Origin of the sequence: Vibrio sp. 10N.222.55.C7 (assembly GCF_041473335.1) — a bacterium.
GTDB classification, from domain to species: domain Bacteria; phylum Pseudomonadota; class Gammaproteobacteria; order Enterobacterales; family Vibrionaceae; genus Vibrio; species Vibrio crassostreae_C.
The window spans coordinates 1-56,661 of the sequence record NZ_JBFRSC010000038.1 but is presented as its reverse complement, the minus strand read 5'-3'; the positions used below and the strand labels follow the sequence as shown (position 1 = coordinate 56,661).

55 protein-coding genes and 1 riboswitch are annotated in these 56,661 nt (G+C 44.9%); of the genes, 38 read left to right on the top strand and 17 right to left on the bottom strand.

Features of this window, described 5'->3' with window-relative positions:
• Positions 1-126: 126 nt before the first annotated feature.
• Genes AB4482_RS14265 through hemC form a run of 4 tightly spaced genes read right to left on the bottom strand, consistent with a single transcriptional unit; the run spans position 127 to position 4,223 of the window.
• The gene (locus AB4482_RS14265; RefSeq protein ID WP_017061005.1) at positions 127-1,308 is read right to left on the bottom strand and encodes a heme biosynthesis protein HemY; all 1,182 of its coding nucleotides are present in this window, start codon (positions 1,306-1,308) and stop codon (positions 127-129) included.
• Positions 1,308-2,534, bottom strand: coding sequence for a uroporphyrinogen-III C-methyltransferase (locus AB4482_RS14260; RefSeq protein WP_017061006.1), 1,227 nt, complete (start codon positions 2,532-2,534; stop codon positions 1,308-1,310). Before AB4482_RS14260 ends, AB4482_RS14265 begins: the two co-directional genes overlap by 1 nt.
• A 19-nt stretch (positions 2,535-2,553) precedes the next feature.
• A complete protein-coding gene (locus tag AB4482_RS14255) occupies positions 2,554-3,282 on the bottom strand; it encodes a uroporphyrinogen-III synthase (protein WP_136977265.1) in 729 nt (242 codons plus the stop codon).
• A 2-nt stretch (positions 3,283-3,284) separates the two neighbouring features.
• Entirely contained in the window at positions 3,285-4,223 is a 939-nt protein-coding gene (gene hemC, locus AB4482_RS14250) for a hydroxymethylbilane synthase (RefSeq protein WP_017061008.1), read from the bottom strand.
• Between the two features lie 344 nt (positions 4,224-4,567).
• On the opposite strand from hemC, the gene AB4482_RS14245 reads away from it, so the two are divergent.
• Complete coding sequence (locus AB4482_RS14245; protein ID WP_136977261.1) at positions 4,568-7,096, top strand: class I adenylate cyclase; 2,529 nt, start codon at positions 4,568-4,570, stop codon at positions 7,094-7,096.
• 73 nt (positions 7,097-7,169) lie between these two features.
• Here AB4482_RS14245 and cyaY read toward each other — a convergent pair whose 3' ends face one another.
• Positions 7,170-7,484, bottom strand: a complete 315-nt coding sequence (cyaY, locus tag AB4482_RS14240; RefSeq protein WP_017061010.1) for an iron donor protein CyaY — start codon at positions 7,482-7,484, stop codon at positions 7,170-7,172.
• A 75-nt stretch (positions 7,485-7,559) separates the two neighbouring features.
• Between cyaY and lptM the strand changes: the two genes are divergently transcribed.
• The 8 genes from lptM to AB4482_RS14200 all read left to right on the top strand — a co-directional run bounded on the left by lptM (position 7,560) and on the right by AB4482_RS14200 (position 17,542).
• Positions 7,560-7,676, top strand: a complete 117-nt coding sequence (gene lptM, locus AB4482_RS23075; RefSeq protein ID WP_017063757.1) for an LPS translocon maturation chaperone LptM — start codon at positions 7,560-7,562, stop codon at positions 7,674-7,676.
• Positions 7,677-7,718: 42 nt separating this feature from the next.
• Positions 7,719-8,972 carry a diaminopimelate decarboxylase gene (gene lysA / locus AB4482_RS14230; protein WP_017066756.1) on the top strand — a complete coding sequence of 418 codons (1,254 nt, stop codon included), beginning with the start codon at positions 7,719-7,721 and terminating at the stop codon, positions 8,970-8,972.
• Positions 8,973-8,983: 11 nt separating this feature from the next.
• Complete coding sequence (gene dapF, locus AB4482_RS14225) at positions 8,984-9,814, top strand: diaminopimelate epimerase (protein ID WP_017061013.1); 831 nt, start codon at positions 8,984-8,986, stop codon at positions 9,812-9,814.
• A 44-nt stretch (positions 9,815-9,858) separates the two neighbouring features.
• Entirely contained in the window at positions 9,859-10,557 is a 699-nt protein-coding gene (locus AB4482_RS14220; protein WP_017061014.1) for a DUF484 family protein, read from the top strand.
• Positions 10,526-11,458, top strand: coding sequence for a tyrosine recombinase XerC (gene xerC, locus AB4482_RS14215; RefSeq protein ID WP_017061015.1), 933 nt, complete (start codon positions 10,526-10,528; stop codon positions 11,456-11,458). Before AB4482_RS14220 ends, xerC begins: the two co-directional genes overlap by 32 nt.
• 15 nt (positions 11,459-11,473) lie before the next feature.
• The gene (gene yigB / locus AB4482_RS14210; RefSeq protein WP_017068593.1) at positions 11,474-12,190 is read left to right on the top strand and encodes a 5-amino-6-(5-phospho-D-ribitylamino)uracil phosphatase YigB; all 717 of its coding nucleotides are present in this window, start codon (positions 11,474-11,476) and stop codon (positions 12,188-12,190) included.
• Between the two features lie 168 nt (positions 12,191-12,358).
• Entirely contained in the window at positions 12,359-14,857 is a 2,499-nt protein-coding gene (locus tag AB4482_RS14205) for an EAL domain-containing protein (protein WP_017061017.1), read from the top strand.
• A 243-nt stretch (positions 14,858-15,100) separates the two neighbouring features.
• Positions 15,101-17,542 (top strand): EAL domain-containing protein, encoded by a 2,442-nt coding sequence (locus tag AB4482_RS14200; RefSeq protein WP_372181102.1) that lies wholly within the window; start codon positions 15,101-15,103, stop codon positions 17,540-17,542.
• Positions 17,543-17,687: 145 nt separating this feature from the next.
• Here AB4482_RS14200 and AB4482_RS14195 read toward each other — a convergent pair whose 3' ends face one another.
• Both AB4482_RS14195 and AB4482_RS14190 read right to left on the bottom strand, forming a co-directional pair.
• Entirely contained in the window at positions 17,688-18,284 is a 597-nt protein-coding gene (locus AB4482_RS14195) for a tRNA-uridine aminocarboxypropyltransferase (RefSeq protein ID WP_372128523.1), read from the bottom strand.
• Between the two features lie 2 nt (positions 18,285-18,286).
• Positions 18,287-19,831 carry a COG3650 family protein gene (locus tag AB4482_RS14190; RefSeq protein WP_372055695.1) on the bottom strand — a complete coding sequence of 515 codons (1,545 nt, stop codon included), beginning with the start codon at positions 19,829-19,831 and terminating at the stop codon, positions 18,287-18,289.
• Between the two features lie 39 nt (positions 19,832-19,870).
• Here AB4482_RS14190 and AB4482_RS14185 point away from each other — a divergent pair, with 39 nt between their 5' ends.
• On the top strand, positions 19,871-20,338 hold the full coding sequence (locus AB4482_RS14185; RefSeq protein WP_017061021.1) for an EVE domain-containing protein: 468 nt from the start codon (positions 19,871-19,873) through the stop codon (positions 20,336-20,338).
• 87 nt (positions 20,339-20,425) lie between these two features.
• Here the strand turns inward: AB4482_RS14185 and AB4482_RS14180 are convergent, their stop codons facing one another.
• Together AB4482_RS14180 and AB4482_RS14175 are read right to left on the bottom strand one after the other, a co-directional pair.
• Entirely contained in the window at positions 20,426-21,253 is an 828-nt protein-coding gene (locus tag AB4482_RS14180) for a Cof-type HAD-IIB family hydrolase (RefSeq protein WP_017061022.1), read from the bottom strand.
• Positions 21,254-21,435: 182 nt separating this feature from the next.
• Positions 21,436-22,416 carry an alpha/beta fold hydrolase gene (locus tag AB4482_RS14175; RefSeq protein ID WP_017061023.1) on the bottom strand — a complete coding sequence of 327 codons (981 nt, stop codon included), beginning with the start codon at positions 22,414-22,416 and terminating at the stop codon, positions 21,436-21,438.
• 81 nt (positions 22,417-22,497) lie between these two features.
• Here AB4482_RS14175 and rhtB point away from each other — a divergent pair, with 81 nt between their 5' ends.
• The 7 genes from rhtB to AB4482_RS14140 all read left to right on the top strand — a co-directional run bounded on the left by rhtB (position 22,498) and on the right by AB4482_RS14140 (position 29,010).
• Positions 22,498-23,115, top strand: coding sequence for a homoserine/homoserine lactone efflux protein (gene rhtB / locus AB4482_RS14170; RefSeq protein ID WP_017061024.1), 618 nt, complete (start codon positions 22,498-22,500; stop codon positions 23,113-23,115).
• A 45-nt stretch (positions 23,116-23,160) separates the two neighbouring features.
• Positions 23,161-24,381 carry an EAL and HDOD domain-containing protein gene (locus AB4482_RS14165; protein WP_372128524.1) on the top strand — a complete coding sequence of 407 codons (1,221 nt, stop codon included), beginning with the start codon at positions 23,161-23,163 and terminating at the stop codon, positions 24,379-24,381.
• 99 nt (positions 24,382-24,480) lie between these two features.
• The gene (locus tag AB4482_RS14160; RefSeq protein ID WP_017063763.1) at positions 24,481-24,822 is read left to right on the top strand and encodes a metalloregulator ArsR/SmtB family transcription factor; all 342 of its coding nucleotides are present in this window, start codon (positions 24,481-24,483) and stop codon (positions 24,820-24,822) included.
• A 173-nt stretch (positions 24,823-24,995) separates the two neighbouring features.
• Complete coding sequence (locus tag AB4482_RS14155; protein ID WP_017061027.1) at positions 24,996-25,997, top strand: ArsJ-associated glyceraldehyde-3-phosphate dehydrogenase; 1,002 nt, start codon at positions 24,996-24,998, stop codon at positions 25,995-25,997.
• A gap of 21 nt (positions 25,998-26,018) precedes the next feature.
• Positions 26,019-26,510: a cyclin-dependent kinase inhibitor 3 family protein gene (locus AB4482_RS14150; protein WP_017061028.1), complete on the top strand. Its 492-nt coding sequence runs from the start codon at positions 26,019-26,021 to the stop codon at positions 26,508-26,510.
• Positions 26,511-26,606: 96 nt separating this feature from the next.
• A complete protein-coding gene (arsJ, locus tag AB4482_RS14145) occupies positions 26,607-27,827 on the top strand; it encodes an organoarsenical effux MFS transporter ArsJ (RefSeq protein WP_372128526.1) in 1,221 nt (406 codons plus the stop codon).
• Between the two features lie 169 nt (positions 27,828-27,996).
• A complete protein-coding gene (locus AB4482_RS14140) occupies positions 27,997-29,010 on the top strand; it encodes an acyltransferase (RefSeq protein WP_372111208.1) in 1,014 nt (337 codons plus the stop codon).
• 60 nt (positions 29,011-29,070) lie between these two features.
• On the opposite strand, the gene AB4482_RS14135 is transcribed toward AB4482_RS14140, so the two are convergent.
• Complete coding sequence (locus AB4482_RS14135) at positions 29,071-29,400, bottom strand: DUF2500 domain-containing protein (protein ID WP_017061032.1); 330 nt, start codon at positions 29,398-29,400, stop codon at positions 29,071-29,073.
• Between the two features lie 244 nt (positions 29,401-29,644).
• Here AB4482_RS14135 and AB4482_RS14130 point away from each other — a divergent pair, with 244 nt between their 5' ends.
• The 4 genes from AB4482_RS14130 to AB4482_RS14115 all read left to right on the top strand — a co-directional run bounded on the left by AB4482_RS14130 (position 29,645) and on the right by AB4482_RS14115 (position 32,701).
• On the top strand, positions 29,645-30,019 hold the full coding sequence (locus AB4482_RS14130; protein WP_004736595.1) for a hypothetical protein: 375 nt from the start codon (positions 29,645-29,647) through the stop codon (positions 30,017-30,019).
• Between the two features lie 927 nt (positions 30,020-30,946).
• A complete protein-coding gene (locus AB4482_RS14125) occupies positions 30,947-31,567 on the top strand; it encodes a lysoplasmalogenase (RefSeq protein WP_017061033.1) in 621 nt (206 codons plus the stop codon).
• Positions 31,568-31,657: 90 nt separating this feature from the next.
• Positions 31,658-31,894, top strand: coding sequence for a YecH family metal-binding protein (locus tag AB4482_RS14120; RefSeq protein ID WP_017061034.1), 237 nt, complete (start codon positions 31,658-31,660; stop codon positions 31,892-31,894).
• Positions 31,895-32,116: 222 nt separating this feature from the next.
• On the top strand, positions 32,117-32,701 hold the full coding sequence (locus AB4482_RS14115; RefSeq protein WP_017063768.1) for a YhgN family NAAT transporter: 585 nt from the start codon (positions 32,117-32,119) through the stop codon (positions 32,699-32,701).
• Positions 32,702-32,818: 117 nt separating this feature from the next.
• Here AB4482_RS14115 and AB4482_RS14110 read toward each other — a convergent pair whose 3' ends face one another.
• Together AB4482_RS14110 and rsmD are read right to left on the bottom strand one after the other, a co-directional pair.
• Positions 32,819-33,085: a DUF1145 domain-containing protein gene (locus AB4482_RS14110; RefSeq protein WP_016784000.1), complete on the bottom strand. Its 267-nt coding sequence runs from the start codon at positions 33,083-33,085 to the stop codon at positions 32,819-32,821.
• A gap of 10 nt (positions 33,086-33,095) precedes the next feature.
• Complete coding sequence (gene rsmD, locus AB4482_RS14105) at positions 33,096-33,698, bottom strand: 16S rRNA (guanine(966)-N(2))-methyltransferase RsmD (RefSeq protein ID WP_017061036.1); 603 nt, start codon at positions 33,696-33,698, stop codon at positions 33,096-33,098.
• Positions 33,699-33,928: 230 nt separating this feature from the next.
• Here rsmD and ftsY point away from each other — a divergent pair, with 230 nt between their 5' ends.
• From ftsY to glpG, 6 genes are all read left to right on the top strand, one after another.
• Positions 33,929-35,155: a signal recognition particle-docking protein FtsY gene (ftsY, locus tag AB4482_RS14100; protein WP_136974442.1), complete on the top strand. Its 1,227-nt coding sequence runs from the start codon at positions 33,929-33,931 to the stop codon at positions 35,153-35,155.
• Positions 35,156-35,233: 78 nt separating this feature from the next.
• A complete protein-coding gene (gene ftsE / locus AB4482_RS14095; RefSeq protein ID WP_004736585.1) occupies positions 35,234-35,911 on the top strand; it encodes a cell division ATP-binding protein FtsE in 678 nt (225 codons plus the stop codon).
• Positions 35,898-36,866: a permease-like cell division protein FtsX gene (gene ftsX, locus AB4482_RS14090; protein ID WP_372055705.1), complete on the top strand. Its 969-nt coding sequence runs from the start codon at positions 35,898-35,900 to the stop codon at positions 36,864-36,866. Before ftsE ends, ftsX begins: the two co-directional genes overlap by 14 nt.
• Positions 36,867-37,043: 177 nt before the next feature.
• Entirely contained in the window at positions 37,044-37,901 is an 858-nt protein-coding gene (gene rpoH, locus AB4482_RS14085) for an RNA polymerase sigma factor RpoH (protein WP_017055518.1), read from the top strand.
• A 440-nt stretch (positions 37,902-38,341) separates the two neighbouring features.
• Entirely contained in the window at positions 38,342-38,662 is a 321-nt protein-coding gene (glpE, locus tag AB4482_RS14080; protein ID WP_017061039.1) for a thiosulfate sulfurtransferase GlpE, read from the top strand.
• 58 nt (positions 38,663-38,720) lie between these two features.
• On the top strand, positions 38,721-39,563 hold the full coding sequence (gene glpG / locus AB4482_RS14075; RefSeq protein ID WP_017063770.1) for a rhomboid family intramembrane serine protease GlpG: 843 nt from the start codon (positions 38,721-38,723) through the stop codon (positions 39,561-39,563).
• 87 nt (positions 39,564-39,650) lie between these two features.
• Here glpG and AB4482_RS14070 read toward each other — a convergent pair whose 3' ends face one another.
• Positions 39,651-40,058, bottom strand: a complete 408-nt coding sequence (locus tag AB4482_RS14070) for a flagellar basal body-associated protein FliL (protein WP_048610748.1) — start codon at positions 40,056-40,058, stop codon at positions 39,651-39,653.
• 162 nt (positions 40,059-40,220) lie between these two features.
• On the opposite strand from AB4482_RS14070, the gene AB4482_RS14065 reads away from it, so the two are divergent.
• Together AB4482_RS14065 and ubiA are read left to right on the top strand one after the other, a co-directional pair.
• A complete protein-coding gene (locus AB4482_RS14065; RefSeq protein ID WP_164091128.1) occupies positions 40,221-40,763 on the top strand; it encodes a chorismate lyase in 543 nt (180 codons plus the stop codon).
• The gene (gene ubiA / locus AB4482_RS14060) at positions 40,764-41,618 is read left to right on the top strand and encodes a 4-hydroxybenzoate octaprenyltransferase (RefSeq protein WP_333914008.1); all 855 of its coding nucleotides are present in this window, start codon (positions 40,764-40,766) and stop codon (positions 41,616-41,618) included.
• 103 nt (positions 41,619-41,721) lie between these two features.
• On the opposite strand, the gene plsB is transcribed toward ubiA, so the two are convergent.
• Complete coding sequence (gene plsB, locus AB4482_RS14055; RefSeq protein ID WP_017071790.1) at positions 41,722-44,145, bottom strand: glycerol-3-phosphate 1-O-acyltransferase PlsB; 2,424 nt, start codon at positions 44,143-44,145, stop codon at positions 41,722-41,724.
• A gap of 220 nt (positions 44,146-44,365) precedes the next feature.
• Between plsB and AB4482_RS14050 the strand changes: the two genes are divergently transcribed.
• From AB4482_RS14050 to dinF, 4 genes are all read left to right on the top strand, one after another.
• Entirely contained in the window at positions 44,366-44,728 is a 363-nt protein-coding gene (locus AB4482_RS14050; RefSeq protein ID WP_372128640.1) for a diacylglycerol kinase, read from the top strand.
• Positions 44,729-44,822: 94 nt separating this feature from the next.
• Positions 44,823-45,443 (top strand): transcriptional repressor LexA, encoded by a 621-nt coding sequence (lexA, locus tag AB4482_RS14045; RefSeq protein WP_019820514.1) that lies wholly within the window; start codon positions 44,823-44,825, stop codon positions 45,441-45,443.
• A 97-nt stretch (positions 45,444-45,540) separates the two neighbouring features.
• Positions 45,541-46,419: a class I SAM-dependent methyltransferase gene (locus AB4482_RS14040; protein ID WP_372181098.1), complete on the top strand. Its 879-nt coding sequence runs from the start codon at positions 45,541-45,543 to the stop codon at positions 46,417-46,419.
• Positions 46,420-46,536: 117 nt separating this feature from the next.
• The gene (gene dinF / locus AB4482_RS14035; RefSeq protein ID WP_372128641.1) at positions 46,537-47,892 is read left to right on the top strand and encodes an MATE family efflux transporter DinF; all 1,356 of its coding nucleotides are present in this window, start codon (positions 46,537-46,539) and stop codon (positions 47,890-47,892) included.
• Between the two features lie 183 nt (positions 47,893-48,075).
• Here dinF and sthA read toward each other — a convergent pair whose 3' ends face one another.
• The gene (sthA, locus tag AB4482_RS14030) at positions 48,076-49,476 is read right to left on the bottom strand and encodes a Si-specific NAD(P)(+) transhydrogenase (RefSeq protein WP_017061048.1); all 1,401 of its coding nucleotides are present in this window, start codon (positions 49,474-49,476) and stop codon (positions 48,076-48,078) included.
• A gap of 327 nt (positions 49,477-49,803) precedes the next feature.
• Here sthA and fabR point away from each other — a divergent pair, with 327 nt between their 5' ends.
• Together fabR and AB4482_RS14020 are read left to right on the top strand one after the other, a co-directional pair.
• Positions 49,804-50,445, top strand: coding sequence for an HTH-type transcriptional repressor FabR (gene fabR / locus AB4482_RS14025; RefSeq protein WP_010438693.1), 642 nt, complete (start codon positions 49,804-49,806; stop codon positions 50,443-50,445).
• Complete coding sequence (locus tag AB4482_RS14020; protein ID WP_017061049.1) at positions 50,445-50,816, top strand: YijD family membrane protein; 372 nt, start codon at positions 50,445-50,447, stop codon at positions 50,814-50,816. The genes fabR and AB4482_RS14020 overlap by 1 nt, the downstream gene beginning before the upstream one ends.
• 80 nt (positions 50,817-50,896) lie before the next feature.
• Here AB4482_RS14020 and trmA read toward each other — a convergent pair whose 3' ends face one another.
• Complete coding sequence (gene trmA / locus AB4482_RS14015; RefSeq protein ID WP_017061050.1) at positions 50,897-52,006, bottom strand: tRNA (uridine(54)-C5)-methyltransferase TrmA; 1,110 nt, start codon at positions 52,004-52,006, stop codon at positions 50,897-50,899.
• A gap of 154 nt (positions 52,007-52,160) precedes the next feature.
• A riboswitch (cobalamin riboswitch) is annotated at positions 52,161-52,366 on the top strand.
• A gap of 39 nt (positions 52,367-52,405) precedes the next feature.
• Here trmA and btuB point away from each other — a divergent pair.
• From btuB to murI, 3 genes are read left to right on the top strand one after another with little or no spacing between them, the layout of a single operon-like run.
• Positions 52,406-54,223 (top strand): TonB-dependent vitamin B12 receptor, encoded by a 1,818-nt coding sequence (gene btuB, locus AB4482_RS14010; protein ID WP_017070283.1) that lies wholly within the window; start codon positions 52,406-52,408, stop codon positions 54,221-54,223.
• A 48-nt stretch (positions 54,224-54,271) separates the two neighbouring features.
• The gene (locus AB4482_RS14005; RefSeq protein WP_017061052.1) at positions 54,272-54,937 is read left to right on the top strand and encodes an ATPase; all 666 of its coding nucleotides are present in this window, start codon (positions 54,272-54,274) and stop codon (positions 54,935-54,937) included.
• A gap of 60 nt (positions 54,938-54,997) precedes the next feature.
• Positions 54,998-55,804 (top strand): glutamate racemase, encoded by an 807-nt coding sequence (gene murI / locus AB4482_RS14000; protein ID WP_017061053.1) that lies wholly within the window; start codon positions 54,998-55,000, stop codon positions 55,802-55,804.
• Here murI and AB4482_RS13995 read toward each other — a convergent pair.
• Complete coding sequence (locus AB4482_RS13995; RefSeq protein ID WP_017061054.1) at positions 55,767-56,219, bottom strand: RNA-binding protein; 453 nt, start codon at positions 56,217-56,219, stop codon at positions 55,767-55,769. The genes murI and AB4482_RS13995 overlap by 38 nt on opposite strands.
• Positions 56,220-56,661 lie beyond the last annotated feature (442 nt).

Here is a 56,661-nt window from a genome sequence, read left to right as displayed (position 1 = left end):
TTTACTTTAATTGGTATAAAGACTCGATAGATTATGGTTTATAAGTATCGTTGAAGTTATTTGGGGATAAACAACAGATATAAAAAAGCCGATGCTTGGCATCGGCTTAGTTTGAGTTGTTTTGACTTAAGCTGGCTGAACTAGAGCGAGCGCTTTACGAGAAACCTCATGAGCTGCTTTCGTCAAGTTTTGCTTCTCTAGTGCGTCGGATAGGTATCCGTAATCTGAAACATTTGAGCGAAGTGCTAGGGCTTTTTCGAAGTGGCTTTGTGCTTCCGCCCACTTCTGCTCTCTTAAGTAGAACTGAGCCAGCGCGCTGTGTGCTTCGGCATTACCACTGTCTTTACTAATTGCACGTTCTAGCATGACCACTACTGGGTGGTGATCGGATAAGTTCAGCTCTGGAAGCAACATGTAGAGTTCATTTGACCCACTCTTTGCAATGTTCTCTTTGATCACAGTGAAGGCTTCTGAGTCAGCTTTGCGAGCGATAAGTTGCTTCACAAAGCAGGATACAAGGTGCGAACTTTGTTTCTGTTTTCTTGAAAGCTTGTTCCAATGGCTGATTAAACCTTCGCTACCTTGCTGTTGTGCCACATCATGAAGTAGCCCACATTGTGCTTTCTGTTCTAATTCACGTTGCTCATCAGCTGTTAGAAGTTTGTTCTTAACTAATTTAGGAGTTAACTCTAGCAATGGCTGCCATAACTTCAGTTGCAAGTAAGTGGCTTTTAACAGGCCAAGTACAGCAGTGTTATTAGGGTATGTGCCTTTTAGGGTCGAAAGTGTATCGAATGCAGCTTCGTAGTTTGACTCGCTGATTTGCTGTTTAGCTTTAGTTAGCTCAACCGCTAGTAGAGAGTCGTCCTGTTGGCTAGCAAGCTCGATGTACTTATCTCGCTCACTTGTATTACCTTGTTCGTGTGCCGCTTGAGAAGCGACTAAATAACAAAGTAGAGGCATGTCGTGATGGTTAGCCCAACGTGTTACCTTCTTCTCAGCGCCTTTCCAGTCACCTTCAAGCAGCTTGATGATGCCTTCATTGGTATAACGACGAGAGCGTTTCAATTTACGAACACTGAACCAATTCCAAGTTGTCGAGCTCGCGTACATAAGCTTTTTAAATAGGTACTCTAAGCCGAATAGAGCCGCTAGAAGAGCGATGACGAAGATAACCAGTGTTGTCACGCTCATCTCAATGGTCTTATTCGCAATTGAGATCAGAACGTAGCCTTGTTGACCAGAGAACTGAGTACCAACAATTAACCCAGCACCTAGAACGAGAAAAAGAAAAATCCAACGAATCATTATTTTTCCTCCGTGGTCATAACGGTGACTTCACGACGTAGGCGCTCACGTATCACATCTGACAACTCATTTTGAGACTCAAGCTTTACAGGGTATTTCACAGAGATGTTCTGTTCACTTAGCTGTTTAATCGCTTTCTCAAATTCAATCACTGAGTTGTTATCTTGATTTAGATAAGCTTTCGACCACTCGCTAGCGGTATTAAGAGCTGCGCTATAGAGTTCACCTTGTTCTTTGTAGACGGCGCGAATCGCGGTTTCTAATTTACCTTTGATGTTTTCACGCAGGTAGAAGTGCTGTTCTGGTGATAGTAGAGGGATAACTTCGCCATCACGACTGCGGAATGTGATGAAGTTTTCTGAGAAGTCTTTCATCGACGTCATCAGGTTGTTCTGCCAATCATTAATATCTTGCGATACCGCTTTTTTCTCAACAACCGCAGCTTCCGGAAGAATCGCATTGGCAAGCGGCAGTGTATCGACTTGCTGTTGCAAGCTTGTGATACGCAGAACTAAGCCGTCACGGTCGATCAGAGGAATAGTGCGAAGCTTGGTAATGTCATTGGTCATTGATTGACGCAGTGACACTAAGCTCGGGTCATTCAGTGCTGCGATACGTTGATCGGCGCTTTCCATTAACTTGGTTGCGCTAACGGCATCATGCTCAAGGAACAGTTTACGTCCTGCTAGTTTCACAAGGTAATCGGCTTCGGCAAGTAACCAGTCATTCGGGCGGCGACCTTTCACGTCAGCCACTGCTAACTGCAGGCTTTGAATGCTCTTCTGCTGTTGAGATTGCACGACCTGAGTTTTCTCCACCGCGTGTGAGGCTTCTTGGATAGTCTCTTGCTTGATGGTTTGTAGGTCTTTATTTACCGCAGATTGGGTATTTTGAAGTTGTGCTTGAAGAGCGGCTATTTGAGCCGAGTATTCAGCGCTCTTTTGCTGCATTTGAAATGCGATACCGCCACTGAAGATAATTGAAATAGCGATCGCAATAGCGCCTAGTTTGACACCGCGCTTACCTTGCTTTTCTGCTTTCTCTATTTGCTCTTTATGCTCAGCTTGAGGCTGCTCATTTTTAGCGGTATTTGAAGCAGAGGCATCAAGCTTCTGTTCAGGTTGTTTTGTCTCTGTAGAGTCAGCTTTTTCGTTTTCAACAACTACTGGCTGAGTATCTTGTTTCTTTTCAGGTTCAATATGCTCATTATTTTTTTTGCTTGTCATGCTTATTTCCTGTTTCTAGCTAGGGCCGGAGAGCAGCCAGTAATATTTGGTTCGTAGCACTGTGAGTATTGGTCACATTCGAGAAGCCGAGTTGTTGTGCTCGTTCTACAATGCGCTGGCTTGGGACAAATAGATGTCTTGTTGAAAGCCAAGCCAAATACTCATCAGGGGTAATTGAGCAGAGATACTCCAATTGTTCCTGACTAGTGATGACAACTTTGGACGTTTTTTTGTTTATCCATGTTTGATAGGTATTGTGGTCGCTAATAGGAATATATTCTCTACGGTAGGTCTCACAATAAGAGACTTGTGCACCTCGATTGAGTAGAGAATCCCTAATGAGCTCACGCCCACCATTGCCACGTAGTATCAAAATGGACTTATTTTCTACGCCATTAAGTTCAGTAAGTTTAAGAAGATGTTCACTATCACTAACTTGAGGATAGTTTACTTTTTGTTTACAGACTTTGCTTAAAACGTGCGCAGTTTTTTGACCAACGCCAAGATAAAGCGGCGAAGTAGGCCAAATGGATGAGGTTTTTGAAAGGATGCTTTGGGCAGCCGACACGGCGTGGTGACTGACTGCAATAATGATATCGCTGTTATTAAGCTGGGTGCTTAAATCCGCAGAGTTGGGATTATCCACGATACGAATCAGCGGATGATGGATTGCTTGAACCCCTTCATCCGCTAGTTGTTGGCAAAGCGATTGTCCCTCTGAACCGGGACGAGTCACCAACACTGTCATGATTATTCTTGGTCAACGTAGAGCTTGGTTAAGATTTCTCTCGCGCCATCATCCAGCAATTGATTTGCCAGAGTCACGCCAAGTGCTTCTGCATCTTTGCGAGGGCCAGAGATCTCACCACGAACCATCTTAGAACCGTCCGGTTCACCAACTAATGCACGTAGCCAGATGTTTTCGCCATCTAATAATGAGTAGCTGCCGATAGGAACCTGACAGCCACCTTCTAGGGTAAGGTTCATTGCACGTTCGCACAGTACACGATCAGCCGTGTCTTTATGATTCAGTGGTTCAAGGAGTTTAATCAGACGCTCGTCATCAAGGCGACACTCAATACCAACAGCGCCTTGGCCAACAGCAGGGAGAGACTGCTCTGGTTCGATGAAGCTACGAATACGCTCTTCTAGCTCTAGACGTTTAAGACCTGCAGCAGCCAGTACGATCGCATCGTATTGACCATCATCGAGTTTACCTAGACGAGTACCAACGTTGCCGCGCAGCTCTTTGATGATCAGATCTGGGCGGTATTCTAACAGTTGGCATTGGCGACGCAGACTGCACGTACCCACGACAGCACCTTGTGGGAGTTCGTCGATGTTGTTGTAAGTGTTTGATACGAAAGCGTCACGCGGATCTTCTCGCTCACAAATTGTTACCAGACCTAGACCTTCAGGGAAGTCGACAGGTACATCTTTCATTGAGTGAACCGCTAGGTCAGCACGACCTTCTAGCATGGCTACTTCAAGTTCTTTAACGAACAGTCCTTTACCACCCACTTTAGCAAGCGGAGTGTCTAGGATGATGTCACCTTTGGTCACCATAGTTACTAGCTCAACCTCTAAACCAGGGTGAGCAGCTTGCAGTGCATCCCTTACAAAGTATGCCTGCCAAAGGGCAAGAGGGCTTTTTCTGGTCGCGATACGGATTGGTGCTGAATTTGTCATGGTGTTTCCGATATAGGTTCTGTAATAGCCTAATCCTACCATTATGAGGCGAGAATTCTTACTGTTTGATCATTCCATACTTTGATAGCTGAGAGATTTTCATGAGTTCACCAAAATAGTGTGATTAGTATCTCATTTGAAACATGGGCTATTATTAGAAATAGTCAATAAAGAGGACACTACGGCGCCGTGAGTTTAACTTTCTGTCATCAAGGAATTGACCAGTATGACGGGTTCCTTTGCTTTACCATTAAGGGTAAAAGTGTTAAATTGATCACGTTTTGTTGCTCCTTTCGTTCAGTAACTAAACAGAACTGCACTTAACCTCAAACCAAGGACTTACCTTGCAGGCTTACACTCAAACTTTGATTCAACGATTAGACAATCTAAATCAGCAGCGCATTGATCGTGCGTTGGCGTTGATGAATGTGCAAGGCCAGCGAGTATTCAACCTTATTCCCGCACTGCTTCACTTCAATCACCCGATGATGCCTGGTTATTATGACCAACAAGTTCCTTTTGGAATTCGTAGCTTCACGCTTAATGAATTCCAAAAGCAATTTGTCTCTGATACCGAATTAACGCTGGGTGGCAAACTCACCGAGACGGATGAACCAGCAATCCTTGGCTTGTACACCATGGGTAGTACTTCTTCTATTGGTCAAAGCACTTCAAGTGATCTTGATATCTGGGTGTGTGTTTCCCCGGATATGGATGGCGCCTCTCGCGATAGCCTAACCAACAAGTGTCTCTTGATTACCGATTGGGCTGAAACCTTGGGAGTAGAAGCGAACTTCTTCTTGATGGATGAACAGCGTTTCCGTTCGAACCATTCAGAAGAGATGACCGGCGATAACTGTGGTTCTTCACAGCACTTATTATTGCTTGATGAGTTTTATCGCTCTGCGGTTCGTTTGGCTGGTCAGCGTTTGTTGTGGCAAATCATTCCGCCAGAAATGGAAGAGTGTTACGACGAGTATGTTCAAGGTTTGTGTCAGGATGGCTATCTTGATTGCTCGCAGTGGATCGATTTCGGCAAGCTGAATCGCATTCCCGCTGAAGAGTACTTTGGTTCAAACCTGTGGCAGCTCTATAAGAGTATCGACTCACCGTATAAATCGGTTTTGAAGGCGATCCTGTTAGAAGCCTATTCATGGGAATACCCAAACACCCAACTGCTGAGTATTGATACCAAGCGTCGCTTCTTCGCGGATGAACCGGATCTGTATGGCATGGATAGTTACTATCTGATGCTTGAGAAGGTAACGCGCTACCTAGAGCGTATTAACGACCATACTCGATTGGACTTGGTGAGGCGCTGTTTTTATCTTAAGACCCACGAGAAGTTGTCACGAGATGCGGGCATTGGCTCCGTTGCGTGGCGTCGTGAAGCCTTAACCGAGATGACTAAATCTTGGAATTGGGGACATGAAACCATTGCTGAGCTCGATAACCGCCGTAACTGGAAGGTTGAGCAGGTTAAAGTAGTGCACCATGCACTGCTTGATGCCTTGATGCTGAGCTATCGTAATCTGATTCAATTTGCGCGTCGTAACGACATCACTTCGGCAATCAGTCCACAAGATATCAGCATCTTGGCACGTAAGCTTTACGCTGCGTTTGAGGTATTGCCAGGTAAAGTGACACTGCTGAACCCACAAATCTCTCCGGATCTGCATGAACCCGACTTGAGCTTCATCGAAGTTCGTCAGGGTCAGTCGAATAAAGCAGGTTGGTACTTGTATAAGCAGCCACTGGTTGCACACCGCATTCTTGGTCAGCCTTCTCTAGAGCACCATGAGTACTTGAGTAAGTTGGTAGCATGGTCGTTTTTTAATGGCTTGATTACCGAGTCGACACGTTTGCACTCTGTGGTACGTGACGCTCACATCGATATCGATAAGTTCTATCAAATGGTGAGCGACCTGCGTAATACGTTTTCTTTGCGTAAGCGTCGCCCAAGTATGCAAGCACTGGCGAGCCCGTGTGAGATAAGCCAGCTAGCGATGTTCATCAACTTTGAAAATGACCCGACGTCTGAATTAAGTGGTCGTGCATTAAAAGTGGACCTCAAGAACGCCGATATCTTCAGCTTTGGTGAGGAAGGTAAGAGCTTAGTCGGCAGTGTCGACTTAGTTTATCGTAACTCTTGGCATGAAGTACGTACGCTGCATTTCCAAGGTGATACGGCAATGCTGGATGCGCTGAAGACGGTGCTTGGCAAAATGCACCAAGATGCTTTACCGCCAGAATCGGTTGATGTGTTCTGTTACAGCAAAAACCTGCGTGGTGTGATGCGTAACATGGTGTATCAACTGCTTGCTGAGTGTATCGATTTACGATTGAAACCGATTGAACCCGAGAAGCGCCGCCGCTTTAAGGCTATTCGTTTAGCTAATAAGATGTTTGGTCTGTTCTTCGAACGTCGTGGTGTGTCGGTACAGATGTTGGAAAACTCGGTCGATTTCTACCGTAGCATCTCAACCAATAAGTTAAAGGGCTCACCTTTACTGATGCTCGATAAAGAGCAAGAGTATCAGCTACCAGAAGTGGTGGATGGTTTTGCGAGTGAGGGCTTGATTCAGTTCTTTTTCGAAGATACCGACAAAGGCTTCAATATTTATGTATTGGACGAGTCGAACCAAGTTGAGGTCTACCACCAGTACAGCGGTGAAAAAGATGAGATGATCGCGAGCGTGAATTCTTTCTACACATCGGTAAAAGATGAGTCGAAGATGTCGTCTAAGTTGATTAACTTTAACCTACCTCAGTACTACCAAATCGTTCATCCTGAAGAAGGCAATTCTTACGTTGTGCCTTATCGTAACGATGCAACTTTAGCTTCTCGGAGCTCAAAGATAGTTAACATCTAGTCTTACTAAGCCCGATTGATTTTAAAAAAAGGAGTGATTGATTCACTCCTTTTTAGTTTTTGCTTACAAATGATTAGACCCAATCGATCGCTTCACCTGCGTGCTTCACGCATTCTTCTTTAACCATCTCAAACAGCTCCATGCCCGTCTTTGAACATGTCCACTTGTCGTCAACTAGCTTGAAGTGAAAGCCACCAGATTTAGACGCTAACCAGATTTCTTTCATTGGTTCTTGGCGGTTAATGATGATTTGGCTGCGGTTCTCAAACTCCAGCGTCATCACGTTACCAGTCACTTCGTAATCAATATCTGCCTCTGATTCATCGATAGCTTCTTCGATGTTTTGCATCTGTATATCGACCAGCTGATGAAATTCAGTCTCGTTCATCCTTTCTATCCTATTGCTTTTCCTGAGTGTGGTGCGATTATAGGGGGCATTGAGTTAATAATCACGATATGCAAAATGAAAAAATTAATTGCTGCTCTATTTATGATGTCCGTTATTGGACTTTCTGGTTGTGGTCAAACGGGTCCTTTGTACGATCCTGATGAAGTTCAGCAAACCGAACAATCACAATAAGTGAAAACACGCAGAAATCGTTATTTATAAGGGATAAGAACTTTGGATTACTTCAACTATCAGGAAGATGGCCAGCTTTGGGCTGAGGACGTCGCACTTTCACAACTAGCAGAGCAATATGGTACACCGCTGTATGTATATTCTCGTGCAACATTAGAACGCCACTGGAATGCGTTTGATTCATCGGTTGGTGAGCATCCGCACTTGGTGTGTTATGCCGTTAAAGCTAACTCAAACCTTGGCGTGTTGAATACTTTGGCTCGTTTGGGCTCTGGCTTCGATATCGTTTCTGGCGGTGAGCTAGAGCGTGTGGTTGCTGCCGGTGGCGATCCAGCAAAAGTTGTATTCTCTGGTGTCGGTAAAACAGCCGCTGAAATGAAGCGTGCGCTTGAGTTGAACATTAAGTGTTTCAACGTAGAGTCTGAACCAGAACTAGAGCGACTGAATAAAGTAGCTGGTGAGCTTGGTGTTAAAGCGCCGATTTCACTGCGTATCAACCCAGACGTTGATGCGAACACTCACCCTTATATCTCTACTGGTCTGCGTGATAACAAGTTTGGTATCGCTTTCGACCGTGCTCCTGCTGTCTATGAGTTTGCAAAAACACTCGATAACTTGTCTATCCATGGTATTGATTGCCACATTGGTTCTCAGTTAACAGATATCGAACCTTTCATCGATGCAACCGATCGCCTGCTTGCGCTGATCGACCAGCTACGTGCTAACGGTATCAACATCAAACACCTTGATGTCGGTGGCGGTTTGGGTGTGGTTTATCGTGATGAATTACCACCACAGCCTTCTGACTACGCGAAAGCCTTATTGGCTCGCCTAGACAATCATTCTGATCTAGAGCTGATTTTCGAGCCTGGAAGAGCGATTGCTGCTAACGCTGGTGTATTATTAACGAAAGTCGAGTTCCTCAAGCCAACAGAGCACAAGAACTTTGCCATCATCGATGCAGCAATGAACGATCTAATGCGCCCAGCACTTTACCAAGCTTGGCAGGATATTGTTCCTGTGAGCCCTCGTCAGGGGGAAACTGTGACTTACGATTTGGTTGGCCCAATCTGTGAGACAGGCGATTTCCTAGGTAAAGATCGTGACCTTGTTCTTGAAGAAGGTGATCTGCTAGCGGTTCGTTCAGCGGGTGCTTATGGCTTCGCGATGTCATCTAACTACAACACTCGTTCGCGTGCGGCTGAAGTGATGGTGGATGGCGATAAAACTCACTTGGTTCGTCAGCGTGAAGAGCTTACGAGTCTGTGGGAACTTGAAAACATTCTTCCGGAGTAATTTTAAGCGTTATGCACTTCCACTTTTCTAAAATGCATGGTTTGGGCAATGATTTCATGGTCGTGGACTGCATTACTCAAAATATTTTCTTTTCTCCAGATTTGATCCGTCGCTTGGCGGATCGTCACACTGGCGTGGGCTTTGATCAGCTACTTGTGGTTGAGGCTCCCTATGATCCAGAAACTGATTTCCATTACCGCATATTCAATGCGGATGGCAGTGAAGTGGAGCAGTGTGGCAATGGTGCACGTTGTTTTGCACGATTCGTTCGCATGAAAGGCTTAACGAATAAGTACAGCATCAACGTGAGTACCAAGAAAGGTAAAATGGTTCTCAAGATTGAAGAGAATGACCTGATCACGGTGAACATGGGCATTCCTGAGTTCGAACCCGGCAAGATTCCATTCAAGGCCAAGCAGCCAGAGAAGACGTATATCCTAAGAACGGATGTACACACCTTATTCTGTGGTGCGGTAAGCATGGGTAACCCACATGTGGTTACCGTGGTTGATGACGTCGACACGGCTGATGTGGACACCTTAGGCCCACTACTTGAATCACATGAACGTTTCCCTGAGCGTGTTAATGCTGGCTTTATGCAGGTCGTTAACCGTGAAGAAGTTCGTCTACGTGTTTACGAACGCGGCGCGGGTGAAACTCAGGCATGTGGTAGCGGAGCGTGTGGCGCAGTTGCAGTGGGTATCACTCAAGGCTTACTGGCTGAGAATGTGAAGGTTCGTCTACCAGGCGGTGACTTACACATTAGCTGGCAAGGCCCGGGTAAACCTCTGTTTATGACCGGCCCTGCAACGCATGTGTTTGATGGTCAACTTTCTTGCTAATAACGACCCAAAACAAATATATTCATAAAAATAAAGGATAGGTTTTGTCTTACGTTGAAGCCGACGCACTCACCGCAGAAGTGGTCGCGGAATATTTACGTGATAACCCAGATTTTTTCCAAGACCGAAAAGATTTGGTTGATCGCCTTGCTATCAATAACGTTGAGCAGGGCGCTGTTTCTCTGGTTGAGGTTCAGCTTAAACGCCAACGTCATCGAATCGAAGAGCTTGAAGAAGAGATCACTGGCTTGATGTCGTTGGCAGCAAATAACGATAAAACCTTCTATGAGTTTATGGATCTGCAAGCGCAAGTGCTGAAATGCAGTGACTTCATGCAGGTGATAAAAGCCGTTGAACAAAAAGCGTTAGATCTTGGGCTTAAGGCTCATGTTCGTATTCTTTCGCAATCTGGCTTTTATCAGTTGAGTGCTGAGGGTTACTCTAAGTTTTCGCTTAACCATTTCAATGGCAAAGATGCTTATCTTGGACGCTTGAGAAAAGCCGACAGACACGATTTGTTTGGTGATTATCCAGTTCCAGAGCTAGGCTCTTATGTAGTACTACCGCTTGCTAAGCAGTCTCCATTGGGTTTGCTCGCCTTTTCTAGTGAAGATGGCGGACATTTCCAACCCCATATGGATACGCTCTTTTTACGCCATTTAGCACTTGTTGTCGCTCATTTGGCGGACACCTTACCTTGGCAGATAAATAATGAGCCTAGAGCCCAAAATACCTCTTCCTAACAGCCTTCAAAAGCCACTTTCTCGCTTCTATGAATATCTCCGAAGCGAGAAGGGACTCAGCCTACACACCCAACGTAATTACAAACAACAACTTGAAACCATGGCCGGTCATTTAGTCACTCTAGGGCTAAAGGATTGGGGTCAAGTCGATGCGGCGTGGGTCAGACAACTGGCCAGTAAAGGCATGCGTGAGGGAATGAAAGCGAGCAGCATTGCAACGCGCTTATCGTCACTGCGCAGCTTCTTTGATTTCCTTGTGTTGCGTGGCGAAATGACCGCCAATCCAGCCAAAGGTGTCTCTGCACCTCGCAAACAACGCCCTTTGCCTAAAAACCTCGATGTTGATGAAGTGGGTCAACTGCTTGATGTGAATGAGGACGATCCATTGTCGATTCGTGATCGAGCGATGATGGAGGTGATGTATGGTGCTGGATTACGACTGGCAGAACTGGTCGGCATCAATCTGAAAGATGTGTTGGGTCGACAAGGCGAAATCCGAGTGATTGGTAAAGGCGACAAAGAACGTAAAGCGCCTTTTTCTGGTTTAGCTAAAGAGTGGGTCGATAAATGGCTCAAAGTTCGTGGTGAATTGGCTTCACCGGGTGAAACCGCGCTGTTTGTCTCTAAGCTCGGGACTCGTATCTCTCACCGCAGCGTGCAAAAGCGCATGGAAGAGTGGGGCAAGAAGCAATCTGTCGCGAGCCACATCAGCCCGCATAAACTGCGTCACTCCTTTGCAACGCATGTGCTGGAATCGAGCCAAAATCTTCGTGCTGTGCAAGAGTTGCTTGGCCATGAAAACATCTCGACGACCCAAGTGTATACCCACTTAGATTTCCAACACTTAGCACAAGCTTATGATCAGGCTCACCCGAGAGCTCGTAAGAAGAATAAAGATTAGATTAAAGGGTTTACTATGCGAATTTATCGAGGGTTAAAGCCCATCAAAGCCATGACCTTTGACTTGGATGACACCCTGTATGACAACTGGCCTGTGATCATGAAGGTTGAGAAAGAGATGGCACAGTGGCTTTATCAAAAGCACCCAGTGTCGGCTTCTTTATCGCTTGAAGAGTGGCAGGGCATTAAGCAGCAAGTCGCATCTGAAAACCCAGCTTTGAAACATGATGTCACCGTGTGGCGTGAAACTCAGATTAAGAGTGGTTTGCTGCAATTGGGTTACTCTCTGCAGCAAGCAGAGCAAGCGGCTCGAGAGGGCATTGAGCATGCCTTGTGGTTGCGTAATCAAGTCGATGTCCCTCAAGAAACGCATCGAGTGATGACTGAACTTAGCCAACGTATTCCTCTGGTTGCGATTACCAATGGCAATGTCGATCCACACAAAATTGGCTTAGGGCTGTACTTTCAATTAATCCTTAAAGCCGGCCCTGATGGCAGAGCAAAACCCTATCCAGATATGTTTGAAAAAGCTCAGCAACACCTAGGTTGTGACGCTGAGAATATTCTTCATGTTGGCGATCACCTCAAAACGGATGTCTATGGAGCCAAGCAAAATGGCTTCCAAGCGTGCTGGTTTAATGACACTGGTTCCAATTTATACCGCTCCCCGAAGGCGAGTGTGCTCCCTGATGTTGAAATAGACCAACTTAGCGATCTTATGCGACTAATTTAATGGCTCGGTAAGCTTATTGTGTCGCATTTATGCTATTGAATTGTTACATTAGTCGCCTATAAAAGCCTGATTAGGCTAGGATAATTGGCGACTACTTTTTATCGATTCATTTCAGTCATAGCAGTGGTTGCGGGTTGTTACTTCACTCGATTTTGAACAAGGGTTGGCATGCAAACATTTACATTTCTCGCAAATACTGAGGCGTTATTTAGAGCTCAATTTGATCAGCGAGAATGGTGTGACAGCAAACAGTACCTTATTCAAATTTTCTCAGCTCAATCTTCAGATCTAGCTCGTCAAATCGCGGGTGTTGCCCTCAATCGTTTAAATAATGCGACGCTAATTGGCCAGAGTGCTCGTCATGTTATCTGTGATAATTGCCTTGAAAGTGCATGCACCTTAGTCATCATCAGTGAGTTCAACGAAACCCATCTAACCTCTGCGGTCCAGCCTTTTTCCGGCAATCCAAATCAAGACAGCCAAGACTTAGCTTTTCAGCTGCGCCTTACAGAAGAAACCAAAACGGTCATCAGCTTGTGCGATCAGGTTGAAGGGCGTGATTATCCTATTTATAGCGCTTTTGAAAATTTGCCTTACGCCTTGCCGATAGCTGGTGGACTGTGCCATGAGAATGAATTTGGCCGTTGGGTTATGTATAACGAGCAAACCTACCAGCACGCCTGTGTTGCTGTGGCTCTGACTAACCCAAGATTGAAGGTTTGGTCGGACGCGTACTCTGAGTGGAACCCGATTGGGATGAAGCTACGAGTCACACACGCAATCGGAAATCGCTTATACGCATTGAACGACAAGCCGGCTATTGAAGTATTCAAACATTACCTTGCGGATGGCAAAGACCTTCCTTTTAGTCAACTGATGAGCTTTCCACTTTATCGAGAACTTGGCAGAAAGAAGGGTATCTCGACGCCGCTACGTATTAATGATGATGGCAGTATTGAGTTTGATAGCCCTTGGCATGTCGGTGAAGAGGCGCAGTTTTGTTATAACCACCCATCGCTCACTGCAGAAAAGGTGCACCACGGTGCCGAGATGCTAGCCATGCATCAGCCTGAATCGGTGATCATTTATAACTGCGTATCTCGACTTGAATTTATCGACAGTAAACTTGAGCTCAAGCCATTTGAAGGGATAGTGAATACATGTGGTGCCTACTGCATGGGGGAGCTATACCGTAATGAAGACCGCCAAGAGATACTGCACCACAGCTTGACTTATATCGCTATGCGCGAGTCTGACGAGATTAAAGAGTTTCATTGCGAAGACTTTCAGTGTGGCTCAACCGTGTCGCCATTGCTTAACCTAGTCAGAAATGCAGTCGCTGATCTCGACAGTATGAATACTCAGATGGAAAAGAAACTCCATCAACAAGCGCGTCGCTTAACCGAAAGCTATCGCATTGACTCGCGTACTGGTTTGCCGAACCGTATCGTACTGAAAGAGCGCCTCAATACGATTCTGTTCAGTGAACATCTGCTGACCTTAAAGCTAACCAACTTCCATCAGGTTAACGAGAAGTATGGTTATCAAGTGGGGGATCAGCTGCTACTCGATCTGTCTAATCACTTTATCGAGCGATTACAGCTTCGTGTGGTTAAAGAGCCTCGCGTGAAGGTAGAGCTATTCAGTATTGGTGTTGGAGAGTGGGCGATTATCTTCAATGCTAGTGTTGGTAGTACGAAAATAAAAGAAGGTTTCGTTGAGTTCGCCGATGACATCGAACACATAAATTTTGAGCCATATGGTTTGGCTGATATTGATTACCTGTCAGTTTCTCTGTGTGGCGGCTTTGCTAGTCGTTGTGACTTCTTAACCGACAGTGGTGACCAGATCTTATTGAAAGCGATCGAAGCTCGACGCTATGGAGTACGTAACAATACCCACATCACCAATGCTAAAGACATTCAGGTGAGTGAAGAAGATCGCAAAGAGCAACTAGGCTGGCTGAGCTGTGTAAGTCGTGCGATTTTAGATCAGAACATCATCACTTATTCCCAGCCAATTGTGGAGTCGGTTACGCACGAAATGATTGGCCAAGAGTGCTTGGTCAGAATCATGGAGTCAGACGGTACCATTGTGCCACCAGGTAAGTTCTTACCTATCATTGCCGACACGCACCTTTACACTCGCCTCAGCCGACACATGATTAAGAACACCATAGGTTATATGGCGGATAAGCAAAGCCCATTTTCTATCAACCTATCCCCGCAAGATTTGTTGAGCGACAAGACGCTTGAGGTGCTCGAGACCGCCATCAGTGCTATGAACGATCCCACTCGACTTGGCCTAGAGGTTCTCGAGTCTGAGCAGATTAAAGATTATGGTCGCATGATTGAGGTGTGTGATCACTTCCGTGCTCTCGGGGCGAGAATCATTGTTGATGACTTTGGCTCTGGTTACTCCAACATCGAGGAAATCATTAAGCTTGAGCCACAGATCATTAAGCTCGACGGTAGCTTGATTCGTAATATCGACAAAGATCAAAAACAAAGAAACATAGCCTCTCAGTTGATTCGTTTGTGCCAAGTGTTCAATGCCAAAACGGTCGCTGAATTTGTCCATAACCAACAGGTTTGTGAGATAGCAGAGCAAATGGGTGTCGATTATCTGCAGGGTTACTACTTCGGTGAGCCTAAGCGACTGTTTTAGCAGTTAAAGCTTCCCGCATTGTGTAACGACTGGCTATAAAAGTACTGCGCCGCCATTAATGACTGCTTTTTGGCGGAATGAATGATGTCTAACTAAGGTCACATTATTCATAACGCGATCGCAAGTATTCCGTGCAAGCCTTATCTATAATAAGCACAATAATAAATCATTAACGTAACGATTAATGTGAATATGCAGTCGACTTCTCTCCTGATACAAGACATTGAGTAAACCCAACGTGAATTGGAAAAGATAGATTTTCATCAACATGAAAGCCTACTGATTCAGGTGTTTTCGTCTTTCGAGAAAGGTTCTGTTTTGGCTGCCTGCCAAGTGATTCAATCGACTTTTCCCAATGCCAAATTGATTGGTTGCAGTGCTAACCACTACATTAGTCAAGGTGTCATCCTGCACCAAGGTCTTTATCTGATTGTTACCCGCTTTGACGCGATGTCTTACTCTTGTGGTGTTGTCGAATATAGCGAACAACCATTGCTCGATAGCCACGCTATGTGGCAACAGCTTGAGTGCAATGATAATACTCAAAGCATCATCTGTTTCGCAGACCGCTTGCAGATAAATAACCGAGATCTATTTTCAGCGTTTGAGCAGTCGATGTATTCATTACCGATCTGTGGCGGTGCATCGACCATCACAGATAATGGGCGATGGGTGATGTTAGACGGCATTTGCTATGAAAATGCCTATGTGATGTTGGCGCTGCACAGTGTTGAGCTCTCCATCGCTAAGGGTTACTACACTGAATGGAATCCGATTGGTCGAACTTTTCGAGTGACAGGTGCTCAAGAGAACCGGTTGTTGGAACTGGATGGGATGCCTGTTCGCGAACTCTACAATCGTTACCTCGCTGATGGCCTCGAAGTGCCTTTTGAGCAACTGCATAACTTTCCCTTGATGGTCGGTGACCCGAAAGAGCAAAACATTCACTTACCGCTCAAGGTAACGGAAAGTGGAGAGATAGAATTCAGCGGCCTGTTCCAAGTGGGCGATGAGGTCCGGTTTTGTTATGACCATCCATCACTGACCTTAGAGCAGATACGACTGGGCGTGCAGCAGATCGCCTCTCATAGGCCAGAACAGTTCTTCATTTACAACTGCACCTCTCGCATCGACTTTATCGATGGCAACCAAGAGGTAGAGGTTTTCCAAAAATTGGCCGACAGCTATGGCGTTTACTGCATGGGAGAACTTTATCAAGAGAATAGCCAACAGCGAATCTTGCACCATAGCCTCACTTACCTTGCGCTTAAAGAGGGTGAGGGTAAGGGTAAGGGTAAGGCAGTATTGCCATTAGAGACACAACCCGCTACCAATATATCCCCTCTGTTTTCATTGATCCGAAATGCACTGCTTGATGTCGATGATATGAATAACAGTATGGCGAGTAAGATTCAGCAGCAAGCCACTGCATTGACGGCAAGCTACCGAATTGATCTCCGTACTGGTTTACCCAATCGCAGTGTGTTGCGTGAGAAGCTGTCGAAAATGAGCAGTGACAGCCACTTGTTAGCTTTGAAGGTCACGACCTTTGGTCAGATCAATGAGAAGTATGGCTATCGAGTGGGTGACAAGCTTTTACATGATTTGAGTGAGTACTTTCAAAAGGCGCTGTGGCAGTTCTTTGATGAGGGTTGTCAGCTCTACAGTATCGGTATTGGTGAGTGGGCGGTGGTGTTTGATAGCTGGGCGAGCCAAGAACATATTCATCAGCGATTCTCGGAATTTGCCGATCAAACCGAGCATGTGAATTTTGAGCCTACCGGTTTACCCGATATTGATTACTTGTCGGTGTCTATCTGTGCGGGTATCGCCAGCCGTCGAGATTTCCCGACTACCTCTATTGATGACTTATTGTTGAAGGCGATTGATGCGAGGCGCAGCGCTGTCAGCCAGAACAAGCACCTAGTGAGCGCCAAGGCACTCATTCAATTGGAGAAGCATCGCCAAGAGCAACTTGGTTGGCTGTCGTGCGTGAGTCGCGCGGTGCTTAATCAGAATATTGTGGCGTGCTCTCAGCCCATAGTTTCAGCACACAGTCATCAGGTAGAGAGCTACGAGTGTTTGGTTCGAATTGAAGAGGACGGTCAGTTAATTGCACCGGGTAAGTTCTTGCCAATCATTGAAGGAACCCATCTCTATACACGCCTCAGTCGTCAGATGATAACGCGCACCTTCGATTTTATGAGTCAGCGAACCGATTCGTTCTCAATTAATTTAGCGCCACAAGATTTCAGCAATGAGAAAACCATTCTTCACCTTGAACAAGCGATCAAGAAAATCAGTCACCCACAGCGTATTGGCTTGGAGGTGTTAGAAACGGAACAAATTCAGGATTACGGTCGCTTGATTGAGGTGTGTAATCACTTCCGCGATCTTGGTGTGAATATTATTGTTGATGACTTTGGTTCGGGCTATTCGAACATTGATGAGATATTGAAGCTAGAACCACAGGTGATCAAGCTTGATGGCAGTTTGATTCGCAATATTGATAAAGATAAAAAGCAGCGCAAGATCGCTCAGCAGTTGGTGAGCTTATGCCAGATTCTGAATGCTAAGACGGTGGCGGAGTTCGTTCATAATGAGCAGGTGTGCCGTATTGCTGAAGACATGGGGGTCGATTACTTGCAAGGGTATTACTTTGGTCAACCTCAGCGTTTGTTTTGATGGAGCGAGCGTTTCACGTGAAACACTGGTTGGCTCAATAACGAAAATACGATGTAAAAAGGGTGAGCTTATGGCTCACCCTTTTTGTTTTTAGTGTCTGTCTCGTCCCGAAATGTGTTTTTACCTTCCCGCGCGCCTGCTTGGTCTATTTGAGGGCGTGGCCACACTTGTCGGCGTGGAACACTTTTAGATAATGCTGGTAGTAGTCATCAATGAGCTTGGCAGATTCACTTTCACCTAAAGATTTGAGTAACTCAATACCCACTTCACAAGTACACAAGTGGCCACTGTCTTGGTTGCGGCGCAAGGTGTATGAAGATTCGCTGGTAATATCGAGGTGAACTTGCGGAACGGCTTGTAACCACGAGCTCTTGTTAAGCATCTTCTTCGCTTCTTGCCATGTGCCATCCAAGATGATGAATAGTGGCTTACGGCTCTGGGCTTGGGTCATTACAGCTTGCTGGCACTCGACACTTTGATCACTTGGGAATAAAAGAAACGGTTGTCGTGTTTTATCGTCAAGCAGTGCGATGAGCTCCGCTGGTGGTGTTTTCCTTTGCCATACAATGGACTGACACTGATCAAGGGATTGCTGAAGCAGCTTCCCTGTATTGGTATCGCGTGACAGTTCATTCTCATGAGTGAGCAGTACAAGATCGATTTGGCTTGCGACACTAGGTATCAGGTGACAAATACATTGGTGAGTGAAGCTACAACCATGGCAAGCTTGTTGGTTACTCATGTTTACAACTTAACTCCACTTTGTGCGGGTGAGATACCATCAGCAAACAAAACCACGTCGCTGATATCAGCATCATCTGCAACTGGAGCGACACTTGGGTTTAGCGGGTAGCTGACACCAGAGTATGAAAGTGTGTGTTTCGCCGGTGTTGCACCGCCGCCACTGACATTGAAGATCAGATCCTGCCAGCCGTGGTTTTGCGATTTACCTAAGCGTATGTCGCCCTTAACCAGTGTCACTCGGCTATTGAAGCGCCAGTTATCTTGATGGTTTTCGAAAATTAGCAGTGTACAGCCACCAGAACCACACCAATCGAGTTGGGCGAACAGCTCTTCTTTACCGTCGCCGTTGAGGTCGTAGGTTAACCAGCGGTATTTAGTGTCGTCAGGTGAGTTGTTGTTGATCTTAAAGTATTCGCGGATCGCTTGGTCGACTTTTGGATCAAGCTGATCGCTGGAGTTCACCTGCTTTGCGGTTAGATCAACGTTAGTGGTGGTGTTTACTTGTGCTTGCGCACTCTTAGCTTCGAATAGCACCAGACCGCCATTGGCAATCGGATACACCACGTTGCCCACTTTCTCTTTTTCAGCGATTAGCTTGCCATTATCGAGTGTGAAGATGCGCTCGGAGATCAAATATTGTTGCTGGTGGCGAGTCATAACCACTTGTACCTGATTTTGGTTCAGTTGCTGCCAGAAGCCTTGTTCAACAATAGAAGGGTCTCCATTGCTGTATGAATAAGTCGTGATAGCACTGTGGTCATTGTTGAGTTCAAGGTTGATAGAGAACCCTGAGTTTTGCGTTGAGCTAGCGAAGTAGAGTCCGCTCCAGTCCAGCGTTGGATCTTGGTTAGAGACCGTCGCACAGCCATTGTAGTTACTGTCATTGAGGTTAAGCTTGGCATGCCATCCATAGATAGAATCGCTCATGCCGTCGCTACAGCTCTCTTTCGTAAGGTTGAGTTTGCCTTGCGCAGCTTTACCTTCTAATTGGTAGTCACGGCTGCTCGATGTGGTGCGGCTTGATTCAATATCGAGGGTCTGTGGCTGTTCGCCCATCTTGGTGTATTTCAGCTGGTCTTTATCGAAGGTTGCTGACCAGAAGGGTTCATTACCAAATACTCGTGTTGAGCGCAGCGGTTGGACGCAGCGATCTGGGTTCTCTGCGGTTAGGATGTTCACTTGGTCAACCACGAAACGCGCTGTGAAATCTGCGTTATAACCCGTTTGGCTCGGCACGGTTAGGTGACCAATCAGCTCGCCATATAAGGCTTGGTAAGGTCTCGTTGAGAGCCCTTGTGCTTCTAACGCTAACTCTGGAGATAAGTCTAACCAGTATTGTTGTTGGCTACCGCAAGGAGTGAAGGTTCGGCTTTCATGGCCAACCACCACCTGACCACGCATGATGAAGGTTTGCGGTTGAATGCTCAGTGGCTCATCCAAGTTTGCTGGGGGCTGTTCAGGTTGTTGCGGCGTATCAGGTGCCGTAACACAGCCTTGTAGAGCGAACGCGACTAGCCATGTCACTGGGTTTTTCATTACCTTCATGTTATATCTTCCTCGGAGCAACCGTTAATTGGATTTATTATGGCATATTGGTTATTTAAAACAGAACCCGACACCTTCTCTATTCAGACTCTTAGAGTACAAAAAACCTCTTGTTGGGAGGGTGTACGCAACTATCAGGCTCGAAACATGATGCGTGATGACGTCAAGCTTGGCGATCTGGTGATGATATACCACTCATCATGTAAAAAAGTTGGCGTAGCGGGGATCGCTAAAGTAACCAGAGAAGCCTACCCAGACCACTTTCAGTTCGACCCTGAGAGTGATTACTACGATCCTAAGTCTTCACCCGATAACCCACGCTGGATCATGGTGGATGTCGAGTTTGTGCGAGTGACTGAGCGCTTGATTCCTTTGGTTACGCTTAAAGCCATGCCTGAACTCTCCGAAATGCCCTTGGTGAAACGCGGTAATCGCTTATCGATCATGCCGGTTACCGAACAAGAGTGGCAGGCAATCTTAAGCAAAGAAGTGTTAGGTTCTCGATAGCGTTAGAGAGAGCTTTTTACGTAAGGTTCAAAAAAGGCAGCCAGTTGGCTGCCTTTTTATTTATTCAGATCTGTTCAACGAGCGAGATTAGAGCAGATGCTTTTCTAGGTAGTGAGCAACGGCATCGTCTGCGTTACTGCCAATCACTTCATTGTCAGGTAGTGCTTTCATCACTTTCTCATGTGATGTACCCATGATTAGACCTTTACCCGCCATAGCCAGCATTTCAGCGTCGTTCATGCCATCACCAAAGGCAACACAGTTATCCAGAGTCAGGTTTAGTGATTTTGCAACAGCGTCTAGAGCGTGGCCTTTAGAGACTTCAGCTGCCATCACTTCCAGACACCAAGGTGTAGAGAAGGCGATGTTCAGTTTGTCGCCAAAAGCATCTCTTAGCTTTTGTTCAAACGTGACGAGATATTCGTGGTCTTGTTCTGGATGTGTGAAGAAGACTTTCGCGATGCCTTCGCTTGGTGCGTTTTCAGCTTCAAAGCGCTTGTAGCTAAAGCCAGACTCACTGTGGAATTTAGCCAACATTTCATCTTCACGGTCTAGTAACCAATCTTCATTCTGGTACATGTGAATAAAGAGGTTTGGATCTTGGCGCACAATATCAATAACTGGCTGAACGAGTTCCTGAGGTACGTTCTGGCTATACATCAGTTGATCGTTTTGGTCATGCACGCGTGCACCGTTTGAAGTGATCATGTACGCCGGAATACCTGCTATCTGACGAATACCCGCCACATCGACGTGGTGACGACCCGTAGCGAAGATGAAGGTATAACCTTGGTCGTGTAATTTCTTAAGCGTTAGCTTGGTAAAGTCGCTTAGCTGATGGTTGGGAGCCAAAAGCGTACCATCTAAATCAGAAGCAACAATTTTCACGGAATCTTTTAGTGCAGGAATACTCATTTAACCCTCATTGCAAAATGCTTAACCAATATTGACGCTAGCCAGCGCTAGAATCGTTTTAACTACAATATCTCTAGGTAGAAATTGTATGCCAAATTCATGCAAGAAAAGAGGGCAAAGCTCACTTACTTCTCTTCCTCTTTAGCGCTTATTTTCTTGGTAGGTTGCTTAGCCTATTAGCTCTAGGCGAAAAACTGATTGATCGCATCCAGTGTTTGATTGCGATATTCATCCTGCTCAAACAACACCTCATGCCTAGAACCCTCAATCAACTTAAACTGACAATCAGAGTTGGTTTTCTTCAGCTTAGAGATGAACTTTACTTGAGCACTGTTACTGACAATCTTTTCATCCCCAGCTTGAATCAATAGCAGAGGGATCTTGATTTGACGAGTTTGTTGAATTGCTTGCTTGGCGGCCATTAACCCTTGCCACACCCAACGCGTGCTTGGTCCACCCACCTGCAAAGATGGAGACTCGTCATATAAGCGGCGGAACCACTGATAGCGAACCTTACTGTGGCTCAGTAAGTTGTTTTCAAAAGGCTTCGAATAATATGCTTGCTGGCCCGGCGCGTAAGTTGGCTTGGCATAAAAAGCGGTAAGCACTTGTCCAACGATCATCGCGATAGGTTTCAGGTACCACTCGGTATTGATACCAAACATCGGAGCGCACAGAGTCACCTTATCAAACGGGTGGTCTGGATGGGTTTGTAGGTAGCGAGTGGCTATGGTGCTGCCCATTGAGTGTGCGAGCAGGTAGCGATTGGAATACTTACTGAGATCAAAACTGGCAATGACGTCAGACATGTCAGATTCATAATCATCAAACTCATGAATGTGACCAATGTCAGAGTCTGTTACCATACGTTCAGACTGGCCTTGACCTTGGTGGTCAAATGAATAAACGTCATAGCCTTGTTGATAAAAATCATAAAAGATTTCTTGGTATTTTTGGCAGCATTCGATACGGCCATTTGAAATCACAATAGCTTTGCTGTGCTTTTCTGAGGTGAGGCTGCACCAGTACAGTTTCTTTTTACCAGACGATGTTAAAAACCCCTCTTTTCTTTGTTGCCAAAGAGCGTTGATCGGGTGTTTAATCGCATGATCGAACTGAGGTTCTTGAGTGTAAGGGAAGGTGGCTTCGCTGTGGTTTTCCATGGGAAATTACCTGAACTGATGCGTGTGAGAGCTTTATTGCTACTAATGTTGTTAGATTAAAGAACTAGTAAGGAAATGCAAATGGATACTCATGTTTGGCTTGCTTATGTTGTCACAGCGATTTTGTTTAGCTTGGCTCCGGGCTCGGGTACCGTTAACTCAATCAGTAATGGGCTTAGCTATGGCACTAAAAAGTCACTCGCATCAATTGTTGGCTTACAGCTTGGTCTTGCGTTTCACATTATGCTGGTGGGCGCGGGTATCGGTGCACTCGTTGCTAAGTCTGCGTTGGCGTTCACCATCATTAAGTGGGTCGGCGTGGTGTACTTACTTTGGTTAGGTATTCAAAAGTGGCGTGATAGCTCGAGCCTAGTAGCATCTGAAGAAAGCTCTACTCTGTCGAGTGGCAAACTGCTGAGAAACGCTGTGCTTATCAACCTAACTAACCCGAAATCAATCGTGTTTTTGGTGGCTTTGTTTCCTCAGTTTATTGACCCTACACAACCTCAAGCACCTCAGTTATTAGTGCTAGGTGTGACGACAGTATTCATTGATAGCGTTGTTATGTTGGGTTACACCTCATTAGCGTCACAAATGGGACGTTTTATTCGCTCTGATCGCATAATGGGTAAGATAAATAAAATATTTGGTGGTATGTTCATGGGCTGCGGTGCTTTGCTAGCTGCCGCGAAAGCTTAGATTAAGCGACTGAGTTATAGTTAAACCAATCAGAGTTATCAAGAAATGACCGCTACATACGTTGCTCGACAACCTATCTTAAATCGCAAGAGGAATACACTCGGCTATGAGTTGTTATTTCGCGATGGAGAAAAGAATGCGTACCCAGCGCATATTGAGTCTAATCGAGCAACGTATCGTCTGATTGTTGAGAACTTCTTGTCTGTTGGTCTTAACCCTTCTATTCCATCTTCACGCTGCTTTATCAACTTCCCTTATCAAAGTTTGATTCGTCGACTGCCCTTAAGTTTGCCGAAAGATAAGGTGGTGGTAGAGATTCTGGAAACCTGTAAACCAACAGATGAATTGTTGGAAGCGGTTAAAGACCTTTACCAAGCGGGTTACATGATTGCCCTAGATGATTTTACTTCGACCCCAGAATGGGAACGTTTCCTTAAATACACGCATATCGTAAAGCTCGATATTATGCAGATGGGTTTGGATGAAGCGTGTGATTTGGTTAGGGCGCATCAAGGGAAAAAGTTTAGCTTTTTGGCGGAGCGCGTTGAGACCGAACAAGAATTCCAGCAAGCCAAAGAGGCTGGCTTTAAGTTTTTCCAAGGTTACTTTTTCAATAAACCGGAAATCATCAAGAGTAAATACATTAGCCCTGAGCAAGTGATTGCTATGGAGCTGTTTCAAGAAGTGTGTAAGCCCGATGTGGACTTTCAACGGGTGGAGAGCATTGTCGCGAAAGATGTGGCGCTCTCATATAAGCTGCTGCGTTTTGTGAATACTATGTCGCCGCGCCTTGAAGTTACCATCTCTTCTTTTCGTCAGGCTTTGGTATATCTAGGTCAAGAGAAACTGAAAATGTTTGTCTCGTTAGCCGTCGCCTCTTATGTGTCCGATAAAAAGCCTAAAGAGCTGTATGGATTGTCTCTACAGCGTGCTCAGTTTTGTCAGCGTATGTCTCGCTATCAGGCATTTGAAGGGTATAGAGAACAGGCCTTTATGATTGGCTTATTCTCCTTGTTGGATGCTCTGTTGGACTTGTCGTTAGATAACTTAGTCGAGCAGTTGCCGCTGTGTAAAAGTATCAAGGTTGCTCTATTACGTAGAGAAGGGCCATATGGTACCTTGCTCGCACTTGAAGAGAGCTTTGAGCATGCCGATTGGCAACAGATTGATGAGCACTGCGCCGATTTAGGATTAAGCGTGGATCAGGTTAAAACGGAGCTTACTGAAGCGCGCCGTTGGAGCTATACCGTGACCAACAAGCTCTGATATTTCTTCGTTAAACTTTTATGACAATTGAAACGCACGCCTTGACGTGCGTTTTTTTATATCTAAGATATGTGCATATCCATATATGAGTATGTTTTTATGCTTCCTCACCAATTTTTTAAATTACTGTCCGATGAAACGCGAGTGCGTTGCTTAATGTTGATAGTTCGCAATGAGTGCTTATCGGTTGGTGAGTTGACTCAGGCATTGCAAGAAAGTCAGCCAAAGGTTTCACGCCATCTTGCGCAGCTGCGTTCAAACGGTGTTTTGATTGATGTTCGCCAGGGGCAGTGGGTGTTTTACCGCCTGTCACAAGATTTACCAGGTTGGATGCTAAAGTTAATTGACGACCTTATTGCATCGAACTGTTTGAAAACTGAATACCAGCAAGATATTGAGCGCTTAGAGTCGATGAACTCACGCCCAGTATGTTGCGTTTAAATACATTAAAACTTAATGCCGAAATAGTTGTAGTTGCAGCTAGGCGACAAGTGAACTTATCCCTATGAGCATAGTGGCTCTATGTAATTAGGGCGGCCGGCGCTCCGGTAAGTGAACGTAGTCAACAACGCTGCGGCTTCAAATATGAAGGCAATTAACTGAGAGAACAGAAAATGACAGTCAAAGTAGGTATTAATGGTTTTGGTCGTATCGGCCGTCTAGCACTTCGCGCAGCATTCGATTGGGATGAGCTAGAATTTGTTCAAATTAACGATGTTGCTGGCGACACAACAACACTGGCCCACCTTCTAGAATTTGATTCAGTTCAAGGTCGCTTTCACCACGAAGTAACTGCAGAAGGCGATGAGATGATCATTAATGGCCAGCGCATCAAGACCACACAAGAGCGCGACATCGATGCGATCGACTGGTCTGGTTGTGATGTGGTTATCGAAGCGACAGGTGTTCACCGTAAGACCTCTTTCCTAAACAAATACCTAGAGCAGGGCGTGAAACGTGTTGTGGTATCGGCGCCAGTGAAAGAAGAAGGCATCGCAAACATCGTTGTTGGTGTGAATGACAATATCTTCGACCCTGCGGTACACAAAATCGTAACGGCAGCGTCTTGTACAACGAACTGTATCGCGCCAGTGGTTAAGGTGATCAACGAGAAGCTTGGTATCGAGAACGCAGCCTTCACCACTATTCACGATTTAACTAACACGCAAACTATTCTTGATGCGCCGCACAAAGACTTACGCCGCGCACGTGCATGTGGCATGAGTCTTATCCCAACAACGACGGGCAGCGCCAAAGCGATTGTTGAGATCTTCCCTGAGCTAGAAAACCGCATCAACGGCCACGCAGTTCGTGTACCGCTAGCGAACGCTTCTCTGACAGACATCATCTTCGAAGTGAAGCAAGACACCACGGCAGAAGAAGTTAACGCGATGCTGAAAGAAGCGTCTCAGAATGAACTAAAAGGTATTCTTGGCTTTGAAGAGCGTCCACTGGTTTCTATCGATTACAAAGGCGACCAACGCTCAACAATCGTGGATGCACTATCAACGATGTTGGTCGGTAAGCGCATGGTTAAGATCTACGCTTGGTACGACAATGAGATGGGTTACGCAACACGTACCGCTGAGCTTGTTCGTACCGTTGGCCTTGCTTAATAAGAATCTGGAGAAGATATAATGATACATCCAACATGGCAACTAGACCTAGAGCAAGGTGCGCTAGTGCTTACTCCGTGCCCAGGCACAAAAGAAGCAACGCTTGATGCATCACTGGCTCAGCTAAAAGAGCAAGGCGTTGAAGCTATCGTGACAGCACTTGATGACCATGAGCTTGCAAGCAAAGACGTGGCGGCACTTGGTGAAAAAACACGTGCGTTAGGTATGCAATGGTTCCAGATCGAAATTGAAGACGACTGTGCACCGGGTGCTGGTTTTGCTGCGAAGTGGCAAGCAGCTAGCCCTGAGCTACATAACATCGTCGATAACGGCGGCAAGGTTGCAATGCATTGTATGGGCGGCTCTGGTCGCACTGGTTTGTTCGCAGCTCACCTACTGTTAGAAAAAGGCTGGGATTTGAGCAAGGTAGTTCAAGAGGTGCAGGCACTGCGTCCAGGTGCCTTCACTAAACCTATCCAGGTTGAATACATTAATGGCGTAGCGAATAGCTAATAGTCATCAGTGTTAGACAGGGAGCTTTTGGTATCTGGAGTGTTGAACTTATCATGATCCAAAAGCTCTTTTTGTTTAGATTGCAGAGATAGCGTTATGTTTTCAAATCTAAGTAAGAGCGTTCGCCAATACATGTTGGTGACTTTTAACTACTGGAACTTCACCATTACTGATGGTGCACTTCGCATGTTGGTGGTTCTGTATTTTTACGACCTTGGCTACAGTTCGTTAGAAATCGCCTCACTGTTCCTTTTCTATGAATTCTTTGGTGTGGTGACTAACCTAATCGGTGGCTGGTTAGGGGCGCGTCTTGGCCTCAATAAGACCATGAACATTGGGTTAGGCATGCAAGTCGTCGCCTTGGGTATGCTCGCGGTGCCAACGGCAATGCTGACCATTCCTTGGGTCATGGCGGCGCAAGCCTTGTCTGGTATCGCTAAAGACCTCAATAAGATGAGTGCCAAGAGCTCAATTAAGACTCTGGTTCCTGATGAACAACAAGGCGCGCTTTATAAGTGGATTGCGATTCTGACCGGATCTAAGAATGCGCTTAAAGGGGCAGGCTTCTTTATTGGTGGTTTACTGCTTTCAACGATTGGCTTCCAATACGCCGTGCTCGCGATGGCAGCCGTGTTGGCATTGGTCTTCGTTGGCAGTGTGTTGAGCTTAGAAGCGGACATGGGCAAAGCGAAAACCAAGCCTAAGTTCAAACAGATCTTCTCTAAGTCTGAATCCATCAACATCCTATCCGCAGCACGTATGTTCCTGTTTGGCGCTCGTGATGTGTGGTTTGTGATTGCTTTGCCGATTTACCTAGGCAGTGTGTTTGGTTGGGATCACTCATGGGTTGGCGGTTTCTTAGCTGCTTGGACTATCGCTTATGGCTTTGTACAGGGCATAGCGCCGAAGATTACTGGTAAAGCTCAAGGTAAGGTGCCAGATGGCCATGCCGCGCTGTTATGGGCTGGTGCGCTGGCTATAGTGACCGCTGCTATCGCTTATGCGGTACAGATTGGCTGGCAACCCGAGTTAGTTATTATCGGTGGCTTGATGGTGTTTGGTGTCATCTTTGCGGTGAACTCATCACTTCACTCATATTTGATTGTGAGTTATGCGAAAGGCGATGGCGTTTCTCTTGATGTCGGTTTCTACTACATGGCAAACGCGATGGGCCGTTTGATTGGCACGATATTGTCGGGCTTGGTATTCCAAATGGCAGGTTTGTCTGCGTGTCTGTGGGTTTCCTTCGCATTCTTGGCGATAACGACGGTGATCTCTCTGCGTTTACCTAAAGTGCCGCAAGTCTCAGCAGCATAAGCTTCAGCCGCATGAGCCTCATTTGTAAGAGTGAAAGTCGCACGAACTAAATTCACACGAGCTAAATTCGCGATAAGCCTCTCCTTTAACACTAAGCTGACTTGGTATTTATTCCGGTCAGCTTTTTTATTGCTATAGTAGAATGATTGAATATTAATCAGGCATTTACATGAAGCAGCGAATTCTCTTTTTTGATTTAGCACGATGTGTCGCGGCCGTAGCGGTTATCGCGATTCATGTTTTGGCGCCTTATCGCAATGAGTTGGGCACTATTCCTTTCGGTGAATGGCTTACTGCCATTACGGTAAACGGTTTCAGCCGCTGGGCAGTACCTGTGTTCATTTTGATTACTGGCGCACTGATGCTCAGTGATCAGCGCCCGTTTGACGCCAAATACTACCTCAAGCGTCGTTTGGGCAAGGTACTGATACCTTTCATTGTCTGGTCGCTTTTCTATACCTATCTGTCGGGCTGGTCAGCAATGGGCTTTGATGCCGACGTCAGTTGGGACGTGTTGCTTAATAGCTACCATCATTACACCTATTACCACCTTGGTTTCTTCTATTACTTCATCCCACTCTATTTTGTGATTCCGTTCTTGCAGATCATGGTTAGAAAGTACGGTGATAGATCGGTCTATGCCTTTACGGCGGTATGGTTGTTCACAACATTGCTGTTCTTACTGAAAATCGATGGCCCTTGGAGTCACGAATTGTGGTTGTACACCGGTTACTTACCATTGGGTTACTTGCTGTATAAGATTGTGCCACTTAACAAGATGACCGTTGGCGTGAGTGTGTTACTGGGTGGGCTAGCGTTACTAACCACGGTTTACATGGTGGTTGATGCAAGCTTGGTAGCAGAAGAGTACACGGTAGGGCGCTGGCTATCTTACAAAACGTTGAATACCGTATTAGCCGCGAGCATGGTGTTCATGGTATGCCGTTACTATGGTGAAGGCCTGTCTGAGAAGAGTAACCAAGTGGTTGGCTTTATCAGTAAGCACAGCTTAGGTATTTACCTGCTGCACCCGATTTTCTTGTGGCCGATGAAAGAGTTTGGTTGGTACCAAGGACATCCGGTATGGGTTATTCCATTATGGATTGTGATCAGCGGAGCTGGCGCATTATGGATGAGCTGGTTGGTGTCTAAGTCAGAGAAAACGCGTTGGTTATTGCCTTAGCGGTGATTGCTAAGGCTTTCTGATGGATTGCTTAGGGACGACAGTTGAAGCGGCTGACGTTTAGCGCTTCAACGCAAAGTGTAAGAACTTATCGCCTTGGTAGGTTAAGGTTCCTTTGTCGCCAGGGTTAAGGGCGTGGAAATAGTGGATGCCGACTTGGAATTCTCGCTTCGGACCAACCACACCACGTTGAACGTAAATCCAGTACTCTTGATCTTCTTGGCCCGGTTCTGCGTCAGGAAGGTCGATCGATTGTTTGTCTAACACCGTGACATTCACTTTCTTCTCTGGCGCATTTTCACCTTGCGAGTGTTTTCGATAGAAACCAATAAATACCCAAGCCGCTAGAGCAGCGAGAGCAAAGATGGCAAAAAAGAGTGAATTAGGCATATAACCTCCATGTAGTCGTGATGGTTATTCTAGTCTTTCAGGCAATAGGGATATGTGTTTAAAGCCGTTATTCGTGAACTGTTGTAAGCCAAGCTGATTATTTTTCGGCAGACATCACATTTAATGGTCAGTTTGGGATAAAGCATTGTTATTTATTGTCTCTTTCTCTCGTAAATAACAGTGATTTTGTATAAGAATAGGGAAATGCTCGACTAGAATTATAGTGTGGAGTGGGAGGGCTAAGATGACCGATATTGAAAAAGTGGTGACAAGAACTCGCAATATAGAGAAATTATTGAGGCTTCAATATCATGCCGAAGGCGAAGGATTGCATGAGCTTGTAACAAGCTGTGAAGAAAGGCTACCGCACGATATGGTGAGCAAGCTGCGCTATATCGCAACGTGTCGTAATAAGGTAGTCAATGAACATGAGGCTAAGTTGGAAGACCAACATAAGTTCATCATGATGTGTAACGACTGTGAGAAGGAGCTGACTCCACGTAGTGGTCGTTTTATCTGGCGAGTTGCGATCTTACTGATGATGGCAATGACTTTAGCTGCCGCAGGTTTCTATTATGCGAACTGGGATGTGCTAACACTGCATCTGTTTTCGAAGTGAAAAAATTGAACAAAAAAAGGGACGCTCATGGCGTCCCTTTTTTTATCTGTAACTTGCTTAGTACATCATCGGTAGTGTCATTAGACCTACAACTACCGCGATCATTACAAGTCCTTGTCTTTGCGAAGATGAAATCATAACACTACTCCTAAATTTGGTTGTCTCTCGCTATGTTTTAAAGAATAGCACTACTTATGGCCTTAGATCAAGAATTACTTTCGAAAGCTTTAAAAGTAGTAGAAAACTATGAGTTTTTGGCTTGTTTGGCAGTGTTTAACTGTGTTTTATGGTGTGTTCTTAATTTGTTCGTTGTGATTTATGTTTGTTCTAATTTGATTTAACTTGTTGTTTTGTAATGGTTGTTTTGTGTAATTTATATTGTTAAAGGTTGTTAAACTGTATTAATAGAGGTTGGTGGTGGCTAGGTTGGTTTTGGTTGGTTTTTTAAGTTTTCGGCTTGGTTTTTGTGGCGATTTTTACCGGAGGCTTGAAATAACCTGACAAAACTGGGCGTTAAAAAAGAAAACTGGCTACTTTACAAGTCTAGGCTTGGTTGGCGTTTTTATTTTCCTATTAATCTTGAGTTTGTTTACTTAAGTTATTGTTATTATTTACTTTAAATGTGGTTATTTTAATTTTTTAAGTGTGGTATTTTACGGAATTAGGCCGGTTTTGGTGGGGTCGATAGGTTAGAATTGGCCAAAATTCAAGTATGGCGACTCTAATGCCAGTTTGAATGGGTTTTATGATGATTCGTTCTAGTTTTAAACGAATGGCCATTGTCATGGTGGTAATTGTTACGACTTCAATCTAAAGAGACTCTTTTTAGTGGAAGCGTAATCAAGATCCAATTTTGAGGGGCTGAGGCTTTACATCAACACTCGTGTGCCTAGACTGGCGACGATTTAAAGCAATAGGGCAAGTGGTATGTGGAGTTGGTTAGCGGTTTCCTTATCTGGTATCGGAGCAATAGCAGGAACGAAACATGGACATATCGGTCAGGCCTTATCGTATAAGGTATTTACCTTTGTATTATTAGCGACAATTGCTTTAACTCAGTCGGTTGTGGCTGACTTTACCTATTGGATAGTTGCGGGGTTGGCTATCTCTGCGATCGCAGATGTGCTTCATACTCTCACTCAAAAACGCCCTCTGCATTTTGTCTGCTTCTTATTGGCTCAACTCTGTTACAGCAAAGCTTTTTGGTTACAGCTATCAGGTGAAATGGTTTGGTGGTTGTTCGCGCTGTTATTGGCAGCTTGCGTTGTTGCTTTCTTTTTACTGCTGCCACGCTTAGACAAACTCGTTTTTCCCGTGGTCATCATGGGCATTGTGCTTATTCAGTTAGCATGGGCTTCTGGTGAGGTTTGGCTGCTGGATCCTCAGTTATCACACGCGGTCGGTTTTGCTGGCTGTAGCGTGCTGCTCCTTTCGGCCTTAGCTTATGCGCTAAACAGTTACCGCAGCCCAATCAAGGGCGCTTACTTTTGGGTAACGGGCAGTTACTTTCTCGCACACGCATTCATCGTCGCATCGATTACTATTTAGGGTAGAGCTCTCTCAAGCCTGAGCTACATCAAAACGGCGTTGCTAAAACTCGGTACTCTACGTGTAATTCATTAAACATGAGATAGAGTTATGACTACCGAAATTCATGCACACAACGTTTTAAACCTACTGAGTGAAAAGCCACTGACTCGTGAAGAGTTGACGCAAGAACTCGCTCAAACTTATGGCGCAGAAGCGCGTTTTCATACGTGTAAGCTGAACGGTCTGGATTTAGATGGATTGCTGAAGTTTTTCCTGAAGATGGAAAAGGTCGTGGTTATTGATGACAAGCTTTGCACTAATCGCGAACGTGTGTGTAACCACTAATTCCCAGAGATTTGGTTTTTAGAGCCTTTTGGCTTTTATCGATAAGAAGAGTGGATGCGACGTTTCGGCTTCACTCTTTAAATTCTCTTTTTCCTTTTTCCTTTCTATTTGCTCTCGCAAAATTCCCTTCTAATTACATAAGTTAATCCTTTTATTACTGCGTTCGAAAATCAATGTTGAGGCTGCTATACTCCGCGCACTTACGCTTTTCGAGACAAACTTATGGAAATTTTATCTGCAGCAACCATGCTGTTTCTTATTATGGACCCGCTTGGCAATCTACCAATCGTGCTCTCTATCCTTAAGCATATTGATCCGAAGCGTCGCCGTATTGTTCTTGTTCGTGAACTGATGTTTGCGCTGGTTATCCTGCTGTTGTTCTTGTTTGCTGGTCAAAGCATCATGAACTTCCTGCACGTGCAGCCTGAAACCTTGAGTATTTCTGGCGGTATTATTCTATTCATCATCGCGATTAAGATGATTTTCCCAAGTGCGGGTAGTATTACTGGCCTCGCGGCGGGTGAAGAACCGTTTATTGTGCCGATGGCGATCCCAATGATTGCTGGCCCTTCAGTGATTGCGGCATTGATTCTGTTGTCGACACAGCACCCTGACAACATGTTAGAGCTTTCAGGCGCAGTGATGCTGGCTTGGGGCGCTACCTTCTTTATTTTGATGTTTAATGGCTTCTTCCTGCGAGTGCTAGGTGAGAGAGGTCTTAAAGCCATCGAACGTTTGATGGGCTTGTTGTTGGTTATGCTGTCGACGCAAATGTTCCTCGATGGTGTGAAAGGCTACATGGGCTAACATCAATATCATTGCTGAATAAAAAAACGCCGCTCAAATGAGCGGCGTTTTTGTCTCTACTGTTTCTGTCATGATGTTTTCTGTAGCTAAGCGTTTTATATCTGGGCTTAAGCTCGATTACATCATGTGTTTGCGTCGGATATCGAGTAAGGCAAAGACTCCGAAAATCAATATTGACCATTTCTCCCAACGTGACATCTCGATCTTATCGCCGAATGCACCGATGAAAATCAGCATCTGCAGGCCGTGCATGAAGAACAAGAATGCGGTCATGATATAAAGCGCAATCGCAGCATTACCCGGAAACGGGTAGAAAATATTTACGATTAAGATAAACCAAACAAAGGCGATGGCTGCTTTTGCTAGTGGAAGCAAGAACTTCATTCAATAACTCCTATTCTTCAGTGATTCGATTGAACAGTCGGTAGCTTGACTGTCCGGTGGTCTTGTCGCGATGCAATTCCCAGTTCTCTGGCATAGCTTCGAGTTTCAGTTCTTTCTCTGTCTCGACGTAAATGATGGCATTGTCTGCAAGCCAACCGTTACTCTCAAGCAGTTGTACTGTTTCTGCCAGTAAGCCTTTGCGAAATGGTGGATCAAGGAAAACCATATCGTAAGGAGTGCCTGGTTTCTTAAGGAAAGAGATAGCATCAGTATTCACGACATTAATGTTGTCTGCCTTGAGCTCTTTCGCGTTATCAGAAAGCTGTTTAGCCGCCTTTTGATTCATTTCGAGCAGTGTCACCATTTTGGCTTGGCGAGAAGCTGCTTCAAAACCTAGACCGCCAGAACCGGCAAATACATCCAAGCAAGTTGAATGTGGGATATCTTGAGCCACCCAGTTAAAGAGTGTTTCTTTTACTCGGTCAATGGTTGGGCGTAATCCTTCTAAATCATGAACAGGCAGCTTTCTACCTCTCCATGAGCCACTAATAATTCGAACAAAGCCTCCGGATGGCTTTTTTTGTGATGTGTTTTGCTGGCGACGTCTTACCATAGATTTTTTGACCGCTAATAAAGTGATACTATACCGAGCCCAATTTAAGTGGGTTCGTGTATTAAATAAATTTGCAATGACAAAGTGTATCAAGCTAAAAGCAAACTTATCACTGCTTTGTCATTTTTCTTTACTATTCGTTTGTACAAGCTTGTATTGTATAACAATAGCAAAGAGTCGACGTGTATTAAGTCAATACAGCTAATTAGTAGATCTAGGAAACTCCTCTGATGACGGAAAAAAAGAAGCGCGGATTATTATCGTGGCTTGGTTTTGGTGAAGAAGAACAAAGCCCAAAAACTCAGAATGAAGCGAACGTAGAAAGCGTTGAAGATCAAACTGAAGTTGAATCACAAGTTGAGGCTGAACAGGTCGCGCCTGAAGCTGAACAAGTTAAGCCAACTGAATCTGAGCAAGCGCTTGAAGAAGCTCAACAAGAGCAGCAACCTGTCGCAGCAGAAGCAGAAGCAGAAGCAGAACAGGAAGAAGTGGCAGTTCCTCAAGCTAAGGTTGAAGAAGTACAAGAGAAGCCGACAGAAAGCTTCTTTGCTCGTCTCAAGCGCAGCCTAAGCCGCACTAAAGCAAACATCGGTGCTGGTTTCTTTGGTCTGTTCAAAGGCAAGCAAATCGATGAAGACCTGTTTGAAGAGCTAGAAGAGCAACTTCTGATTGCTGACGTGGGTATGAATACCACGGTTAAGATCATTGAAAACCTGACAGAAAAAGCATCTCGCAATGACCTAAAAGACGGTGAAGCGCTTTATGGTCTGCTCAAAGAAGAGATGGCAGACATCTTAAGCCAAGTGGAACAGCCACTGGTTGTTGATACCACTAAAACACCTTACGTTATCTTAATGGTGGGTGTGAACGGTGTAGGTAAGACAACTACGATCGGTAAGCTGGCGAAACAATTCCAAAATGAAGGCAAGAAAGTGATGCTAGCAGCGGGTGATACCTTCCGTGCTGCAGCCGTTGAACAGCTTCAGGTTTGGGGTCAGCGTAACGATGTGCCAGTTATCGCTCAACACACTGGTGCGGACAGTGCGTCTGTTATCTACGATGCGATTGAAGCAGCGAAGGCTCGTGGTGTTGATGTTGTGATTGCTGATACAGCCGGTCGTTTGCAGAACAAGAGCAACCTGATGGAAGAGCTACGCAAGATCGTTCGTGTAATGAAGAAGATTGATGACTCTGCGCCACACGAAATCATGCTAACGCTCGATGCAGGTACAGGTCAGAACGCTATCAGCCAAGCGAAGTTGTTCAGTGAAGTGGCTCCAGTTACGGGTATTACACTGACTAAGCTAGATGGTACGGCGAAAGGTGGTGTAATTTTCTCAATTGCTGACCAGTTCCAGATTCCAATCCGCTACATTGGTGTGGGTGAAGGTATTGATGACCTGCGTCCATTTGAATCTAAAGACTTCATTGAAGCACTATTTAGCCGCGAAGAGTAACGCGAGTAGCAAAGTGGTTTATCCTTAATCTGCTACCGTTTTTAAATTTGATATTAGTGATCGTAAGAGGAATTTTCGGTGATCAAATTTCAGCAAGTGAGTAAAGCCTACCGAGGTGGAAGACAAGCGCTCCAAAAAGTGGACTTTCACCTGAAACGTGGAGAGATGGCTTTTTTGGGTGGGCACTCTGGGGCTGGTAAAAGTACCTTGCTGAAGTTGATCTGCGCGATAGAGCGTCCAACTGATGGACGTGTCTGGTTCAACGATCACGATATCACTCGTATCCCAGCCAAAGACATTCCTTTCTTACGCCGTAATATTGGGATTGTTTTTCAAGACCATCGCCTGCTGATGGACCGTTCGATTTTCGATAACGTCGCTCTGCCTATGCGTATTGAATCTATTTCTGAAAACGAAATAAAACGCCGAGTCAGTGCTGCGTTGGATAAAACCGGTTTATTAGATAAAGCCCGTTGTTTGCCAAGCCAACTTTCTGGTGGTGAACAACAACGCGTGGGTATTGCTCGCGCCGTGGTTAACCGTCCAACTCTGCTTTTAGCCGATGAGCCTACCGGTAATCTAGACCCTGAATTATCTAACCGTGTGTTGCGATTATTTGAAGAATTCAACCGCGCAGGTGTGACGATCATCCTAGCGACGCATGATATCGGGTTAGTGAACACTCGCCCTCAGTACCGCCATCTTGAATTAAACCAAGGATTTTTGAGTGAGGTTGAAGACTATGGCCGCGAATAAGCGCATCAAAAAACCTCAATCTAATCGAGCAGCAAACCGCGCTTCAAGCGACGGCTTCTTTGTTGTTCACTGGAAACAAGCCAAGTCATCGTTCTCGCAAATGTGGCAGCGCCCGTTAGGCAACTTACTGACCCTTGCGGTGATCTCTATGGCGTTGGCGATGCCAGCTTGTTTGTACCTATTAGGTAAAAATGTAGGGGAAGTGGCGCAAGATGTCACTAGCCCGTCACAAATAAGTGCTTATGTAGAGGATGGTATTCCTGAGCCACGAGTAATGGTGCTTAAGGATGAAATCGAAAGTTGGGATCAAGTTGAGCTCGTGGAGTACATTTCTCCACAGCAAGGGCTTGCAGACCTCAGCCAGTATTCTGGTTTTGAAGACGCCCTAACCATTCTCGACGATTATTCACTGCCAGGTGTGCTGGTGATTACGCCAAGCGTGCACAGCGATACCTTAATTAAAGAGCTGGCAGGCACAGTTAAACAACAAGAATTAGTGACCGATGTTCGCCTAGACGAAGATTGGTTAGCGCGATTAGATGCGATCAAAGCATTAGCGGCTGTCATCGTGATTACCTTAACGGTATTGATGCTGGGCGCGGTATTTCTGATTATCGGCAATACACTACGATTTAATGTGTTGGCGCATAAAGAAGAGATTCAAACCATGAAGCTGATTGGTGCGACCGACAGCTACATTCTTCGACCATACCTTTATGCTGGGATGTGGTTTGGCGTTTTAGGTTCGATTAGCGCTTGGGTAATGACGGCATTGATTACCGTATTGCTGAACAGCGCGGTGGATGACTTGGCTCAGCTATACGACAGCCACTTCCGTTTAATTGGCCTGAATTGGGATGAATCTTTACTGCTTTTGATCGTCGGAACTCTGCTTGGTAGTGTGGCTGCAAAGCTTTCTGCACAGCGTCACCTAAAAGAAATTGAACCAGTTTAGGTGAATAGAGTCATATTTAGACGAAAAATAGGCACTTCTTAACCAGTTTTTGCCTTGTATAGACGAATTGATTATGCATAATTACTTCCCCCTCCTTGAAACCTGTTCATTTTAGGTTCAAGATTGTAGGGTTTTAATAGATGTATTACTCCAGATCAGAGATTGATGAGGAACCGAATGGCAAACCAAGCGTATCAAATGGCTTTAGTCACACAAGATAGTTTAGATAGCTATATCCGCTCAGCGAACAGCTACCCTATGCTGACTCCTGAAGAGGAACGTGGACTTGCAGAGCGATTACATTACAAAGGTGAGATCGACGCTGCGAAAGGCTTGATCCTTTCCCACCTAAGATTCGTGGTGCACGTTGCAAGAGGCTACTCTGGCTACGGGCTACCAATGGCTGATCTCGTCCAAGAAGGTAACATCGGCTTGATGAAGGCTGTTAAGCGCTTCAATCCAGAAGTTGGTGTTCGTCTCGTCTCGTTTGCTGTTCACTGGATCAAAGCTGAAATCCATGAATACGTTCTACGTAACTGGCGTATCGTTAAAATTGCGACCACTAAGGCACAGCGTAAACTGTTCTTTAACCTTCGTAAGTCTAAAAAGCGTTTGGGTTGGTTCAATAACGGTGAAGTTGAGACGGTTGCTCGTGAACTGGGTGTTGAGCCTTCAGAAGTTCGTGAGATGGAATCTCGCTTAGCAGCACAAGATGCGACGTTTGAAGCGCCTATGGACGATGACGATGGCGGTTCTGCTTACACTGCTCCAGTTTACTACCTAGAAGACAAGGCGTCAGACGTTGCTGAGACGGTTGAAGCGGCTAACTGGGAGTCACACACCAATAATCGCCTAGGGCTAGCACTAGCAAGCTTAGACGAGCGTAGCCAACACATTGTTCGCTCACGTTGGTTAGACGACAACAAGGCAACCCTGCAAGACTTAGCGGATACCTACAGTATCTCAGCTGAGCGTGTTCGCCAGTTAGAAAAGAATGCGATGAAGAAATTGAAACAAGCCGTTGGTGATTTCTAATAGCATCTAGTTTCTATTAGCTTCTACTTTCTAGTAGAGCTAACAAATAGCTGAATTTTGAAAAGGCCGAGATCGAGAGATCTCGGCCTTTTTGTTTTGGATCGATTTCTCAACTTTTGCGATCGAAATTTGCAAAATGATTTTGTGGATAACTCTGTGAGAAGTTTATTCGTCAGCTATCTAAAAGCAGTGTGTAGTAAGGCTTTGACGGGGTTTTTCGAGTGGGGATATGTTTCAGTTAACCCACAGTTAGATCAGGATCATTACTACATGTTGTGGATCTATTTTTGAAAAGACACTTTATTCACGCAATTCACAGATTTATCCACAAATGGTGTAAAAGTGATCGCTGGTGGATAACCTTATTAAGTGGATGTGAATGTTAGCCTTGGGATAGGTTACAATGGCAGCAAAGTAAATCAGTATAAAAAGAGAAAGTCATGGACCAGTTTAAACATATCGATGTTAAAGGCGCTCAAGCCCTCATCGAACAAGGCGAAGCTCGACTTGTCGATATACGTGACCCGCAGTCTTTTGCGGTTGCCCACCCAAAAACAGCCTACCACCTGACTAACGATACGATGGTGTCATTCATGGATGAGGTTGAGTTCGAACAACCTATCTTAGTGATGTGCTACCACGGCATCAGTAGCCAAGGTGCGGCACAATATTTAGTGAACCAAGGCTTTGAAGAGGTATATAGTGTTGATGGTGGTTTCGAAGCTTGGCATCGTGCTGAACTTCCAGTGATCGCAGGTTAATGACTTTCATCACCTGAACCGCCTCAAGCATCCCTCATAGAATGAATAGGAAGTAACAATGATTAGATTGATGGTGTTAGACAATCCACGTCTTGCTCAAGCATTTATTGATTATATGGCCTCTCGTCAGATCCCTATTCAGATGTCTCCAGAGGGAGAAGGGCGTTTTGCTCTTTGGCTTCTTGATGGCCAATTTCAGGTTGAAACCGAAGCTGAGCTGAATCGTTTTCTGGCTGAGCCCAATCATAAGCGCTATCAAGCTGCATCTTGGGACATGGCAGAGACCAGAAAGAGCAACTTCCATTACCACACGCCAAGCTTCATGGGCATGATCAAAGCCAAAGCAGGCCCAGTGACACTAAGCCTGATGTTGGTGTGTGTGGTGATTTTTGCGCTGCAACAGATCGGTTTTGGCCAAGCTATTTTCAATGCCCTACATTTCCCAGCGGTGGATGGACAGCAATGGCAGCTGTGGCGTTGGTTGAGTCATGCCGTTCTACATTTCTCTGTTATGCACATCGCATTTAATATTTTGTGGTGGTGGCAGCTAGGTGGAGACATTGAGAAGAAACTTGGCAGCCTCAAGCTACTTCAGATCTTTGCTGTCTCTTCTGCGCTTTCAGGTGCTGGGCAGTATTGGGTTGAAGGGGCGAACTTCGGTGGTTTGTCTGGTGTTGTGTATGCCTTGGTTGGTTACTTATGGGTGGTTGGTGCGAAGGCGCCACAACTTGGTTTAGGTATCCCAAGACAGATTGTCGGCTTTATGTTGGTGTGGTTGGTGCTTGGGTACATGCAGCCATTTATGGCTATCGCCAATACGGCGCATTTAGCTGGTCTAGCCGCTGGTGTGATTATTGGCTTTATCGATGCGATGAAAGCACCAAGCTCGGCAAGAAGCTAATTCATATCTTCTAATGAGTAGCCAAACGATAGAGACAAAAAAAGCGGCCAGATGAGCCGCTTTTTTATTGGGATTCGTTTTACATCATTACTGATAAAGGTATTTGGTAAACAGTAAGTCAGCAATCAGGGTTTTACCTGTCTCTGGGAGCAAAATCTTGTTGAGGTGTTCAACTAAGGATTTTCTTAAGTCTTCACGGCCAGATAGAGATTTAATGGTTTCTTCGTTTTGTTTGCCAAGCAATTCAATCACCGCATCGCGAATCAGTGGTTGGTGATGCTCAATAGCGGCCAAGTCGTTACTATTTGCCACCATGATGTCGAGGCGAACCTGAATGTAGCCCAGTTTTTTACCTTTAGTGTAAAAATTGGTGGTCAGGTCTGGCTCTAGCGTGAAGTAGGCGAGTTTAGCTGCCGACTCCTCTTCAGCGAAACTTGATGCTGAAAAGAGTAGGGTAATCGCAAGAAATATTTGGGCTACATAACGTTTGTGCATATTTGTGACTTTTCTTTAGTTTATTCGCGATATTCGAAACGCATTAGTCTTGTTACAATGAGCGGTCTAAATCTAAATACGTTTACAATTCGAAGAACGCTTTAATTTTGTTCGAAAGTTGAAGCTTTATTGTACGTGTAAAGTCACCTATTGAATACTAGTATGAATCAGCCAATATCGCTGTATCTTAATTCGTTAATGAATGTAGATTGGCAAAGTACAGAAACATTTGATTTTCCTAATGAAACCACCAAAGAGTGGCTGATGGAGCAAGGTTCTCTTTCCCGCAAGTTGGGGAAGTGCTGTCAGCACCTGTCTGTTGAGTTGCTTCATAATCAAGTTGTAGAACGCTCAATGCTGCAACAAGACGAGGAACATCTTTTATCATCGTTTGATTGCTTACTGCGTAAAGTGATTTTAAAGGGTGATGACGAACCGTGGGTGTTAGGTCGAACCTTGATTCCCCGAGTCACATTAGAAGATCATCAGCACTCAGACCTTTCTCAACAAGGTAATGTCCCGCTTGGATTGACCGTTTTTAGTGCTGAGAACGTGGAGCGAGATGCGCTGCAAGTTGGTTGGGTTATCGCAGGCGATGAGCGATTACTCGCGCGTCGTTCTCGATTATGGATGAACCATAAACCGATGCTTGTGGCAGAACTGTTTTTACCAACATCACCCATTTACTCTAAGGAGAGTGTGTAAATGCTTGCCACCAAAGCGAAGGCGTATTGGCAATTAACGCGAATGAATCGCCCGATTGGTACCCTATTACTCCTTTGGCCGACCTTGTGGTCACTGATTATCGCCGCACAAGGTATGCCTGATTTTGATGTCTTGGTTGTTTTTGTACTCGGCGTGGTGTTGATGCGTTCAGCTGGCTGTGTGATCAATGACTTTGCGGACCGTAAAGTAGATGGTCATGTTAAACGTACCAAGCAGCGTCCACTGCCGTCTGGTTTGGTTTCCAGTAAGGAAGCGATTCTGCTCTTTTTAGTGCTAGCCGTAGTTTCATTCTTGCTGGTACTCACCATGAATCCACTGACCATTAAGCTCTCATTTATTGGTGTGGGTCTGGCGTTCATTTACCCTTTCATGAAGCGTTTTACGCATCTTCCACAGTTGTTTCTTGGCTTAGCGTTTAGTTGGGCGATACCAATGGCTTGGGCTGCACAAACCAATGAACTACCAAGTATTGTTTGGTTTATCTTCGTTATTAATGCTTTGTGGACGGTTGCTTACGACACGCAATATGCGATGGTAGACCGAGATGATGACTTGAAGATTGGTATTAAATCGACGGCTATTTTATTTGGTCGCTTCGATAAACTGATTGTTGGCTCTTTGCAACTCGTCACCCTAGCGATGCTGATTGCGTTAGGCATGCATTACCAACTAGGAGATACCTTCTATTGGGCACTGTTGGTAGCGGGAAGCTTATTTGTGTATCAACAACACCTGATGCGCCACCGTGATCGAGACCTTTGTTTCCAAGCCTTTCTAAACAACAACTATGTTGGAATGGCAGTGACAGCGGGCTTGTTCATTACCTTCTGGTAAGCATCCGCTTTTCGAGTTAACGAATGCTAAAGAAAAAGGCACCCATTGGGTGCCTTTTTTGATCGCGTTTGGCCTCGCTATTCAAGAGACACCAAGCTGATGATTACTCCGCTTGGTGGATACTCTCTTGAATCGTCAAACGTACTTCAGGGTAAAGCATTGAGTAGAGAAGCTTAGCGAATTGCTGAGTCTTGTCTAAATCACAGTTACCATCGTTATCCAGATATTGCTGTTGTTTCAGAGTTGCGAACATCGACGCAAACACGCCTTTATCGAAGAACTCTGGTGCATTGATGCCTTGCAGACGACCAAGTCGCTGTGCAATGTCTTGGCTCTTCTGTTCAAGATCGGATTTATCCAGATCAGGGTTCTCTGCTAACAGGTTCAAAGCAATAGAGTAGCGTTGTAGCGTTTCTGAAATCGTACGACCTAACAGCATCAGTGCTTGGCTGTTTGATTGGTTGATGGTGACTTCATTATCAGAAACCACAAGCATACCTTGGTTAACCAGCTCTTCAATGATGTTAGAAACCACGCCTTCAAGCTTGTCTTCGTCGTAGCTTAGGAACAGCTCTTTCTTCAAGAACGGGTAGATAGCAGCAACGTTCTCTTGGATCGCGTCAATTGATAAACCGCGTTGACGAATAGTCATCTGTGCAATTAGCGATGGCAGAGCAAACAAGTGAATGATGTTGTTTCGGTAGTAGGTCATCAGAATTGACTGGTGACGGTCTAGCGAAATGATGTCGCCCATTGAGTCTGATTCAATCAAGAACTTGTTCAGTGATTCAGCATGTTTTACTAAATCTTCAGCGCTGTCTTTTGGCACAGTGAACGTTGCCGAATATGGAACATTCTTAAGCAGAGACAGGTAGCAATTAATCTGAGAAACCAAAGAGTCACGAGACAATGCGCGCTGTCTTGAAGCCAATAGTGCCGTTGCACAAAGGGTCAGGGCATTGGTCGCTGCCGCATCGTTAATGTGCGTCATCATTTTGGTCGCCAAGTCATTAACCACCGGGTTCATCCATTGTGGTTTGCTAGTGCCCATTGGGTCGATGTCTTTGGTCCACTCAGGTGAGTGTTCATTCAGGTATTGGTTCAGTTGAATTGGCTCACCGAAGTTCACGTAGCCTTTACCAAAGTTACGCAGCTTACGAATGGTACGAATCACTAAGCTCGCGTTTTCTTTCTCTTTACGCTTACCACGAAGTTCTTTTGCGTAAGTCGCCACTTCCATCACGTGCTCGTAGCCGATGTACACAGGAACCAAAGTCACCGGGCGATTCATGCCGCGCAGCATCGCTTGAATAGTCATCGCCAACATGCCGGTCTTCGCTTGCAATAAACGACCTGTACGAGAACGCCCACCTTCACTGAAGTACTCTACTGAGTAACCTTTAGCGAACAACTCCGCTAGGTATTCACGGAAAATCGTCGAGTACAGCTTGTTGCCTTTGAAGCTACGACGAATAAAGAACGCACCACCATGACGGAAAATAGGACCGGCAGGGAAGAAGTTCAGGTTGATACCCGCAGCGATGTGCGGCGGCACCATGCCTTCATGATAAAGCACATAAGAAAGCAGTAAGTAGTCCATGTGGCTACGGTGACAAGGCACGTAAACAATCTCGTGACCATCTTGAGCCAACTTACGAACCGTTGAAGCGTTGCTGATATGCAGGCCTTGGTACAACTTATTCCACAGCCAACCAAGAATCTTCTCACCACGCTTGATCAGCGAGTAAGAGAAGTTCGCAGCAATCTCGTCCATAATGTCTTGAGCTTCTTTGCTCGCTTTCTCGATCGAGATGTTCTTTGCTTGTGCTTCGTCTTCAATCGCTTTTTTGATCGCTTCTGATTTTAACAGGCGATCAAACAGAGCTTGGCGGCTTGGCAGGTTAGGGCCTGATGCTGCAAGCTTTTGGCGAGAGAAGTGAATACGTGCCACGCGCGCCAGTTTGTGCGCGATGGTGCTGTCGGTGCCGTGTGAGTTGGCCATGTAACGCAGAGAAACCACAGGACTAAAGCGAACCAAGCAGTCACGACCGGCTAGCAATACCGCTTTTGATTTCTCTAAGCCGTTCATTGCCTGTAGGTAAGGCTTCTGGTTATTCTCTTTACCAGGTTTGCGCCCCCACAAAACGGTAGCAGGGATAACTTGAACATCGAGTTCAGAGTCGTCGGCGTGCAGTGAAAGCAATTCAGAGAACACTTCAATTGAAGAGCTTGGTACATAATCATCGTCTTGCAGCAGAGTTTTGCGAGAAGAGATGAAAACGTAGCGTTGCAGTGATTTGCCGTTGATTTCAAGCTTGCTCAACGGATCAGGTAGGCCTAATTCAAGTGCATGTTTTTGCAATGTAAGAATGTCGACACTTGAGCGAAACGGTAAGGCGTATACAATCGGTTTGCTCAAATCAATGTTCAAATCCTCAACAGGGTTTGAAGGAATTGATGTGCCCTTTACCAATACGGATAAAGGTAGCTTCATTAATGAACGTGAAAAAGATTGTCCAGAAGACATATAGGTTCACTGCCTCAATAGTTATTTCAATGTGCTGAAGCGTATCTCTATTTCTCTGATAAAAAGGATAAATCCTATGAGTGAAATAGGGATAAGCCTAGGCGTAAATTTAATCGATGCAAGAATACCAGAAACTGGTCTAACCTTTTAATGGAAATAGTCATATTGCCGTTAAGTTTGTGGAAAATCATTCATCGACTGATTGAGTATAGGGTTAAAAATGACCAAAAAATCAAACACCGGATTCAAACGCATCATCAAAGCAGCAGGCTTTTCATGGCAAGGCATTACGAGTTCGTTTAAAAATGAGGCTGCATTTCGACAGGAAGTGTTCATGGCGGTCGTGCTTATTCCGTTGGCATTTTACCTAGATGTAAGCCAAGTTGAACGAATCTTAATGATCTCATCGGTGGTATTGGTGATGGTTGTCGAGCTAATCAATACCGCGATTGAAGCGGTTGTCGACCGAATCGGCAGTGAACATCATGAGCTTTCTGGGATGGCTAAAGATGTCGGTTCGGCAGCAGTTTTCATCTGTTTGGCACTCGCAGGTTATGTGTGGCTAGAGGTCCTGTTTTTGTAATTTGCTAAAAATGAACTAAAAACAACCAATTGCTTTGCTTTTGTTCAGTTACTGGATATACTCACAGTCAACTGTATAAAAAGACAGGTGAATCATGAAGCCGTTAACGCCCCGCCAGCAACAAGTCTTTGACCTTATCAAAGGTAAGATCGAAGATTCCGGTATGCCACCGACACGTGCAGAAATCGCGCGTGAACTAGGCTTCCGTTCTGCTAATGCTGCAGAAGAACATTTGAAAGCTCTTGCTCGTAAAGAAGCGATTGAGATTATCCCGGGTGCGTCTCGCGGTATTCGTATTTTGCTTGAAGATGCAGCAAACGAAGAGCAAGGTTTACCATTAATCGGTCAGGTTGCCGCTGGTGAGCCTATCTTGGCTCAAGAGCATGTAGAAATGCATTACCAAGTTGATCCAGGCATGTTTAAACCACAAGCTGACTTCTTACTTCGTGTAAATGGCGAAAGTATGAAAGACATCGGTATTATGGATGGTGATTTATTAGCTGTTCATAAAACACAAGATGTACGCGATGGTCAGGTTGTAGTGGCTCGTGTCGATGATGATGTAACGGTAAAACGCCTAGAACGTAAAGGTTCAACGGTTCTGTTACATGCTGAAAATGAAGAGTTTTCTCCAATCCATGTCGATCTAGAATCTCAACACTTGTCTATTGAAGGGCTTGCGGTTGGTATTATTCGCAACACCGACTGGATGTAGTCAGTACAAACAGCTTATTGATATTTATTCTCAATAACTTGCCATTGTAATTGATATTCATTATCATCTTCTTTGTCGAGATACAAGGAAGATGATGATGCCAAACCCAACCAAACCTCAAATGAAGCCGCTTACTCGTAAGCCGCGCTCCTCTGTTCAAAAGGCTTCTTCTGAACAAGGGTCTGCACATCAAGAATTCCAAGTTCCGACGAACCTCGTTCAGCATCTTTGGTTTCGTAGCCGTGAAAGCCTAGCTGATGATGGTCTCGTTTATGATCCTATCGCAGCTCAAGCCTGCAAGCGTTGCCAGCTCGCACCAGAATGTCTTACCGGTGAACTCGACCAACAGCAACTCCTTTACGCGACACTGACTCAACTTTGTGATTCTCAAGTTCAACAGTTTTTATCTCATAACCCAGATGCTTGGATTATTAACGTGGGAGCAGGGCTCGATACCCGTTTCTACCGTTTAGATAATGGCCGCTGTCATTGGGTTGAGTTAGGTGTAACCGAGAATCTGCTTTGGCGACAACGCTTGTTCCACAAAAATGAACGCTATCGCTTAGAGTGTGGCTCTGTCGATGACCTAACTTGGTTGGATGAACTTAATATTCCAGAACAAGCCTCGGTGATGGTGGTGTGTGAACATGCTTTGCTGGATTGTAATGAACAACAGACCGCGAACTTCATTCAGTCTTTGAGCCGCTACTTTACTCATGCACATGCGTGTTTAGTCTTAGCTGGAGATAAAAGCTCAAGTACGTTGGGACAAAAGCTTGGTTCAGGAAAGTATGCTCATGGGTTGTCTTCACCAATAGACAGCGTTCTTAATTGGCTGCCATGGGCACAATGGGTAAAAGCGTTTTCTCCCCTAGACCAACAATGCAATCGTTGGAAATTGTGGCAGCGGCTTCTTTGTAAGATCTCTCAGGTCAAAAAGCGTTTAACGCCGCAGTTAGTGCTCGTTAAGTGGTAACCCTAGTGGTTCTGTATTTCGAGTAACTGAGTACATAGCCGGTATAAGTAAAATTCCACAACATAGTGAAAGCCCACCCACTAGGTTAAACTATCGCCTCTAATCTAAGAGGTGATCGTGAAGCTATTTAATCCCCAAACTATTTTTCAAACGCTATCCAATCAGGCGATGCACAAAAAAGTGCTGCTGCTCGCGATCCCGATGGTTCTCTCTAATATTACTGTTCCACTGCTGGGCTTAGTCGATGCGGCGGTTATCGGTCACCTCGAGCACTCTTGGTATTTAGGTGGTGTGGCGCTGGGCGGCACAATGATCAGCGTGACCTTTTGGTTGCTTGGTTTCCTGCGCATGTCGACAACAGGGCTAGCCGCACAATCTTATGGTGCGAATGATGGCAACCAACTTGGTTTAGTCTTTGTGCAAGGCGTGACCATGGCTTTAGGGTTTGCTGGTGTCTTTTTGCTTTTACACAGTCTAGTCGCCGATTTAGTTTTCTCATTGAGTAGCGCCAGTGATCAAGTTAAGCACTATGGTCAGCAATATTTCTCAATCCGCGCTTGGAGTGCGCCTGCTGCGCTAACTAACTTTGTGATTCTAGGTTGGTTACTCGGGACTCAAAATGCCAAAGCGCCCATGTGGATGGTGATCATCACCAATATCACCAATATCGTTTTGGATATTGTTTTTGTTATCGGCTTAGGATGGCAAGTGGAAGGTGCAGCATTGGCATCTGTAATGGCTGATTATGCCGGTCTAACATTTGGCTTGATTTGTGTTTACCGAATCTGGGCGAAGAAGCAGTTACCATCGCCATGGGATCTGCTTAAGAAAACCAGCCAAGGTTTGAGTCGTTTCGTGAAATTGAATCGCGATATCTTTCTTCGTTCATTGTATCTACAAGCGACTTTCACTTTCATGACTTTCCAAGGTGCAAGCTTTGGCGATGATGTTGTTGCGGCCAATGCAGTGTTGATGAGTTTCTTGATGATCATCTCTTATGGGATGGATGGCTTTGCCTACGCAATGGAAGCGATGGTCGGTAAGGCGATAGGCGCGAAAGACAAAGATGAACTGAACCAGTCATTGATTGGTACTTTCTTCTGGAGCTTTAATATTTGTTTGGTACTGACCATAGCGTTCGCACTCGCTGGCTCGAGTTTGATTAATATGATCACTACCATTCCTGACGTGAAGAACCAAGCCGAGGTGTATTTACCGTGGTTAGTCGCAATGCCATTGGTGTCTATGTGGTGCTTCTTGTTGGATGGTATTTTTGTTGGAGCAACCAAGGGCAAGGATATGCGCAATAGTATGTTTGTTGCGACCTGTAGTTTCTTCGCGATTTTCTATTTAGCATCAGGTTTAGAGAACCATGCACTGTGGTTAGCGATGCTGAGCTTTATGGCAATGCGCGGAATTGGTCTTGGTGTGTTGTTTGTTTCTCAGTGGAAGAAAGGGGAGTTTCTCGCTTAGCTCTGAGGGCTCTGTTTGTGGAGAGTAAATGAGGCTGTACAGGTAAAGGGGTATTTAGAACATCATGATCTAATTACTATCAATGCCTTAATATTCAGTGTTTTAAATAAAAACAGCAAGCGCGTGGCTTGCTGTTTATGTATTTGGCCTATGGGTGGTCAAATACTCCTATTGGTTCTTTATCTAGAATAAACGGTTAAGCCCGTTGAGTGCTGCAACACGATAAGCTTCCGCCATCGTTGGATAGTTAAAGGTTGTATTCACAAAGTACTCGATGGTATTTGCTTCACCTTTCTGTTCCATGATCGCTTGTCCGATATGGATGATTTCAGCGGCACGCTCACCAAACACGTGGATACCTAAAATCTCTTTGGTTTCGCGATGGAACAGAATCTTCAAGCTACCAATGTCTTTACCCGCAATTTGAGCACGAGCTAGGTGTTTGAATGAAGAACGTCCTACTTCATACGGTACTTTAGCTGCGGTAAGTTCTTGCTCGGTTTTACCAACAGAACTGATCTCCGGGATGGTGTAGATGCCGGTTGGAATGTCTTCGATAAGGTGGCGTTCAGCTTCACCTTTCACAATTGCTTGAGCCACAAATCGACCTTGGTCATAAGCCGCGCTTGCTAGGCTAGGGTAGCCAATCACATCACCGACAGCGTAAACATGGTCAACATTGGTTTGGTAATTGGTATTTACTGAGACTTGCCCACGCGAGTCCGCTTCTAAGCCAACAGCACCAAGGTTCAGTTTATCGGTATTACCCGTTCGGCCATTGGCATACAGTAGGCAATCAGCGCGCATCTTTTTACCTGACTCTAGGTGAATGATCACGCCATCATCAGTGCCTTCAATTTTCTCAAAGGTTTCATCGTTGCGAATCACGACACCGCTGTTCCAGAAGTGATAAGAAAGTGCATCTGAGGTTTCATTGTCTAGGAATGACAACAGACGGTCACGAGTATTGATAAGATCGGTTTTTACACCCAAACCGCGGAAAATCGACGCGTATTCACAACCAATAACGCCAGCACCATAGATGATGATGTGTTGCGGGTCGTGTTTAAGAGAAAGAATCGAGTCACTGTCGTAGATACGTTCATGCAGGAAGTCGACGTTATCTGGTTGGTAAGGGCGAGAGCCTGTCGCGATAACAAATTTGTCTGCACTGTAATGTTCTTCAGTGCCATCGCTTTGCATTACCGAGACAGTGTTGGTATCGATAAAACGTGCAGTACCAAAGACCAACGTGCACTGGTTGCGGTCGTAGAAGCCTTGGCGTAATCGAGTCTGCTTGTCGATAACCGATTTGGCATGCCCCAAAATGTTAGAAAACGTTGAGTGTATGCTTTTGTTGTTCTGACAAAACAGCGGATTACTGTTGAATTCGATAATACGACTTACGGCATGACGCAGTGCTTTTGAAGGAATTGTTCCCCAGTGAGTACAACCACCACCAACGCTGCTCTCTTTCTCAATGATTGCAACGTTCAACCCGGCTTTGGTTAATCCCATCGCTGCCCCTTCTCCTCCGGGGCCACTACCAATTACGATTACATCAAAGTGGTTGGAGTGCGGCATAGATATCTTCCTTGTTATATTTGATTAACATTGCTTTAGCGAGATTTTAACCGATTCTGTTCTCGGGTACATGAAAAGGGCATCAGAGAGTCGGTGGGATCACGCAGTGTTATCGAAAAAATAATATTTGGTATGTCGTATGTCTCCAAATGACAGCGTGGATATTGAAATTTTTTCTTCGAACGTATTTACTTCGGTACGTGAACAAAGAGGTATGTTTAGTGTCTTATATAACCAGAGTGCCTTATATAAATAAGTGATTCGCGTTATATTGAATAGAGTATTAGACATGCCTGTTTAGGCTGTAAAAGAAGAAATTGATAAAGTATGAAACCAATGGGCATTCGCGCACAGCAAAAAGAAAAAACTCGTCGCAGCTTAATCGATGCAGCATTTAGCCAACTCAGCGCCGATCGTAGTTTTTCCAATCTAAGCTTGAGAGAAGTCGCTCGTGAGGCTGGAATAGCACCGACTTCCTTTTATCGTCACTTCAAAGACATGGATGAGCTTGGCTTAACCATGGTTGATGAAGGTGGCTTACTGCTGCGCCAGTTAATGCGTCAAGCTAGGCAACGCATAGTAAAAGAAGGCAGTGTGATTCGTACATCGGTTGAAACCTTTATGGAATTCATTGAAAGCAGCCCTAACGTATTCAGACTGTTATTGCGAGAGCGCTCAGGAACTTCATTTGAGTTTCGTGCAGCGGTAGCTCGTGAGATACAGCACTTCTCTGCTGAGTTAACCGAATATTTGATAACGACTGGCATGACACGAGACGAAGCTTTTACTCAAGCTGAAGCCTCCGTTATCTTGGTCTTCAACTCAGGGGCAGAAGCATTAGATTTAGATCGACGTCAGCGAGATGAACTGGCTGAACGCTTGATCATGCAATTGCGAATGATGGCCAAAGGGGCTTTTTGGTATCGTAAAGAACGTGAACGTAACCGATTAAAAGGCGGGATTGAATAATGTCGAATGAAAATAATACTGTAAACCGTGGTTCAGAAAGAAAGACACTCGTACTTGCTGTTATTGCCGGTGTGTGTGGTGATGCTCTGTTATCTTGGGTAACAATGAGCGAAGTGGGCTTCTCTATTTTCCCACTGATTGCTTTAGTCTTGGCTGTACAAGCACTTTACCAAGAGTACCTAACTAACCCAGTATCTGAAGATATTCCACTAGTAGGTTTGGCTTGTTTCTTTGTAGGTGCATTTGGCCACTCGGCTTTTGTGAAGGCACAACACCCTGATGCTGGCTCAAACTTCTTTGCGATTATTGTCGCGATGTTGCTTCTTGCATGGGTAGGTAAGAAACTCGGCTTTATCGGCAAAACTGCTTAAGCTGATTTAGAAATTAAAAAAACGAGCCAATGGGCTCGTTTTTTTGTATCTGCTGTTTGGCTTAGACCTGAAAGCGATACTTACGCTTTACGCTCTAGGAATACGCCAGCTTCCATGTGGTGCGTGTAAGGGAACTGGTCAAACAGAGCAAAACGAGTGATGTCGTGCGTTTCGCTTAGGATGTCTAGGTTCTCTTTCAATGTTTCAGGGTTACAAGAGATGTACATGATACGCTCGTAGCCTTGAACCATCTTACAAGTATCAACATCCATACCTGAACGCGGTGGATCAACAAAGATAGTGTTGCAGTTGTAGCTCTTAAGATCGATGTTCGCTTGCTGTAGACGACGGAACTCACGCTTGCCTTCCATTGCTACAGTAAAATCTTCTGCAGACATACGGATGATCTGAACATTTTCAATGTTGTTCGCAGCGATGTTGTATTGCGCAGATTCTACTGACGGTTTCGCCAGTTCAGTTGCCAGTACACGCTCGAAGTTTTGTGCTAGCGCTAATGAGAAGTTACCGTTACCACAGTAAAGCTCAAGTAAGTCGCCTTTGCTGTCTTGAGTACAATCGACAGCCCATTCCAACATTTTCTCTGCCACTTTGCCGTTGGGTTGAGTAAAGCTGTTCTCTACTTGTTGGTAGATGTAGCTATCACCATTCACATCTAGCTTTTCAATTACGTAGTCGCGGTCCAGTACGATTTTCATCTTACGCGCACGGCCAATCAGGTTTAGGTTAAAACCTTCATCGTTTAATTGCTGCTTAAGTGCTTTAGCATCTTGAATCCACTGTTCACCTAATTGACGGTGGTAAAGCAATGACACCAAAATTTCGCCGCTTAACGTAGAAAGGAAGTCTACTTGGAATAGCTTGTGGCGCAGAGAGTGGTTGTCCTTCATTGCATCTGTTAATAGAGGCATTAGGTCATTGATAAGACGGCTAGCTGCAGGGAACTGGTCTACGCGGTATTTTTCTTTAGTCTCTTGATTGAACATGACGTAATACATATCGTCACCTTCATGCCACACGCGGAACTCAGCACGCATGCGGTAGTGTTGTTCTGGAGATTCATACACTTCCAGTTCAGGCACATCATATTCTGAGAACATTTCTGTAAGACGCTCTGTCTTTTCTGCCAGTTGTTCTTGGTAGCGTTGCGGGTTTACATCTAAATTCGCCATTGTTATGCCTTTTGCTGTCGTGCTTTTAAATCAAGAGCGCAGATTTTATTCAATCACAGGCGCTTGTCCAGTGTTGAGAGCCATTCAATGTAAATCGACCATGAAAACTATAGCTTATAACTATCTTAGACTAGACAAATGATTCATAGGTCAATACTATCTTCGGCAAGCTGGTGTCATTTAGATGTATAGATGGCTGAAGAGGGAATCTGGTGTAAATCCAGAACTGACGCGCAGCGGTAAAAGAGAACGAGTATTCATAAGACACTGCAAATAGCTTTTTGTGGGAAGTCGAATATTAGGTAACCATAAGGGTTGTGCTCTTGAGTCCGAATACCTGCCAGCGGCCAAGTCATAAGATGTGGTTTGGTAGGACTTTACGCGATTTAGGATCACAACATGAACAAATCCCTTTTAGCGGTTGCTGTAGCATCGCTGCTTTCACCTATCTCCAATTTACACGCCCAACAAGCATCTGCCGACGAAACCATGGTGGTTACGGCTAACCGTTTTGAGCAAAGCACGGAAAGTGTTGTCGCTCAAGTTGAAGTAGTAACACGCCAAGATATCGATCGAATTCAAGCTAAGTCTCTAACAGATGTGTTTAGACGATTGACGGGTATTCAGGTTTCACAAAATGGAGGCCGAGGACAGCAAGCTTCGATCTTTGTTCGTGGTGCTAACTCTGATCAAGTGCTTGTTCTCATTGATGGTATTCGTTTTGCGCGAGCTGCAAAGGGTGGTGTCGATTTTAGCCAGTTACCAATTACATTCGTTGACCGAGTGGAATACGTTCGAGGAGCTCGTGCCGCTATGTATGGCTCAGAAGCTATCGGCGGTGTTATCAACATTATTACTGTTGCAAACTCTGACAATGAAAAAACGGCAGTTAGTGCAGGTTTAGGAAGCTTAGATTACCAAGAGCTGAGCTTTGTTAGTGGTACTAAGGTCGGTGAAAATGGTCACTTGAACGTATCTGTTGGTTACGATTCCGATGAGGGATACAACGTTCATCCATTACCAGGTGTTAATGATGGTGATCGCCATGGTTTTGAATCACGCAATGCTCTAATTGGTTATGTTCATAATTTTGATCAGCAATGGAGTGGCTTCGCGAATTTCCGTATGTTTGAAACCATTTCTCAGTACGATGGTTCATTTGGTACAGACCATTCTTACAAAGAAGCTGAAGTTCAAAATTCGACCTTTGCTACTGGTGTTAAATATAGTGGCAGTGAACTTAAGTCTGATTTCTTAGTTAACTATCAGAATCAAGATAACTGGAACTACGAACAGTCTTTAGGCAAGAACTCAGCGTCAGCAACATCTGATGAGCTTGAACAGCTAAATGTTCAATGGGTGAATTCATACAAACTAACGTCGTCACTGACTCTTAGTGGTGGTGTAGATTGGCGTGATGAGGCTTATATTGTTAAGCCTTCGAATACTGAATACGACAGAACGAATGTTGCGTACTTCGCTGCATTAAACGCAGATGCGGATAAAGTGTTCGGAGAACTGAGTCTTCGTGTTGATGACAATGAGCAGTTTGGTACAGAAACTACTTACAACACAGGGTTAGGCTATCGTTATGCTGAGTGGCTTGTTGTAAAAGCAGCTTATGGCACATCTTTCAAAGCACCTAACTTGTATCAACTATATAGCTACTACGGTAATGCACAGTTAGAAGCTGAAAAGGCAGATTCATTTGAACTGACTTTTGGTGGCTTAATCAAGGATGTTGATTGGTCGATTACTGGCTATGACACGAACGTCGAAGACTTAATTGATTACAACTACGCGACAAGTAAGTACTACAATACCGATGGCGAAAGCCAATTACGTGGTGTGGAAATGGTCGTTGGATTTGATACTAGCTTTATTAACCACCAAGTGAGCGCTAATTTCCAAGACCCAGAAGATCAATCTGGTGAGCAACTGATACGCCGAGCTAAGAAGATTTACAAGTATAATGCAGTGGCTAGTTTCGATGATGTTGATGTTTCATTAGGTTTCCAATATGTAGGTGAGAGACCGGACTTCTCTGAAGATCTCGCAGCGTATAGCTTGTTTGATGTTTCAGTGAACTACTATGCGAATGAAAACCTTACTTTAAATGGTCGAGTGGATAACTTAACTGACGAAGAGTACGAGACTGCTGGTGGATACCCATCACCAGAGCGTACATATTACGTGAATGCTACTTACCAATTCTAATTATCACCTAAACCGCCTTCGGGCGGTTTTTTCTTATTGGGTATATCAATGAAAAAGAAAGTCGTCATAAGTTGGTCGTCAGGCAAAGACTCTACATTAACCCTAGAACGTCTACTTGAAAGCACCGAGTATGAAGTTGTTGCTCTCTATACTACGTATGTTGGTGATGAGGTTCCTTTCCAAGTCACGTCAATCGAGGTTGTCGGAATGCAGGCAACATTGTTCGGCTTGCCATTAATAACGATTGAGCTGCCGGAAGTCTTCCCAAGTAACGAGATCTATCAAAGTACGATTGTTACGGCGCTTAAAGGATCGGGTTTATCTATTGATGCCGTGGCATTCGGCGATATGTTTTGCAATGGTATTGCTGACTACCGAAGAAGTTATATAGAACCTGCGGGCTGGGAGTGTGTATTTCCTCTACTGGGAGAGAGTAGCCAAACTCTGGCTCAAGAAATCATAAATAGAGGAATCGAAACCTTTCTCGTCACAGTTGATAGCGATGCATTAGACATGAGCTATTGCGGGAAAGAATACACGCCTGAACTAATAGACAGTTTGCCAAGTCACGTCGACCCATGTGGAGAAGATGGTGAGTTCCATACCTTAGTCACGTCAGCGCCATGCTTTAAAGGTAAGCTTAAGATAGAGCTAGAAAATGTAGAGCAGGGTGAGCGCTTTGGGCATCAACGCTACCGAGCTTGCATTATGTAGAGTGATGATTGGCGAAAACTAGGTGAAGGGGTATCATTGCTGTGGAACTTATTACAGGTAATGGTTGTGTCGGAAAGCATACAAAAAAACATATTGGTCTTTGATTCTGGAGTTGGCGGTCTGTCTGTATATAAAGAGATAAGCCAGTTACTACCCAATCACAACTATATCTATGTATTCGATAACGAGGCTTACCCTTATGGTGAGCTCGATCAGCAAGTCCTCATTCAGCGAGTCCAAAGTATCGTCGCCAGTTTTGTGGCGAGTCACGCTATTGATATCGTGGTGATAGCTTGTAATACGGCCAGTACGATAGTCCTGCCGACACTTCGCGCTAATAACCTTATCCCTATTGTCGGCGTAGTCCCGGCAATCAAACCTGCTTCGTTACTGGCTAATAAAGCGGTTGGCCTTATTGCGACTCCCGCGACGATTACTCGTGAATACACACACGAGCTCATCAAAAACTTCTCGAGTAATAAAAGAGTAGAGCTGTTGGGTTCTACTCGGCTGGTGGATATGGCCGAAGATAAACTCAGAGGCGAGGAGATTAGCCTTGAAGAGTTACAGCAAATCCTTCAGCCGATGATCAACACAATTGATGTGGCTGTATTAGGATGTACTCATTTCCCATTGATCAAATCAGAGATTCAACAAGTACTAGGTGAAAGTGTAGTGCTGATAGATTCTGGTAAAGCGATAGCTAAGCGGGTTCAAGATTTGTTGGGTTTGGAAAGCGTTAATAAAGAAGGGGGAGTACGTGAAGTTTTTTGTAGTGCACTTCCTAAAAAAGAAAGTGCACTAAATAGTATGTTAAAGCAGTTAGGGTTTAGCTCAGTTCAGATTCGTCCGCTTCAGGATGTTTAGGATCATTTGCAACACGTACTTTTAAAGTGCGTTGCATGTAATCTTTATCGTTAAGTGCAGAGATTGCATGATTCACATCATTACTTGCCATAACAACAAATCCAAAGCCTCTTCTTTTACCAGTACGTTTGTCTTTCATTAAACGTACTGCAAATACTTCACCATGCTCTGAGAATAATTCACGTACATGTGATTCGTTCGCTTTGTATGGAAGGTTACCCACATAAAGTGTTTTGGTTGAAGCCTTAGGTTCTGAATCTGATTTTGAGTCGGTGCTTGAAAAGTTAACAACAAAAGCGGAAGCCAAGACACCAAGGATAAAGGTAATTGCAGGCGATATATCTACCTGAGAGAAAACAATGCCGCCTAATACAGCCAGTGCGACAATTAACAACATCGATTTTTTTGAGTTCATATCGGAATACTACATATTAATAAACGAAATAGACGCATCTACCATTAACAAAATAGACACATGAATCTTACGTTCATGGCTTCCATTTTTCCAATGTATTGCTGTGATACGTCTCAAATGTTTAGTTTTTATTCGAAAAATGCGGATCTGGTGGCTTTTTAGGCGAACAAAACTTTTATTTCAAAAAGCCCTTGTGCTCCATCTCAATCTCTCTATAATGCCGCCTCACCGACACGGAGTGAGACGAAAGTCACACAGCGAAATCGGTAGAGAAAAAGAGTTTGAAAATAACCCTTGACTCTCAAAGTGGTGCAGGTATAGTACGCACCCCTAGCGAATGAGATGTGAATCACAAAACGCTAGCGCTCTTTAACAATTTAAACCTATCAATCTGTGTGGGCACTCGTTGATGAATATCAAAACGTTTTATCGTTAGATAAAA

Excerpts from the sequence above, each read along its gene's own strand:
- AB4482_RS14120 (WP_017061034.1), top strand. The coding sequence starts at position 31,658 with ATGACTACCGAAATTCATGCACACAACGTTTTAAACCTACTGAGTGAA.
- AB4482_RS14205 (WP_017061017.1), top strand. The coding sequence starts at position 12,359 with ATGCAAACATTTACATTTCTCGCAAATACTGAGGCGTTATTTAGAGCT.
- AB4482_RS14180 (WP_017061022.1), bottom strand. The coding sequence starts at position 21,253 with ATGAGTATTCCTGCACTAAAAGATTCCGTGAAAATTGTTGCTTCTGAT.
- yigB (WP_017068593.1), top strand. The coding sequence starts at position 11,474 with ATGCGAATTTATCGAGGGTTAAAGCCCATCAAAGCCATGACCTTTGAC.
- AB4482_RS14190 (WP_372055695.1), bottom strand. The coding sequence starts at position 19,831 with ATGAAGGTAATGAAAAACCCAGTGACATGGCTAGTCGCGTTCGCTCTA.
- AB4482_RS14040 (WP_372181098.1), top strand. The coding sequence starts at position 45,541 with ATGCCAAACCCAACCAAACCTCAAATGAAGCCGCTTACTCGTAAGCCG.
- AB4482_RS14185 (WP_017061021.1), top strand. The coding sequence starts at position 19,871 with ATGGCATATTGGTTATTTAAAACAGAACCCGACACCTTCTCTATTCAG.
- arsJ (WP_372128526.1), top strand. The coding sequence starts at position 26,607 with ATGTTTTCAAATCTAAGTAAGAGCGTTCGCCAATACATGTTGGTGACT.
- AB4482_RS14195 (WP_372128523.1), bottom strand. The coding sequence starts at position 18,284 with ATGAGTAACCAACAAGCTTGCCATGGTTGTAGCTTCACTCACCAATGT.
- AB4482_RS14070 (WP_048610748.1), bottom strand. The coding sequence starts at position 40,058 with ATGCACAAACGTTATGTAGCCCAAATATTTCTTGCGATTACCCTACTC.
- AB4482_RS14115 (WP_017063768.1), top strand. The coding sequence starts at position 32,117 with ATGGAAATTTTATCTGCAGCAACCATGCTGTTTCTTATTATGGACCCG.
- rhtB (WP_017061024.1), top strand. The coding sequence starts at position 22,498 with ATGGATACTCATGTTTGGCTTGCTTATGTTGTCACAGCGATTTTGTTT.
- AB4482_RS14110 (WP_016784000.1), bottom strand. The coding sequence starts at position 33,085 with ATGAAGTTCTTGCTTCCACTAGCAAAAGCAGCCATCGCCTTTGTTTGG.
- AB4482_RS14125 (WP_017061033.1), top strand. The coding sequence starts at position 30,947 with ATGTGGAGTTGGTTAGCGGTTTCCTTATCTGGTATCGGAGCAATAGCA.
- glpG (WP_017063770.1), top strand. The coding sequence starts at position 38,721 with ATGATTAGATTGATGGTGTTAGACAATCCACGTCTTGCTCAAGCATTT.
- AB4482_RS14135 (WP_017061032.1), bottom strand. The coding sequence starts at position 29,400 with ATGCCTAATTCACTCTTTTTTGCCATCTTTGCTCTCGCTGCTCTAGCG.
- plsB (WP_017071790.1), bottom strand. The coding sequence starts at position 44,145 with ATGTCTTCTGGACAATCTTTTTCACGTTCATTAATGAAGCTACCTTTA.
- rpoH (WP_017055518.1), top strand. The coding sequence starts at position 37,044 with ATGGCAAACCAAGCGTATCAAATGGCTTTAGTCACACAAGATAGTTTA.
- murI (WP_017061053.1), top strand. The coding sequence starts at position 54,998 with ATGGTTGTGTCGGAAAGCATACAAAAAAACATATTGGTCTTTGATTCT.
- btuB (WP_017070283.1), top strand. The coding sequence starts at position 52,406 with ATGAACAAATCCCTTTTAGCGGTTGCTGTAGCATCGCTGCTTTCACCT.
- lptM (WP_017063757.1), top strand. The coding sequence starts at position 7,560 with ATGAAAAAATTAATTGCTGCTCTATTTATGATGTCCGTTATTGGACTT.
- ftsY (WP_136974442.1), top strand. The coding sequence starts at position 33,929 with ATGACGGAAAAAAAGAAGCGCGGATTATTATCGTGGCTTGGTTTTGGT.
- AB4482_RS14020 (WP_017061049.1), top strand. The coding sequence starts at position 50,445 with ATGTCGAATGAAAATAATACTGTAAACCGTGGTTCAGAAAGAAAGACA.
- dapF (WP_017061013.1), top strand. The coding sequence starts at position 8,984 with ATGCACTTCCACTTTTCTAAAATGCATGGTTTGGGCAATGATTTCATG.
- ubiA (WP_333914008.1), top strand. The coding sequence starts at position 40,764 with ATGCTTGCCACCAAAGCGAAGGCGTATTGGCAATTAACGCGAATGAAT.
- fabR (WP_010438693.1), top strand. The coding sequence starts at position 49,804 with ATGAAACCAATGGGCATTCGCGCACAGCAAAAAGAAAAAACTCGTCGC.
- rsmD (WP_017061036.1), bottom strand. The coding sequence starts at position 33,698 with ATGGTAAGACGTCGCCAGCAAAACACATCACAAAAAAAGCCATCCGGA.
- ftsX (WP_372055705.1), top strand. The coding sequence starts at position 35,898 with ATGGCCGCGAATAAGCGCATCAAAAAACCTCAATCTAATCGAGCAGCA.
- AB4482_RS14265 (WP_017061005.1), bottom strand. The coding sequence starts at position 1,308 with ATGATTCGTTGGATTTTTCTTTTTCTCGTTCTAGGTGCTGGGTTAATT.
- AB4482_RS13995 (WP_017061054.1), bottom strand. The coding sequence starts at position 56,219 with ATGAACTCAAAAAAATCGATGTTGTTAATTGTCGCACTGGCTGTATTA.
- AB4482_RS14140 (WP_372111208.1), top strand. The coding sequence starts at position 27,997 with ATGAAGCAGCGAATTCTCTTTTTTGATTTAGCACGATGTGTCGCGGCC.
- sthA (WP_017061048.1), bottom strand. The coding sequence starts at position 49,476 with ATGCCGCACTCCAACCACTTTGATGTAATCGTAATTGGTAGTGGCCCC.
- AB4482_RS14260 (WP_017061006.1), bottom strand. The coding sequence starts at position 2,534 with ATGACAAGCAAAAAAAATAATGAGCATATTGAACCTGAAAAGAAACAA.
- AB4482_RS14050 (WP_372128640.1), top strand. The coding sequence starts at position 44,366 with ATGACCAAAAAATCAAACACCGGATTCAAACGCATCATCAAAGCAGCA.
- trmA (WP_017061050.1), bottom strand. The coding sequence starts at position 52,006 with ATGGCGAATTTAGATGTAAACCCGCAACGCTACCAAGAACAACTGGCA.
- AB4482_RS14065 (WP_164091128.1), top strand. The coding sequence starts at position 40,221 with ATGAATCAGCCAATATCGCTGTATCTTAATTCGTTAATGAATGTAGAT.
- lexA (WP_019820514.1), top strand. The coding sequence starts at position 44,823 with ATGAAGCCGTTAACGCCCCGCCAGCAACAAGTCTTTGACCTTATCAAA.
- AB4482_RS14255 (WP_136977265.1), bottom strand. The coding sequence starts at position 3,282 with ATGACAGTGTTGGTGACTCGTCCCGGTTCAGAGGGACAATCGCTTTGC.
- xerC (WP_017061015.1), top strand. The coding sequence starts at position 10,526 with ATGAGCCTAGAGCCCAAAATACCTCTTCCTAACAGCCTTCAAAAGCCA.
- AB4482_RS14165 (WP_372128524.1), top strand. The coding sequence starts at position 23,161 with ATGACCGCTACATACGTTGCTCGACAACCTATCTTAAATCGCAAGAGG.
- AB4482_RS14005 (WP_017061052.1), top strand. The coding sequence starts at position 54,272 with ATGAAAAAGAAAGTCGTCATAAGTTGGTCGTCAGGCAAAGACTCTACA.
- glpE (WP_017061039.1), top strand. The coding sequence starts at position 38,342 with ATGGACCAGTTTAAACATATCGATGTTAAAGGCGCTCAAGCCCTCATC.
- AB4482_RS14175 (WP_017061023.1), bottom strand. The coding sequence starts at position 22,416 with ATGGAAAACCACAGCGAAGCCACCTTCCCTTACACTCAAGAACCTCAG.
- cyaY (WP_017061010.1), bottom strand. The coding sequence starts at position 7,484 with ATGAACGAGACTGAATTTCATCAGCTGGTCGATATACAGATGCAAAAC.
- AB4482_RS14155 (WP_017061027.1), top strand. The coding sequence starts at position 24,996 with ATGACAGTCAAAGTAGGTATTAATGGTTTTGGTCGTATCGGCCGTCTA.
- AB4482_RS14150 (WP_017061028.1), top strand. The coding sequence starts at position 26,019 with ATGATACATCCAACATGGCAACTAGACCTAGAGCAAGGTGCGCTAGTG.
- AB4482_RS14160 (WP_017063763.1), top strand. The coding sequence starts at position 24,481 with ATGCTTCCTCACCAATTTTTTAAATTACTGTCCGATGAAACGCGAGTG.
- hemC (WP_017061008.1), bottom strand. The coding sequence starts at position 4,223 with ATGACAAATTCAGCACCAATCCGTATCGCGACCAGAAAAAGCCCTCTT.
- AB4482_RS14130 (WP_004736595.1), top strand. The coding sequence starts at position 29,645 with ATGACCGATATTGAAAAAGTGGTGACAAGAACTCGCAATATAGAGAAA.